Here is a 56,244-nt window from a genome sequence, read left to right as displayed (position 1 = left end):
CGAGCCGGCGCAAGGCCAGCACGTTCCCCTCGGCCTCCGCGATGATCCGGGCTCTGACGCGTACCGGAAGCCGTGGCTCCACGTCGTGGAGGACCGCGTCGGCCGCGCTGGAGTCGAGCGGCTTCAACGGTACGTCCGGCAGGCCGGTCACCGGGAAAGCGCCGTCGTCCCGGACCACCATGATCAGTGCGATGGGTTCCGTACTCAGCCGGCGGGCGGCGAAGACGAGCGCGTCCCTCGACTCGGCGTCCAGCCACTGGGCGTCATCGATGAGGCAGACCAGCGGCTGCTCCGCGGCGAGTGCCGACAGCAGCGACAGGACGGCAAGCCCGGTGACGAAATGGTCCGGTTGCCCGCCGGTCTCGAACGCCGCGTGAAGCGCGGCAGCCTGTGCGGGGGGAAGCCCGTCGATGGCGCCGCCTGTCGGCCGCAACAGCAGATGGAGGAAGGCGAATGACTGCCGGGCCTCCAGGACGTGACCCGCGGCGCGCAGGGTCCGCATGCCCGGCGCCGCCTGAGCCGCATAGTCGAGCAGGGCGGTCTTTCCGGCCCCGATCTCGCCCCTGATGATGAGGGAGCCCCCCGCCCCCTCGCGTGCCCCCGCAACAAGCTGGTCAATTGTGACGCACTCGACCGACCTGCCATGCAACATGAAATTCCCCCCTGGAACCGGCCAACCGCGCACGCTACCCCTGTGCGAAATGGGAGGTCAGCGACATCCAGGTGAACAAGACTTCACATCGGCTACACGAATTGTTGCAGGCACCGAAATTCTCTTATGAGGGGAGCTTCCCGGCCTTGGGCGGCTCGGCGAGCTGCGAGCGCCGGCCGATCGCCGTGGCCCCGGCCGGGATCCTCGGGGTGCTCCCGCTGACGTCAGCCGAGATGTCGGGCCCGTCCGCCGGCACGCCGGTGCGCGCCCCGACCGCCGCCTCGGCCGCCTGTGCGGCCCGGGTCGACCGGCGGTAGCGCGGCGGTACGAAGGCCTCGGCCCAGCGTGGGGCCCGCGGGGTGAAGCGCGGCAGGAGGAGCAGGACCAGGCCGACCCCGCTCAGTGCGACGATCGCCAGGACGATCCACATGCTGGTCGAGCTCACCGAGAAGGCGACGGCGCCGAAGGCGATCAGCGCCGACCAGAAGTACATGATCCACACGGCGCGGCTGTGCGAGTGGCCGATCTCCAGCAGCCGGTGGTGCAGGTGGCCGCGGTCCGCGGCGAACGGCGACTGGCCGCGCCAGGTGCGCCGCACGATCGCCAGGATCAGGTCGGCGATCGGCACCGCGATCACCGTGAGCGGCAGCAGGAGCGGGATGTAGACCGGGACGGTCGCGTGCACCGCCTCCCGCTCCGAGCCGGCGAACAGCTTCATGGCGTCCGGGTCCACCTGGCCGGTGATGGAGATCGCGCCCGCGGCCAGCACCAGTCCGATGAGCATCGAGCCGGAGTCGCCCATGAAGATCCGCGCCGGGTGCATGTTGTGCGGGAGGAAGCCCAGGCACATGCCCATCAGGATGGCGGCGAACAGCGTCGCGGGCGCGGCCGACTCCAGCCCGTACCCGAACCAGATCCGGTACGCGTACATGAAGAACGCGGCGGCGGCGATGCAGACCATGCCCGACGCCAACCCGTCCAGTCCGTCGACGAAGTTGACGGCGTTGATCGTGATGACGACCAGGGCGACGGTGAGCAGGGTGCCCTGCATGGGCGTCAGGGAGACCGTGCCCATGCCGGGCACCGGAATCCACAGGATGGTGAGCCCCTGGAGGACCATCACGCCCGCGGCGATCATCTGACCGCCGAGTTTCACCAGGGCGTCCACGCCCCACTTGTCGTCCAGGACGCCCAGCAGCCAGATCAGCCCCGCGCCCGACAGCAGCGCGCGCGGCTCGTTGGACAGCTCGAAGACCTTCCTGAGCTCGGTGAGGTGGGCGGCGACCAGCAGGCCCGCGCACAGTCCGCCGAACATCGCGATACCGCCGAGCCGCGGCGTCGGCTCCCTGTGCACGTCGCGCGCGCGGATCTCCGGCATGGCGCCGACCGCGATCGCGAACTTCCGCACCGGCCCGGTCAACAGGTACGTGACCGCGGCCGTGACGCACAGAGTCAGCAGGTATTCACGCACCTAATCCCCAGATCTCTCGCGGCGTGCCAGGGCCACACCATAGGACACCCCACCCTAGGACACGGATGTACCGGCTCGGTCGCGGTACGGTCCCGTCCACGCCCCGCCGGGCACCATCGCGCCCGCCCCGGCAGCGCAGCACCCCACCGGGACACCGCGGGCACGCCGGGTAGCCGACCGGTCACCTGTGATCCGGTCCTGTCCCAGCGTAGCCAGCCGCGGGCGGTGGTGCGTGCCCCGGGCCGCGGTCAGGAGCCGGGCCGCCCCTCGGCGCCGCCGGCCGGATATGGCGGGAAACCGGCGGTCAGCGACCGTACCTCCGCCCGCAGCTCCCGCGTCCGCGGGCCGGTCGCCTCCTCCCCCAGGGCCGCCCCGACCAGCGCCGCCACCTGCGCCATCTGCTCCTCCGCCATGCCCTGGGTGGTGACGGCGGCCGTGCCCAGCCGGATGCCCTTGACGCAGCCGTCCGGCGCTTCCGGGGCCGGAACCGCGCAGATGTCCAGCACGATGCCCGCGGCGGCGCAGCGGGCCCGGGCGGCGGGACCGTCCAGGCCCAGCGGCGCGGGGTCGAAGGTGATCATGTGGGTGTCGGTGCCGCCGGTGGTCACGGTCAGGCCCAGGTCGGCCAGGGCGCGCGCGAGCACCCGGGCGTTGGCCACCACCTGATGCGCGTACGTCGTGAAGGCGGGGGCCGCCGCCTCCGCGAAGGCGACCGCCTTGGCCGCCACGCTGTGCATCTGCGCGCCGCCCTGGGTGAACGGGAAGACGGCCCGGTCGACGCGCTCGGCCAGCTCGGCGCCGCACAGGATCAGTCCGCCGCGCGGGCCGCGCAGCACCTTGTGGGTGGTGGCGCAGACCACGTCCGCGTACGGCACCGGGTTGGGCGCCGCCTTGCCCGCGACCAGGCCGATGGGGTGCGCCGCGTCCGCGATGAAGTACGCGTCGACCTCGTCGGCGATCTCCCGGAATGCCGCGTAGTCGGGGTGCCGGGGGTAGGAGATCGAGCCGCACACGATCGCCTTGGGGCGGTGTTCGAGCGCCAGCTCTCGGATCCGGTCGTAGTCGAGCAGCCCGGTGGCGGGGTCGACTCCGTAGCCGACGAAGTCGAACCAGCGCCCGGAGAAGTTGGCGTGCGAGCCGTGGGTGAGGTGGCCGCCCTGCGGCAGGGCCATCGCCAGCACGGTGTCGCCGGGCCGCAGCAGCGCGGCGTACGCGGCGAGCACGGCCGAAGAGCCGGAGTGCGGCTGGACGTTGGCGTGGCCGGCGCCGAACAGCCCGGTGGCCCGGTCGACGGCGAGCCGTTCGGCCACGTCGACGATCTCGCAGCCGCCGTGGTGCCGGGCGCCGGGGTAGCCCTCGGCGTACTTGTTGGCCAGCGGCGAGCCGAGGGCGGTGAGCACCGCCCGCGAGGTGAAGTTCTCGGCGGCGATCAGCTGCAGCCCGCTGCTCTGCCGGTCGAGCTCGCCCAGCAGCACGTCCGCGAGGACCGGGTCCTCGCGGCGCAGCGCGTCCAGGTCGGCGCCCCAGAGCGCGCCGATGCCGGCGGTGCCGGTTGTGGTGGGCGTGACGGCCATCGCGTTCACAGCCTTGGGAGGGGTACACCGGGCGTCACCCCCAATGTAGGCCCGCGACCGGCCCTGTGCGCGGCGTGGCGCCTACGCCGGCGCCGGGACGCCCGTCAGTGCCGTGACGACCGGGTCCAGCGCCTGGTGGATCTCGTCGCCGATGCTGCGGAAGTACGTGATCGGGGCTCCGTACGGGTCGTGGACCTCGTCCGCGTCCTCGCTGGGGGCCAGCAGCCAGCCGCGCAGTGCCGCCGCGGCCTGCACCAGGGCGCGGGCGCGCTCGACCACGCCGCCCGCGGCCTGCGGGTCCGGCAGCGTCGCGGGGTCTATGGCCCGTACCAGCCGGGTGAACTCCTTGAGCGTGAAGGTCCGCAGGCCCGCCGAGTGCCCCATCGAGATGACCTGAGCGCGGTGGTCGCGGGTCGCGGTGAGGACGAGGTCGGCGCGGATGACGTGCTCGTCCAGCAGCTCACGGCCGAGGAAGCCCTGCGGGTCGGCGCCGAAGTCGGACAGGACGGTGGCGGCATGTGCCTCCATCGGTGCGCCCTCGTGCCCCCAGGTGCCGGCGCTCTCCACGATCAGGCCGCTGGTGCGCGCGCTCCCCAGCCGGTGGGTGAGGGCATGCCTGGTCAGCCGCTCGGTGATGGGCGAGCGACAGACGTTGCCGGTGCTGACGTGGAGGATGCGGAAGGTGCCGTCGGCGGCGTTGCCCCCATGCAGTCCCGCTATGCCACGCCCCTCAGGGGCTGTCAATTGGCCACCTCAAGGTCGGGTACGACCTCGCGGAGCTGCTCCGCCGAGATGGCGCCGGCGCGCAGCAGGACCGGCACCTTGCCGGTGACGTCGACGATCGAGGACGGCACGTCGGCGGGGGTCGGACCGCCGTCGAGGTACACGGAGACGGAGTCGCCGAGCATCTCCTGGGCGGCGTCGCAGTCCTGCGGGGCCGGGTGGCCGGTCAGGTTGGCGCTGGAGACGGCCATGGGGCCGAACTCCGTGAGCAGCTCGATCGCGACCGGGTGCAGCGGCATCCGCACCGCGACGGTGCCGCGGGTCTCGCCGAGGTCCCAGGTCAGCGACGGCTGGTGCTTGGCGACCAGGGTGAGGGCGCCGGGCCAGAACGCGTCGACCAGCTCCCACGCCTGCTCGGAGAAGTCGGTGACCAGGCCGTGCAGGGTGTTCGGGGAGCCGACGAGGACCGGCGAGGGCATGCCGCGGCCGCGGCCCTTGGCCTCCAGCAGGTCGCCGACGGCCTCCGCGTTGAAGGCGTCCGCGCCGACCCCGTAGACGGTGTCGGTCGGCAGCACGACCAGCTCGCCCCGGCGGACGGCGGACGCGGCCTCGCGCAGACCGGTCTTGCGATCGGTCGCGTCGCTGCAGTCGTATCGCCGTGCCATTTCAGCGGTCCTCCTCATACGTGGCCATTGGGTGTTCTCGGGCCGTGGTCACGGCATGGCCCTGCGTGCGGTGGCGAAGCGGGGCCGGTTGTTCAGGTCGGGGTGGTCGGCCGCGTCCGCCCAGCCCCGTTCCTCGGTGAAGATCCACGGCACCTGCCCGCCCTGGGTGTCGGCGTGCTCGATGACCACGACACCACCCGGGCGCAGCAGCCGGTGGGCGGTGCGCTCGATGCCTCGGATGGTGTCGAGGCCGTCCTCCCCGGAGAACAGCGCGAGCTCGGGGTCGTGGTCGCGGGCCTCCGGGGCGACGTACTCCCACTCGGTCAGCGGGATGTACGGCGGGTTGCTGATGACCAGGTCGACCTGGCCGTCCAGCTCCGGCAGCGCGGTCAGCGCGTCGCCATGGTGCAGAACGACGCGACTGCCCTCGACGTTCTTCCGGGCCCACTGGAGAGCGTTCTCGTCCAGCTCCACGGCGTGCACCCGGGACCGGGGCACCTCCTGCGCCAGGGCCAGCGCGATGGCCCCGGAGCCGGTGCACAGGTCGACGATGAGCGGTTCGACGACGTCCATCGCGCGCACGGCGTCTATCGCCCAGCCGACGACCGACTCGGTCTCCGGGCGGGGCACGAAGACGCCGGGGCCGACCTGGAGTTCCAGATAGCGGAAGAAGGCGCGGCCGGTGATGTGCTGGAGCGGTTCGCGGGCCTCGCGGCGGGCGATGGCTTCCCAGTAGCGGGCGTCGAAGTCGGCGTCCGCGACCAGGTGCAGTTCGCCCCGCTTGACCCCGTGGACGAAGGCGGCGAGCTCCTCTGCGTCGAAACGCGGAGAGGGCACGCCGGCGTCGGCCAGCCGCTGAGTGGCCTGCGCCACCTCTGCGAGCAGCAGGTTCACGATCGTCCTCTCCCGTCGTTCCTGTGGTTCTTCCGCGCGCGGCCGGACGGGCCGGACGGTCAGCTTCCGTCGCCGGCGGCGGCCAGCTTCGCGGCGGAGTCGGCGTCGACACACGCCTGGATCACCGCGTCCAGCTCGCCGTCGAGCACCTGGTCCAAGTTGTACGCCTTGAAGCCCACCCGGTGGTCCGAGATCCGGTTTTCCGGGAAGTTGTAGGTGCGGATCTTCTCGGACCGGTCGACGGTGCGCACCTGGCTGCGGCGGGCGTCGGCGGCTTCCTGCTCGGCCGCCTCCTGGGCCGCGGCCAGCAGCCGCGAGCGCAGGATACGCAGGGCCTGCTCCTTGTTCTGGAGCTGGCTCTTCTCGTTCTGGCAGGAGGCGACGACACCGGTCGGGAGGTGCGTGATGCGCACCGCGGAGTCGGTCGTGTTGACGGACTGGCCCCCGGGGCCGGACGAACGGTAGACGTCGATCCGCAGATCGTTCATGTTGATCTCGACGTCGACCTCCTCGGCCTCCGGCGTGACGAGCACCCCGGCGGCGGAGGTGTGGATGCGGCCCTGGGACTCGGTGGCGGGCACCCGCTGGACGCGGTGCACCCCGCCCTCGTACTTCAGCCGCGCCCAGACACCCTGGCCGGGCTCCGTCGCTCCGTTGCCGCCCTTGGTCTTCACCGCGACCTGGACGTCCTTGTAGCCGCCGAGCTCGGAATCGGTGGAGTCGATGATCTCGGTCTTCCAGCCGACCCGCTCGGCGTACCGCAGGTACATGCGCAGCAGGTCGCCGGCGAACAGCGCGGACTCGTCGCCGCCCGCGCCCGCCTTGATCTCCAGGATGACGTCCTTGTCGTCGCTGGGGTCGCGGGGGACGAGCAGCAGCCGCAGCCGGTCGGTGAGCTCCTCGCGGCGCGCCTCCAGCTCCTTGACCTCGGCGGCGAAGTCGGGGTCGTCCTGGGCGAACTCGCGCGCGGTCTCGATGTCGTCCCCGGTCTGCTTCCAGGCGCGGTAGGTGCCGACGATCGGGGTCAGCTCGGCATAGCGCTTGTTGAGCTTGCGGGCGTTGGCCTGGTCCGCGTGTACGGCGGGGTCGGCGAGCCGCTTCTCCAGGTCGGCGTGCTCGCCGACGAGCTCTTCGACTGCCTCGAACATCAGGTTTCCTTAGGCGGAAGGGACGGGCCCGGACTGACCGGCCTCTCGGGACGACAAAGCGCCGGTCCGGTCGCCCAGCCGGAACTGGACGGCCGAAGACCGGCGCGGTGTGGGTCGCTACTTCTTGGCGGACCCGGCGTGCTTGCCGAAGCGGGCCTCGAACCGCGCCACGCGGCCACCGGTGTCGAGGATCTTCTGCTTGCCCGTGTAGAACGGGTGGCACTCGGAGCAGACGTCGGCACGGATGGTGCCGTCCGCAACGGTGCTACGGGTGGTGAACGAGGCGCCACAGGTGCAGCTGACCTGCGTCTCGACGTACTCCGGGTGGATGTCGCGCTTCAAGGGTTTCTCCTAGGTTCGGGAGGGCACCGGGTCGACAGGCCGTTTGCCTGCCGTGAACCGGGGCCGACGTACCAGTTTGCCAGCACTGGCCGTATCCCCCAAAACCGGGGGTGGCCCCCGGTATTCCCGCAGCTCCCGCGCGGTTGCCCGGCGGGCCCCGGGGCGGCGCCTCAGGGCCTTCCGAGCGGCGCGTCAGCCGGCCGCGACGACCTTGCCGGCGTCGGTCTCGTCGCCCGCCGAGCCCTTCGTCGCGGACTTGGGGACGTCCTTGTCGTCGCGCAGCGCCTGCCACACCCGCTTGGCCTTGGAGTCCATCGGCGACACCCGGTCGGGGTCCTGCGGGTCGTACATCACCGGCAGCGTGATCATCCGCATGTCGTCGGAGTCGATGCCCTTGAGCCCGTCCGCGAAGCCGAGCAGCTTGTCGACGGAGCCCAGCTCGGAGTCGGTGGTCAGCGCCTTGGTGGAGGTGTCGGCCAGGCCGTAGAGCTTCTTCGGGCTGCTGAACAGGCCGATGTCCTTGATCTGGTCGATCAGGGCCTTGATGAACGCCTGCTGGAGCTTGATCCTGCCCAGGTCACTGCCGTCGCCGACGCCGTGCCGGGTGCGCACCAGGCCGAGCGCCTGCTCCCCGTCGAGGTTGTGCTTGCCCTTCGGCAGGTTCAGATGGCTCTGCTTGTCCCGTATCGGCTCGGTGGTGGTCAGGTCCACGCCGCCGAGCTCGTCCACGAGGTCCTTGAAGCCGGAGAAGTCGACCTCGAGGTAGTGGTCCATGCGGATGCCGGTCATGGCCTCCACGGTCTTCACGGCGCAGGCCGGGCCGCCGACCTCGTACGCGGTGTTGAACATCGCGCGCCGCGCGGCCGGGGTCTTCTCGCCGTCCTTGGTGCACGCGGGGCGCTTGACCAGGGTGTCGCGCGGGATGCTGACCACGGTGGCCTTCTTGTGGCCCTTGTAGACGTGCACGACCATCGCGGTGTCGGACCGGGAGGTGCCCTCGTCCTTGCCGTACCTGCCGTTCTTGCCGGCGCGCGAGTCGGAGCCGAGGACCAGCAGGTCCATGGAGCCGTTGTCGACGTTCTCGGGGCGGTCGCCCCTCAGGGCGCTGTTGATGTCGACGCTGGTGAGGTTGCCGTTGAGCTTGAAGTACAGATAGCCCAGGCCCGCCCCGGCCAGGACGAGCGTGCCCAGCAGCGACCAGCCGGTGATCATCAGCGCCCTGCGGCGCGTACCGCGGGCCTTACGGCGTCGGCCGGTGGCGCCTTTCCCGCGGCGGCCCCCCGCGCCCCGCGTGCTCTTGGTCTGGTCGCCCATGCGCTCCTCTGTTCCCGCTGCCCCGGCGCCCCCTGCCGTTACGGTCAGGCATCGTGTCGCTTCGTATCGTCTTGCCCGTCGTCCTGACAGACGACGAGCCGAGCGCCAGGGTTGCATATGGGCCGTTCGGGGCCGTTTCAGAGGCCGTCCAGCTCCCGCTCCGCGCCGCCTTCCCTTTTCGGCCCCTTCGAACCGCTCTGACCTGCGGCTCTCGGGGCGGTGGGCGCTGCCTGCCGCGCTGGATGCGGCCGGACACCGCTGTGTCGTAGATCTCAGGATCCCAGACAGACGAGGGCCCCGCCGTCGGTGACGGCGAGGCCCTGGTCAGGAGCGGTTCGACGCGATCAGTCGCCGTTCCCCGGGGCCGGGGTGGTCTTGGCGATCTGCATCAGGAACTCGGCGTTGGACTTGGTCTGCTTCATCTTGTCCAGCAGCAGCTCGATGGCCTGCTGGGAGTCCAGCGCGTGCAGCACCCGGCGGAGCTTCCAGACGATGGCCAGCTCGTCGGACCCGAGGAGGATCTCCTCCTTGCGGGTGCCGGACGGGTCGACGTCGACCGCCGGGAAGATGCGCTTGTCGGCGAGCTTCCGGTCGAGCTTGAGCTCCATGTTGCCGGTGCCCTTGAACTCCTCGAAGATCACCTCGTCCATCCGCGAGCCGGTCTCGACCAGCGCGGTGGCCAGGATGGTCAGCGAGCCGCCGTCCTCGATGTTGCGCGCCGCACCGAAGAACTTCTTCGGCGGGTAGAGGGCGGTGGAGTCGACACCACCGGACAGGATGCGGCCCGAGGCCGGGGCGGCGAGGTTGTACGCGCGGCCCAGACGGGTGATCGAGTCCAGCAGGACGACCACGTCGTGCCCCAGCTCCACCAGGCGCTTGGCGCGCTCGATGGCCAGCTCGGCGACGGTGGTGTGGTCCTCGGCCGGGCGGTCGAAGGTCGAGGAGATGACCTCGCCCTTGACCGACCGCTGCATGTCGGTGACCTCTTCCGGACGCTCGTCGACGAGGACGACCATCAGGTGGCACTCGGGGTTGTTGTGGGTGATCGCGTTGGCGATCGCCTGCATGATCATGGTCTTGCCGGTCTTCGGCGGGGCCACGATCAGACCGCGCTGGCCCTTGCCGATCGGCGACACCAGGTCGATGATCCGGGTGGTCAGCCCGCCCGGCTCGTTCTCCAGGCGCAGCCGGTCCTGCGGGTACAGCGGGGTCAGCTTGCCGAACTCCGGCCGCCCGCGGCCGGTTTCGGGCGCCATGCCGTTGACCGAGTCCAGGCGGACCAGCGCGTTGAACTTCTCGCGCCGCTCGCCCTCGCGGGGCTGGCGGACCGCGCCGGTGACGTGGTCGCCCTTGCGCAGGCCGTTCTTGCGGACCTGGGCGAGGGAGACGTAGACGTCGTTCGGGCCCGGCAGGTAGCCGGAGGTCCGGATGAAGGCGTAGTTGTCGAGGATGTCCAGGATGCCCGCGACGGGGATCAGGACGTCGTCGTCGGCCAGCTGCGGCTCGCCGCCGGCGAACTCGTCGCGGCCGCGGCGGCCACGACGGTCGCGGTAGCGGCCGCGGCGCCCGCGGCGCCCACCCTCGAAGTCGTCGTCCTCCTGCTGCTGGCCCGCGCCACCCTGGGCACGGCCCTCGCGCTGCTGGCGGCCGCCCTGCTGGCCGCCCTCGTCACCCTTGCCGCCCCGGCGCTCGCCGCGCTCACGCTCGCCGCGCTCACGCTCACCGCGCTCACGCTCACCGCGCTCACGCTCACCGCGCTCACGCTGGCCGCGCTCACGGCGCTCGCCCTTCTGGCCGCGCTCGCCGCGCTCCGGGCGCTCGCCCTTGGCGGCCCGGCCCTCGGCGGTGTCGGCCGCGGCCTCGGCCTTGGCCTCGGTCCGGGTGTCGACCTTGACGTCGGACTTCGCCTCCGCCTTGGCCTCGGCGGCCGTGTCGGGGCTGCCGGTGGGCGCGGTGACCCGGCGCCGACGGCGCTCGCCGGCCGGCTGGTCGTCGCTGACGGGCTGGCCCGGGATGTCGATCTGCTGCTGGCCCGCGGCCTTCTCCGCCTGGTCGGCGGCCTTGTCCGACTTCACGGCCTTGGCGGCGGTGGCGTCGGCGTCACCCGTACGGGCCTTGGAGGTCGCGCGGCGCTTGGGCTTGGCCGGCGCCTCGGCGGCGTCGGCGGGCGCGGCGGCGCCGCCCGAGCCTTGCGCCTGCTTGTCCTTGATGACCTCGATCAGCTGGCTCTTGCGCATCCGCGCGGTGCCCTTGATGCCGAGGCTGGAGGCGAGCTGCTGGAGCTCGGCCAGGACCATGGCGTCGAGGCCGGTGCCAGAGCGGCGGCGCCGCGGGGCACTACCAGTGGCAGCACCGCTGGCAGGCGCGGCAGGAGCGTCCGTGGCGGGCGCGGCGGCATTACCGACGGAATTGTCGGCGTTCACGCCCATCAGATCGGTGGTGTCGCTCACGAAGGGTCCTTCCCTGGAGCGGGCGTCGGCCTGTCTGGCTCGGCGACCGGTTGTGCTGTCCGGCTGTGGTCGTTAGTCGTGCGGACCGGGCCGGGGCGGTGGTCCGCCGGGTACGGCGGAAAGATCAATTCATGGTTCCGGCGCGGCGGCAAGACTTTCATTGGGGTCCGTCACGCCATGTTCCGGAGCGTGCTCGGCACTGCTCGGTGCAGTCGAGGAGGCTCCCGGAAGAAGGGTGGTCCCGGAGGGGGACACTGAGCACCGCACCCCCGAGGCCGCTTCCCTTCGGCATCGTGAGGCATCAAGTGCAGACTTGAGGTTAACACTACCGGATCCAACAAACATTCCCCCTCTCCAACTCCGGCGATCGCTTCTCCCGGCCGGCCGGGGTCTCCCCCGGGTCCGCCGGCTGTCAGGTCAGCGGTAGGACACTCGCTCCCCGGGCGTCGAGGGCCAGCCGGTTGGCCGCCCACCCCTCGCCCGCCAGCAGTGCGACCTTCTCGGCCGCTCCGTCCGCGCCGTCCTCGACCAGCGCGAGCACCGTGGGGCCCGCGCCGGAGATGACCGCGGGGACGCCGTCCGCACGCAGTCTGCCCACCAGGGCCACGCTCTCCGGCATCGCGGGAGCCCGGTACTCCTGGTGCAGGCGGTCCTCCGTCGCCGCGAGCAGCAGCTCAGGACGCCTGGTCAGGGCCTCCACGAGAAGCGCCGCGCGGCCGGCGTTGGCCGCCGCGTCCACATGCGGAACGGTACGCGGCAGCAGTCCGCGAGCGGTCTCGGTCAGCACCGGCTTACTCGGCACGAAGACCACCGGAACGATGGAACGCGCCGGATCCATCCGGATCGCCCGGGCCGCGCCCGCGTCCGTCCAGGCGAGGGTGAAGCCGCCGAGCAGGCAGGCGGCGACGTTGTCGGGGTGGCCCTCGATCTCGGTGGCCAGTTCCAGCAGCGCCGCGTCGTCCAGCCGCTCGGCGCCGCCTATGGTCACGGCTCGGGCCGCGACGATCCCGGCGCAGATGGCGGCGGAGGAGGAGCCGAGGCCGCGGCCGTGCGGGATGCGGTTGGCGCAGACCACCTCCAGGCCGCGCGGCTGCCCGCCCAGCAGGTCGAAAGCGGTGCGCAGGGACCGTACGAGCAGGTGGCTCTCGTCGCGCGGCAGAGTCTCCGCGCCCTCACCCGCGATGTCGACATGCAGGCCGGAGTCGGCGACCCGGACCACCACGTCGTCGTAGAGCCCCAGGGCCAGGCCGAGGGCGTCGAACCCGGGGCCGAGATTGGCGCTGGTGGCGGGGACGCGCACCCGGACGGCGGCGGCGCGGAACGCTGGACCGGCCATCGCTCGATGACTCTCCTTGTGTGACTGCGAATTTTTCAAAGAGGCTCGGAACACCGCCAGGGGCCGAGACGGGAGTCACGACGACACCGCGCAGAGAGGACAGCAGACGTCAACAGACGTGGCTCCGCTGTTGCTCTGCGTCGGGGCGGATTCAGTACAGCCTATCGAAGGATGGTTCAGTGGCGACATAGGGCGCACGGGAGGCGCACGATGCGTGTCGCACGCCGCCCTGTGCTCCTTTTCAGGCCAGGTCGTGCTTTCAGGCCAGCCCGAGCCGCTCGGCGGCCGCGTCCGCGTCCACCGGCACCGGCGTGGCCGGCCCGGCGCCCGCGACGGCCCACTCGGGGTCCTTCAGGCCGTTCCCCGTGACGGTGCAGACGATGCGCTGCCCCGGGTCGACCTTGCCCTGCTCGGCGGCCTTGAGCAGGCCCGCCACGCTCGCGGCGGACGCCGGCTCGACGAACACGCCCTCCTGGGCGGCGAGCAGCCGGTAAGCAGCGAGGATTTGACGGTCGGTCACCTCGTCGATGAGGCCGCCGGACTCGTCCCGGGCCCGCTCCGCCTGCGCCCAGGAGGCCGGGTTGCCGATCCGGATCGCGGTCGCGATGGTGTGCGGGTCCTTGACCGGCTCGCCGCGCACGATGGGCGCCGCGCCGGACGCCTGGAAGCCCCACATCCGCGGTGTGCCGGACGCGAGGCCGTCCGCGGCGTACTCCGTGTAGCCCTTCCAATAGGCGGTGATGTTGCCCGCGTTGCCGACCGGCAGCACGTGGATGTCCGGCGCGTCGCCGAGCATGTCCACGATCTCGAACGAGGCGGTCTTCTGCCCCTCGATACGGGCCGGGTTGACCGAGTTGACCAGGGCCACCGGGTACTTCTCCGAGAGCCCGCGGGCCAGCGTCAGGCAGTCGTCGAAGTTGCCGTCGACCTGGAGGATGCGGGCTCCGTGGACCAGCGCCTGGCCCATCTTGCCCAGCGCGATCTTGCCCTCGGGACCAGGACGGCGCACACCATCCCGGCCCGTACGGCGTAGGCGGCGGCGGAGGCGGAGGTGTTGCCGGTGGAGGCGCAGATGACGGCCTGCGCACCGGCCTCCTTCGCCTTGGTGATGGCCATCGTCATGCCGCGGTCCTTGAAGGACCCGGTGGGGTTGGCGCCCTCGACCTTGAGGTGGACCTCGCAGCCGGTGCGCTCGGAGAGCACCTGGGCGGGAACGAGCGGGGTGCCGCCCTCGCGCAGGGTGACCACGGGCGTCGTCTCGCTGACCGGGAGACGGTCGCGGTACTCCTCGATGATGCCCCGCCAGCCGGACCAGCGGGTGCCGGCCATGCGCGGGCGATCTGCCATAGCGTTCATGATTTCCTTTGACTCCCCATACTCCCCGGACGGGCCGTGCGCCCCGGACGGACCGGACTCTCCGGACGGGCCCTCGGAGGCGGCCGGGCCGCGCTCCCCGGGCAGACCGGACTTCCCGGGCAGACTCATTCGCCTCGTTCGCCTTCGACGCGCATCATGCTGGCGACGTCGCGGACGGTGTCCAGGCCGCGCAGCGCCCGCACGGTCGCCGACAGCGCGGCGTCGGTGGCGCGGTGGGTGACCACGACGAGGGAGGCCTCGCCGTCCTTGCCCTGCTGCCGGACGGTGTCGATGGACACGTCGTGCTCGGCGAAGACCGTGGCGACCTGCGCCAGCACGCCCGGCTTGTCGGCGACGTCGAGGCTGATGTGGTAGCGCGTGACGACCTCGCCCATGGGGCTGACGGGCAGCCGGGTGTACGCCGACTCCCCCGGCCCGGTGGTCTCGGCCAGCTTGTTGCGGCAGGCGGCGACCAGGTCGCCGAGGACCGCGGAGGCGGTCGGCGAGCCGCCCGCGCCCGGACCGTAGAACATCAGCTGACCGGCCGCGTCGGCCTCCACGAACACCGCGTTGTACGCCTCGCGGACCGAGGCCAGCGGGTGCGTCAGCGGGATCATCGCCGGGTGGACGCGGGCGGTGACCGACTGGCCGTCGGCGGCGCGCTCGCAGATGGCGAGCAGCTTGACCGTGCAGCCCATGCGCTTGGCGGAGGCGATGTCCGCGGCGGTGACCTCGGTGATGCCCTCGCGGTGCACGTCGTCCAGCCGGACCCGGGTGTGGAAGGCGATGCCCGCCAGGATCGCGGCCTTGGCGGCGGCGTCGAAGCCCTCGACGTCGGCGGTCGGGTCGGCCTCGGCGTAACCGAGGGCGGTGGCCTCGTCCAGCGCCTCGGAGTACCCGGCGCCGGAGGTGTCCATCTTGTCGAGGATGAAGTTGGTGGTGCCGTTGACGATGCCCAGCACCCGGTTGACCTTGTCCCCGGCCAGGGACTCGCGCAGCGGCCGTACCAGCGGGATCGCTCCGGCGACGGCCGCCTCGTAGTACAGGTCCCTGCCGTGCTGCTCGGCGGCGGCGTGCAGGGCCGCCCCGTCCTCGGCGAGCAGCGCCTTGTTGGCGGAGACGACGCTGGCGCCGTGCTCGAAGGCGGTCGTGATGAGCCCGCGGGCGGGCTCGATTCCGCCGATGACCTCCACGACGACGTCGATGTCGCCGCGTTTGACCAGCGCGGTGGGGTCGGTGGTGATCAGCTCGGCGGGGACGCCCTCCCGTACCCGGCCGGGCCGCCGGACGGCGACCCCGGCCAGCTCGACCGGGGCGCCGATACGGGCCGCGAGGTCGTCCGCGTGCGTCGTCATGATGCGCGCCACCTCTGAGCCGACCACTCCACAGCCCAGCAGCGCCACTTTCAGCGGACGCGTACGCATCATCCGACCTCGTTTCTCATCCATCTAGGTGGTGCACCAGTCTCACTCGCCGGACAGACCCCGCGGTGCCGGGTCCAGTATCCGAGATTGACCCCTGATTCTTTCAGAAATCTTAAACAGGGTCTTCCAGGTGAACTTCAAAGGGGCTGCACAGAGCCGCACGGACCGGTGGCTGAACAGGGCGTCGGCCGAGCTGCAAGGGCCCGCTGAGCAGGGCGTCGGCCGAGCAGCGGGGGCAGCCGGGGCCCTACCCGACAGCCCTACCCGACGTCGAGCCGCAGGAGGTCCTCCTCCGTCTCGCGCCGGACGATCACGCGCGCCTCGCCGCCGGTCACCGCGACGACCGGCGGGCGCAGCGCGTGGTTGTAGTTGCTCGCCATGGAGCGGCAGTACGCTCCGGTGGCGGGCACGGCGATCAGGTCGCCGGGCGCCAGGTCGGCGGGGAGGAAGGCGTCGCGTACGACGATGTCGCCGGACTCGCAGTGCTTGCCGACGACGCGCGCCAGCATCGGCTCGGCGGTCGAGCCGCGGGAGACCAGGGCGACGGAGTACTCGGCGTCGTACAGCGCGGTGCGGATGTTGTCGGACATCCCGCCGTCCACGCTGACGTACGTCCGCAGCCCGGGCAGCTCCTTGACCGTGCCGACCTCGTACAGCGTCAAGGTGGTCGGTCCGGCGATCGCGCGGCCCGGCTCCACCGACAGCCGCGGCACCGCCAGGTCCGCGCTCTCGCACTCCCGGGTCACGATGGCCCGCAGCGACCTGGCGATCTCGTGCGGCTCGCGCGGGTCGTCCTCGGAGGTGTACGCGATCCCCAGGCCGCCGCCGAGGTCGATCTCGGGGAGCTGCACGCCGTGCTCGTCGCGGATCTGCGCGAGCAGTCCGACGACCCGGTGCGCGGCGACCTCGAAGCCGGAGGTGTCGAAGATCTGCGAGCCGATGTGCGAGTGGATGCCGACGACCTCCAGGCCGTCGAGCTTGAGCGCGCGCCGCACGGCCTCGGCGGCCTGCCCGCCGGCGAGCGAGAACCCGAACTTCTGATCCTCGTGGGCGGTGGCGATGAACTCGTGCGTATGCGCTTCCACGCCGACGGTGACCCGGATCTGGACGCGCTGGCGCCGGCCGAGCCGCTCGGCGATGTGCGCGACGCGGGCGATCTCCTGGAACGAGTCGAGCACGATCCGCCCGACACCGCTTTCCACGGCCCGCCGGATCTCGTCCGTCGTCTTGTTGTTCCCGTGCAGGGCAATGCGCTCGGCGGGCATCCCGGCCGCGAGCGCGGTGGCCAGCTCACCGGCGGAGCAGACGTCGAGGTTCAGCCCCTCCTCGTGCAGCCAGCGGACGACGGCGCGGGAGAGAAAGGCCTTGCCCGCGTAGAACACGTCGGCCTCGTCGCCGAACGCATCGCGCCAGGCCCGGCAGCGGGCGCGGAAGTCGTCCTCGTCGAGGATGTACGCCGGGGTCCCGAATTCCTCGGCGAGCACTCGTACGTCGAGCCCGCCGACGCTGACAGCGCCGTCTTCGCCTCGGCTGACCGTACGGGACCACACGCGCGGGTCGAGGGCGTTGAGGTCGGCGGGGGGAGCGACGTAGTGACCCTCGGGGAGGACGTCGGCGTAGCGGGGCCCTGCGGGGTGGGCGGAACGGCTCATTTCGTAACTCTGCTCTCTTCAGAGAATGTCAGGGGCGCTGATGCCGAGCAGGGACAGGCCACCGGCGAGCACCGCCCCGGCGGCGTCGGCGAGAGCCAGCCGGGCACGGTGGGCGGCCGAGGGTTTCTGCTCGCCGCGCGGCAGCGGCGGGCAGGCGTCGTGGCAGCGGAAGAAGGCGTCAGCGGTGGCTTCGAGGTGCCGCGCGAGCCGGTCGGGCGCCCGGTGCCGGGCCGCGGCTTCGAGGACGCGGGGGTGGTCGGCGAGCAGGGCGATGAGCTCGGCCTCGCGGGGGTCGGCGTAGGGGGCGGGGAGGCTCTGCGTATCGGGCGAGTCGGTAGCCGATGTGCCGGTCTCCGACGCGCCGGTCGCCTCGGGCTGGAATCCCAGGTCGCGGGCGTTGCGAAGCAGGGCCCGGGTGCGGGCGTGGGCGTATCGGATGCGGAAGAGCGGGTTGGCCTCCCGCTGGGCCAGCAGCGTGCCGGGGTCGAGCACGGGCACGTCGTGGGCGGCGGGGCGCAGCAGCGCCCAGCGGGCGGCGTCGGACCCGAGCCGCGCGAAGAGGTCCCCGGCACCGGCGGGCACGGGCACGACGTGGAGCCGCTCGCTTCCGTGGGCCGGGGAGCTCGTGGACCGGGACATCGCGGGCGCGGACTGGAAAATCGCGGATGTGGACCGGGAAATCCCGGGCATGGACTGGGGAATCTTGGGCGCGGGCTGGGGAATCCCGGGCGTGGACCGGGAAAACTCGGGCTGAGGGGCGACATCGGCCTGCGCGCCCTGGGAGCGCAACAACCGGACGACGGTACGGGTCAGCAGGTCGGCCCGGAGCTCGTCGGCGGGCGCGAAGGAGACACGCGTTCCGGCGAGCGCGGCCCCGTGCCCGTACCGGACCCCTGCGCTCCGTACGGCCTGGACCAACTCCCGATGCCCGGCCCGCGCCACGGTGAAATTCAGGAATCCAGCCCCGGTGATCTCGACCCGGTCGATACCGGGGAGACCGGCCACGCGGTCTTGAAGGATCTCCGCGACGGCCCGCGGCGGCAGCCCCGCGGGCCGGGCGAGCTTCAGCGCGACGCTGCTGGCGTAATCCCCGCACCCACCGGCCCGCGCCCGCTCCACCTGCACCCGCTCGGGCACCGGCACCCGCAGCGCACCGTCCTCGACCGCACGTCGCACGGCGTGCAGCACGGTACGGGAGAGCTGGGCGGGCGTCACGGGACAAGCGTATGGGAGGAGGGGGGTGCCCACGCGAACCGGTTTCGCTCCTCGGGACGGCGGACTGGGCGGGGGCGGACGGCGCGACCGAGGGCCGCGCGGACGTCGTCAGCCGGACGGCCCCAGCAGGGGCGCCGCGTCCCCGGGCGTGCTGGCACCAGGCCGCCCGGGCCCTCGCCCCCGCATCAGCTCTTCCACCAGCCGCACCAGGTCGGCGGGCTCGAAGGGTTTCGCCAAGAACGCATCGACACCGACGGCCCGGCCGCCATGCCCCTCCAACTGCGTACAGGCGCTGATGATCGCGACGGGCACATGACACGTGCGGGCGTCGGCCCGCAGTAACGCGGCCGTATGCACGCCGCCGAGCCGCGGCATCACAGCGTCGAGGGTGATCACATCAGGCCTCACCTGGTGCACGATCTCCAGGCACTCGGCACCATCAGCCGCGGTCACGACCTCGAAGCCCTCCAGTTCGAGGTTGACCCTGATCAGCTGCCGGATGACCTTGTTGTCGTCGACCACAAGGACCCGGCCGGTCAAGCCAGGCACATCTGGAAGAGTAGGCGCGCCACCGCGGCTGCGTCCCGGTTTTGCCCACTTCCGCCACGTGCGAGGGACCTTTCCCCGACCGCCCACCGCACCGACACCCGATGCGGTAGAGCTCCCGCCCCGGCCCTACCGGCCCAGCGGGAGATACGCGTTCCTGATCACCCTCCCGGAGCTGGTAGTGTTCTACCCGTCGCCGAGAGAACAACGGCGGCAACGCCCCCGTAGCTCAGGGGATAGAGCAACGGCCTCCGGAGCCGTGTGCGCAGGTTCGAATCCTGCCGGGGGCACCTTGCATGAGGTGCCAAAAGACCCCGCCACCAGCCAAGTCGCTGAGTGCGGGGTCTTTGCTTATGTGCAGCCGGATGCCACCGTGAGCGGCCGTATGTCGGGTCCTGTGGACTATTCGTGGACAGGGACTCCGGCGCGTTCTCGCAGGTCAGCCTCCGGAAACACGAAGACCCCCGGACAGGTCCGGGGGTCCATTGTGGCGTGAGTGAGGGGCGAGTGGGCTCAGTCGATGTCGTCGTCCTCCTGGTCGCCCTGGTCGTCCTCGTCCAGCAGTTCGGCAATGCGGCGGTTGGCGATGTCCTCCCGGCCGTCCAGGCACTTCGCGTAGCGGCTCAGGAGCACTTCCACGCTGTTCCCTGCCCGCTCGGCCACCTCGGTTGGGTCCACACCGGCGTTGAGCCAGGTGGACAGGGCGGCGTGCCGCAGGTCGTACGGCCGACCGGCCAGCGGCGAGGCGACCTGGTCGGGCGCGAGCGCCAGGCGCCGGGCCTCGTCCCAGACCCGCCAATACGTGGTGGAGGCCACCACTCCCCCGCGCTCATTCGCGAAAAGCCATCCGTCTTTCGCCGTACCGAATTCATCGATGTGAGCGCGGAGCATGCGCACCAGGCGGGGAGGAATGGGGACGACGCGGGTTTCGTCCGCAGCCCGGTTCTTGAGGCCCCGGTGATCGTGCACGGAGTCGGTTCCGGTCCAGCGCTTACCGACAGTGGGGCGGGTCTTCTCCAAGATCAGCGAACCCCATCCCTTTTCGGGAAGCGTGCAGTCCTGCCGCCGCAGCCCGACTGCCTCCGCCGGACGCAGCCCACCGAAGTACATGCAGGCGAACAGCCCGACAAGCCGACGACCCCGAGCCCGCTTGTAGCCGCCCACGTAGGAGACCGCAGCGAGCAGTTCCCGAGCCTGCCGAGGGTTCACCACGACGCGGCGGTCAACCTGCTTGGTGACCTTCGGCAGCTTCCATTTCACGGTGGTCACCGGATTCTCCGGAAGCTCCCCAAGATCGACGGCATAGCCCAGCGCGTTGTAGAGAACAGAGCGCTTCCGCCGCACCGTCTCAGCGGCGGCCGGAGCCCCCTCAAGCGTCAGCTTGAGCGAGTCCAGGACGCGGCGGATGGCGGCGGGGTCCTTCAGCCCCGCCAGGGGCTGAGAGGCTTTCTCGACCCAGCGCAGAGCGTTCGCGATCTCAGTGGGCTGCGGCTCAGCGTCCTCGGACTGAACGACGAACGCCCAGCCCCGCAGTGCACGGCGCAAGGTCTCATCGTCCGGCCGGCCGGGACGGTCGTTGAGGAGTTCGGTCGTGACAAGGGTCAGCGTCTCGTTGATGCTGTCGCGCGAGTTGGGCGCGGCATGCGGCCACTTCATGTCGAGGTACTTGCGGGCGAACGCGTACCAGGTCAGGGACACCGTGACGGCCGTCGCCATCGACTCCGGAAGACCCGTCTCCGTGTCGAACTCCTCGCCGTTTTGTGCAGCCCGCATGAGCTTGGCACGGAAGTTGTCGGCAAGCGCCTTGGTACGGAAGGTTTCGGGGAACGGCTTAGCGTCCCCCACCTTCCAGCGCACTTCGTAAGAGGGCTTCTTCGTGGGTCGCTTGCGGATTCCCCAGATCCGAACGTCGTGAGATTTCACGCCGCCTTCCCAAGGCCGTTCAACCAGGCGGTGAAGTCACTCCGCCAGACGCGCAGTTCGCCATTCGGCAGCTTGATTGCATTCGGCGCCTGCCCGAGTTCGCGCCACCGGTAGAAGGTCCGACGGGAGACTCCGCCGAGTTCGCTCAGGACTTGCGGGACGGTCATCAGTTCGTCGCGACGGCCGCTCACGTCGGTTCTCCTTCCGTTCCAGAGGCGGGGTGATGGTGGCGGACAGCCATTCCTCGGCCGGGGTGAGGCCGGTACCGGCGAAGGCCCAGTGGGCGAGGACAAACGTCGTGTCGTCAGGGCCGGAGTCGGCGAGTGCGGCAGCTTGGGCACGGCGCCATTCGGCCCGCGCGTTCCTCAGTGCGCCGAGAGTGGTGGAGTAGCGGCGGGACTTGGTGGAGAAGTGGCCCCGGAAGCCGAGCATGTGAGCCCAGGCGCGGAGCCGGAGGTGTTCCAGGTCTTTACGGGCACCGAGGGCCCAGGCCGTTCGGATCATGCGACGTGCGTGCTCGGTGACGTCGAGCTGCGCGAGTTCGGCGATAAGCCGGAGCGGCCGGTCGAGGGCGCCTGTCGCGGTCTCGGCGCCCTTGGTGGCGTACTTGGCGATGTACGCGGCCACGGCCCGTTCCGTCAGCTCCGTGCCGTTGTCGAACTGGCGCCCGCGGATGGCCCGCACGTCGAGTTCCTTGCCGAAGGCGAACGTGTGAGTCCGGCCGTCGACCACGGGGCCGTTCACGCGTGCCTTGGCGGCGGCACGGATGGCGTCGGTCAGCAGCTCGGTAGTCGCCCAGGCCGGGGGTGCCGTGTCGCCACCGCCGGGACCGTCGAGGCGGATCACGGCGTGGAAGTGGACGGCCCCGCGCTTCTGGTACTCGGCGACCTTGGCAAAGGACAGCCGGGCATGGTGGCGGAAAGCCCGCTGGCTGAGCCCCGCCCGCTTCGCGACCTCCCGCCGCAGGTAGATGGAGAAGCGCCGCCACAGCGGCCCGGCGTGTGCGTTCCAGAGCACCGCGGATTCGTAGTCGTAGGTGGCCGGGTTGAGTGGGGTGCCAAGGACGCCGTCGTCCTGGTCGTGGAGGACTCCGCAGCGGCAGGGCCGGACAACACCAGCCGGACCAGTGGGCCGGTTGTGGACGGGGCCGAAGCTGGGGGCCGTGAAGGTGGCGAAGACGCGGGGATGGGTGGCGACCTCTTCGGGCGTGCCCTTGCCGCCGCGCAGTCCTGCCGTGATCAGGTGGAAGGTGTCCCGCCGGTAGGTCTCCGCGCAGGCCGGGCAGCGAGTGACACGGCGGTTGTTGCAGCGGACCAAGAGGTGACCGGCGGGCAGGTCGGCGGAATTCAGGTGATGCAGGACGCGGCCGATCTCACCGGTCTGCCGGTCGACCTGGTGCTCGGTGCGGTGGCCGTCGAGGCGGATCGGGTGGGTGCAGCCGCCGAGGCCGGAGAGCTGGCGGAGCAGGGCGGGCAGGATGCCGAGTGCCGCCAGGGTGCCGAGTTCGGGCAGCGGTGGCGGGGTGGTGCGCGTAATGATGGTGCTTCTCCTTTTCGGCTTCGGTCGTGAAGGGGTTGGGCTGCCGGGGCGGCGGATGCTTGGCGGTATCGAGGCCGCCCCGGCAGTCATGCGGTCAGCGGCGGCGGTGGCCCCGCTGACTAGTGAGCAGCGAGCGCATGACGACGGCGGCCAGGGCGACGGAGACGGCCGCGATGGCGACGGCGGCGAGCAGGGCCGTCAGGACGATGCCGACGGTCACCACGGCGCCGACCGTTCCGGCGCTGAGCCCGATCGACGGCGCCACCCGGCGGGCGGGCATGGGCGCGGCGGTGTGCTGGCAGGTGCAGGCCGGCACGTGGCTGTGCTGGGCCGCCGGAACGGCCGAGCTGATCACGTGAGCTGACGGCAGGGTCGGAGCCTCGGGGTACTGCGGGCGGAACAACATGGCGATCACCTCTCAGCTACTCGTCTAGTCATGTGTGCCGTTTACGGCGTCGACGCCGGACCGCGTGCCGGATTCGACGGAGGGCGCAAGGCCGGTGTGGGAGAGCCAGAAGCCGAAGAGGGCGATCACGGCGGCGACCCACAGGCGGACGCCGAGGAACTTGATCGCGGCCCAGGCGATGACTCCGAGGACGAAGACCAGGGGCAGGCTGACGGTCACAGACGGGGCCTTTCAGCGGACGGGGCAGCGGTGGGTGCGGGCGGCCAGTTCGGCGGCGGCGCGGGTGTCGTAGTCGTTGGAGAAGTCGCAGCGCGGGGCGGTGCACACGGCGGTGTGCTTCTCCCGGCCGCGCTGGTCGTAGGCGGTACCGACGCGGACCGGGCCGGTGCGGGCGACGTTGCGGAAGCGGCGGAGCATGGACACGGGATCTCCTTTCAGAGCTGGCTGGCGATGGCGTCCGCCAGGGGCGCCGAGACGCCAAGGCGAGCGCGCAGGGTGGAGGTGTCGATGGGTGAGCCGGTGCGGGTCAGGTGTTCGTCAGCGACCTTCCGGGCGTGGTTCACCAGGGCGGCCGGGACATGCGGCGCGGGAGGTTGAGGAGGAGGCGCTGGGTCGGCGGGCGGCACCGCGGTTTCCGGCTCGGTGGGTACGGCCACGGGGTCCGGCTCGGGCTCGGGTTCCAGACTGGTGTGGGCGAGCAGGGTTCCGCCGAGGAAAGCGACGGCCGGCCACCCGGCGACGAGGATGCGCAGCCAGGCCGGTACGTCGTCCAGGTGAAGGAGTCCAGCCGTGGCGACGTTCGCGCCCAGCGAGGCGGCCAAGGCAACGAGGAACCAGCACCAGCCCGCGGCCTTGGACGAGCCGGACCGCAGGCGCCGCCAGGCCGCGACAAGCAGCAGGTCGACCGAGACCGGGTAGGCCCAGGCCTTCCACCCGTCCTGTCCGGCCGCCGAGGCAAGGTCGTGAAGGTGGGCGAAGGACAGGGCAGCGGCGATGACCGCCTGTACGAACACCGCGTCGACGCGTGCCATCTGAGCACGCACGGGCGGCCTCCTTCCGGATTCAGGCATGGCGGGGGTAGGGACATGGCGCGAAGCGGTCGCGCCCACCGAAGGGAAGTGCGGATCAGCCGCTGACCGGAACCGGCTTGATCAGGGACGGCGTGGCGTCGCTCGGCACGGCGGGCGCGTCAGGCCGGAAGGGTTCAAGCGCGGCCAGGACCGGGACGAGATGAGCCGTGTCCCGGCAGACGGCGGCGGCATCGCCGAGCGACAAGTAGGGCGTACGGATGCGGGACCAGCCGCCGGAGGTGTCCCCGGCGACGGCGAGCCCCGGCATTTCGGGGGCGATGGCGCAGGCCGCTCCGACCGCTTCGGGGGCGATGTCGCCGAGCGCCATCTTCGCCGACGCTTCGTCGTTCACGCGGTGGCAGACACGGCCGGTGAGCTGGGCCCGGAGCATGGTGGCGCCCTTGCCCAACTCGGCGCCGAACCGCTGTCCGCACACCTCCAGGTAGATGCCGGCGGCACGGCCGAGCTGAGCAAGCCGGATGAGCTGGGTGACCATCTCGTCCCGCCGTTCCTCATCCTTGCGGGTGGCGACGAGGAACAGTTCCGCCACCTCGTCCACGAACAGCACCACCGGCACCGGCCGTTCATCCTCCGGCAGCCCCCAGATATCCGAGGTGATCTCCTCATCCGGGGTGCTGGAGGCGATGCCTTGCCGGGCCTTGATCAGGTCGTACCGGTCTTCCATCAGCCCGATGAGCGCGGGCAGCAACTCAGCCGCCTGTGCGGGATCGGTGGCCAGCGCGGACAGCCGCGGGGCGAAGGGCGCCAGCTCCACACCACGCTTGCAGTCGATCCCGACCAGCGCGACCCGATGCTGAGCCAATCCGGCTATCAGGTGGCGCAGGAACATGGACTTGCCCGACAGCGTCGCGCCCAGCGTGAGCTGGTGCGGGATGGTCCGATAGTCCCGGACGAACGGCGTAGCGTCCTCCCGGAGAGCCACCGGCACCTTGAGGAAACCGCCAGCCGTCTTGCGGGGCATCCGCACCTTCCGCAGCACGTCGAAGCCGACGAGCCGGAGTTCGACCACTCCAGGCTCGACCTCTTCGACGTACACGGCGTGAACGCCCCAGGCGTGGCGGAGCCGTTCGGCCGAGGCTGCCAGGTCCGCCGGTTCCTGCCCAGGCGCCAGCCGAAGCCGGACCCGCAACCCGGTCGCGGTCGGGCGGATGAGCCCCCGGCGCGGCGGCACCGGCCGGACCTCCCGGTGCGTGAGCGCCTGAGTCGCCCAGGCCCGGAGCCGGGAGGGCGGAACGGTCAGCCCGCAGGAGTCCATGACGGACCCGTACGAGCCGAGCAGCCGGATGGTGGAGATCGGCAATCCGAGCGTCGACCAGTACGCGGCCGGATGCTTGGCCCGGAGGTAGGTGGCCCCGCCGACCGTCGCGGCGACGGGACCACCCACTTCCATCAGCGTCAGCACATCAGCCATTAGGCTCAGGCCCCCACCGGGACCGGCATGGCGGCCGGGGCGATGGCATCGGCGCGGTAGGCGATGCCGTGGCGCTGCTGCCCGTTGAAGACGCTCTCCCACGGGCGGGCGATCAGGCCCAGCAGGGTGACCGGCGAACCGAGGGCCAGCCCGTCCGTCACCCCGCTCTCCGGCACGGTCACCTGAAGCAGCGAGGACTCGCCGCCGTCGATGTAGACGACGCCGAGCTTCATCAGCGCCTCACCGCTCACCGCGTCCTTGGCGATCTCGCCGGTCTGCCGGTCCTTCACCTTCGGCTCCGGCGCCTCGGTCAGCAGGATCGTGGCGGATGAGATGTCGACTCGGATGGAACGCAACTTCTTCTCCTTGTCTCGCACAAAGACACATCTCAGCTAGTTGTCTAGACGAGACGCCTACGACGAACCCGAACGAGCGGGAACGAGGACCACTCTGACACACAACTCAGCCACTCGTCTATACGAGTATGCCTGTTGGTGTGTACGAGTCCGGAGAAGACTCGGCCACCCAAGGGGGTCAGGTAGCGGGCAGTTGGTAGGCGAGGACGTACGCGTCAGCCGCCATCACCGTGTCGCAGACCTCGACCGCACGCCCCTCCCCGTCGAAGGCCGTACGGACCAGGTGGATCACGGGGACGCCAGAGGCCAGCCGCAGCATCCGCACCTCCGCAGGGGAGGGCATACGGGCTCGAATCTCCTCATCGAAGTGGTCCAGGCAGTGGCCCAGCTCTTCCAGCCGGGCATAGATGCCGCCGGGGCCGGGGTTGGGCTCGGCGATCGGGGTGCCCCGCGCGATGTCGAGAGGAAGGTACGAAGTCGCGAACTCGACCGGTCGCCCGTCGAGCAGATAGCGGCGACGGCGAGCCAGGACCTTGCGCGGTGAGCCGAGCCGGGCCGAGATGTCCTGCGAGGGCCGCTCCTCCTTGACCTCCAGGCTGTCCACCTCGGGACGGCTCCCCGCGGCTTCGGCCTCCACGGTGAACGCCGACTTCCCTTGATCACGGTGCCGCCGGGCGAAGCGGTCGGAGGCCAGACGCCGGACCGGCGGCCGGGGCCGGACGAAGACACCCTTGCCGTGTTCGGAGACGGCCAGCCCTTCCTGCTGGAGCAGCGAGAGCGCGTTGCGGACGGTCATTCGCGAGACACCAAAGTGGTCCACCAGCTCAGTCTCGGAGGGCAACTTGTCGCCCTCCCGGAAGCGCCCCTTGTCGATCGCTTCGCGGAGCTGGTCGGCGATCTGCCGGAAGACCGCACGGTCGCTGGTCGGGTCCAGCGCGCCCAGGAGGCCCGAGGCGAGAGGAGGCATGTACGTACTCCTTTAGGTATCTAGACGAGCGGCTGACCCGTGTTGCTACGGTGAGAGCCTAGTCAGCCGAGAGGGCAGAGGAACTTGAGCAGTGATCGCCCGCACTCCGTGAGCGTCGCCGGGGTCATCGTCGACGACGCGGGCCGTGCCCTGCTGATCAAGCGGCGGGACAACGGTAAGTGGGAACCGCCGGGCGGCGTGCTCGAACGCGGGGAAACCATCCCCGACGCCTTGCAGCGCGAGGTCCTGGAAGAGACCGGCATCAAGATCGCGCTTCCCGCGACCCTCACCGGCGTCTACAAGAACATGACCGGCCTGATCGTCTCCATGGTCTTCCGCTGCGAGGCGATCGACGGCACCCCGTCCACTGGAGCGGAGACCCGCGAACTGCGCTGGGTCACCCGTGACGAGGTCGCCGAGCTTGCCGACGAGGCGTACGCGATCCGCGTCCAGGACGCACTCGACAGCGCATCCCCGCCGGCCGTCCGCGCCCACGACGGCGTGCGACTCGTCTAGCACAAAACCACTGTCCACGGCCGCCTACCAGCACGGAGGAACTTGTATGGACGAGTATATGAGTAGCCCGCGAGTCTGGGGCCTGATGTGCCCAGGTTCTTTGGAAGAGGTCGCCAGAGCCCGTCACTGGACCCGCGACATCCTCAGCGGGCACCCGTGCGCGGACGACGCGGAACTGATCGTCGGCGAGCTGGGCGCCAACGCCCTCGTCCACACGGCGAGCGGCGGAGGTGCCGGCACCTTCCACGTCACGTTGTCCCTGTCGCCGCAGCGGGTCGCGGTCTCCGTCACCGACTCCGGCGGCCAGCCCTACGAGCCCAAGGTCACCGAGGCCGACAAGGACGACACCCACGGCCGCGGACTCAGCATCGTCATGACCCTCGCGTGCCGCCTCAACATCACCGGCAACCAGCACGGCCGAACCGTCACGACCGAACTCCACTCCCCCGCGGCAGGAGCCACAGCATGCTGAAACCCCGCCTGCGTCTACGACCCGGCTACTGGTGCGAATGCTGGACGCTCTCACCGTCCACGGGGCGGCGTCCCGTACTACTCGCCTCGATCGAGCACGACAGCCCGGGCCAGGCCACCCGATGGGTCCGCGTCACGATCCGGACCATCGCGTCGGCACTCGACCGGGGACCGGCCCACGAGGCGTGGGACTGGGTCAGGCACGGCTACAAGGACGCCGAGGACGCCCTGACCAACGGTGAAGCGGCCACGTTCGCCGTCAACCAGGAGGACACCCGCCTCGAATGGATCCTCCGGCCGGTGACCTTCTTACCTCTCGCCCACCGCGAAGCCGTGGTCCTGCCTGAATGCGCGTATCAGTTCGCGTGCCCCACCACGCACAAGATGGGGCGAAACCAGCCCCACGACGGTTGAGTTACAACCTTCTCTACAGGTTCAAGGCGGCTCGCAAGCTCGCCGCGCGCGGCCCGGCTCCCCGGGCCGCCGCTCCTGTCTCCGCCCCGCTCCGGCCCGGTCCGCCCAGCCGCGCGGCAGCAGCAATCACCTTGGCTGAGGAGAGGGCGCCGTCGTGGCTGGGGGTCGGCTCCAAGGCTTTCCCCACCTCCCCGATTCGGGTCCCGCGTCGGGCAAGGCCAGGGGGCCACTCGTGCTCATTGCGGGCAGGGGCAAGCCTGCCCGAGTTGCCGAGCCAGCGTACGGCCCCCTGACCATGCCCGACCCCAAACCGGGCAGGACACCGGCCAAACCCGCTCCGCCGACTTGGACGAGTCATGCACCGATTATGCGGACCGCACATCAAATCGAAGTAGCCTTGAGACAGAGAGTAACGGAATCTCTGGAACGGGCCAAAAATGAAGAAGGATCATTTCACCTGGACGCCGAAGCGCACCACAAGATCGGCGGCAAGGTTCTACGAGCAGCACGCAAGAGATCTCGTCCACATGGCATCAACCGAAGCCATATTCAAGCGCTACGAAATGATGATCGACGCGATAGGAAATACGTTTGGACACTTGTCACCCGACGGGCCAGAGGGAGTTTTTCCTGAATTCTTCGAGCAACGTAGAAATCTCAGAAAGATGATCGATGATTCGATCCCAGTGAGAACCGAGTTTGGCCTGACTCGATGCGTCGACAGCTTCCTTGTCTACGTGTCAGATGCCCTCACGGAAGCCATGGTCGCCCGCCCAGAACTACTGAAGACCAAGGAGCAGGTGGCCCTAGCTGACGTACTCTCACATGGAAGCCTATCCGAATTCGTCTCCTGGGCAGCCGAAAAGCGGGTGACGAAACTATCCTACGAAGGGCTGGACGAAATCTCTCGCTACGTCGAGAAAAACTTGGGCCTGTCAATTCACCAGGAGGAGCCGGATTGGCTTTCCCTGAAACGCGGCGTAGCAATTAGGAATTTGATTGTACATAGACGCGGAATCATTGACGAACGATTCAAGATGCAGATCCACGACCCCTCACTCACGAGGGGCGATCTATTTAGAGTCACCCACGACGATTACTTGCATACCGCCAAGAGCGCCATGAAAATTGTCGGAGAGTTTGACACGCGCATTGCGGTGAAGTTTTCCCTGGAAACAATAGATGCGCAATCGGAGCCTTGGTACTCGCCTGGACGATGGGGCGAGGACGCCGACCAACATCGCCATGCAATCGATCACGCGGACTGATGAAGCAGGCACTAGCAGCCGGCGCTATCAACGAATAGGAGATAGCAGTGGTATTCCCCCCAAAGCGGTTTTCATCCGCCGTACCCGATGCATCGGTGAACTACGGGCTAGGCCGCGACCGGACTCAGAGGTGTCGGTGATTCTCAAGCTCAGGGCGAAGCCGCCTCCCAGCCTCTCAGGCATCAGTCGTCACTAAGATCCATCCATGACCACAGAGAAACTAGGCAAGATCCTCGGCTCAGTGGCAAAGAGGATGCGTGCCGACTTTGAGCAGTCGCAGAACTTCAACCACAATGGCGAAGCTGGAACGTCACGCGAGGTACTGATTCAGGAATTTCTGTCCGGATATCTGCCAGCACACGTAGAGGCGGTACACAATGCGGAGATTATCGCCGCAAATGGAGATGTATCGCCACAATGTGACATTGTCCTCATTGATCGCGGGACGCCTCCGTTCACTACCCTCAACGGGTTTAGGATCATCCCCAACGAATGCGTGTACGGCATGGTAGAGGTTAAGACCAAGCTGGACAGCACTCAACTCACGGATGCCTGCAACAAGATCAGTCGGATGCGAAGGATCCCCAAGACTTCATACCGACCGATCCCCGGAACGATTCCACGCTCCACCAAAGCGTACGGTGCGACGCACAATTATTTTCCGACGTCGGGCATGATCGTTGCGTTCGACAGCCTCAAGCTGGAAACCATCGGCAGTCATCTCATGGACTGGTGCCGGACTCGCAATCCGATCGATTGGCCAGACAGCGTGTGGGTTGCAGGGAAGGGACACCTGCAGTGGGGCGACCCGCGGAATGGCTCACTCTTCAGATCCCCAGTAGCAGGCGCATCACTCATCCAGATCGATGCCCTGCCCGAGCAAGACATCCTTCTCTCGCTGGCCCTGCATCTCAACATCCATTTCTCTGATGCATGGATGAATCCGCTTGACCTCATTCCGTATTCCGGCGCGACACCTTTGGGGCACTTCGCAAGGCAATGGACCATCTAAGGTAACCATTTTGTAGATCATTCCCTCTGTCGCCACTCCGGCAATGGCGACAGAGAGAATGCTCCCCTTACTGGTCGATCTTAGGGACGACCTCTCCGACGAAGCGGCCGTCATCAGATCGGTAGATGACCCCAACGTCATACCGATCGAGCAGTGTGTATATATCGGGAGCGGGAGCGGCCGGCAAGAGGATGACCCGCTTGGGCTCACCTTCTTGCCCTGGTGCCTTGACATAGCGGCTGTAGTCCAGGATCTGCCCGAGAGCCATCCGTACATCCTCTCGGGAGTTCGAGCCCTTCGCCTCGTAGAGCACGTGGTCCGTGGCGTCGTACAGGTCCGTGCGGAGGGTTGAGGTGAGACCCTGCACCTTGATCTGGAAGGCGCCGGTCTGATGTCCGGCAGACTCCAAGTGCGCCTTATATGCCTGCGTCAGTTCCGCCTCGCGGCGGACGGCGATGGTGGCAGCAGCCGCAGCCCGGAGACTCAGCTTGGTACTGAATGCCTCAGGGACCACAAACGTGCCGCTGGTCTCCGCGTTGGGGGCCGCCTTGCGCGTGGAACTCCTCTTACGCCCGGACTGCTTGGGGATCGGCAACTCACCGCTTGTTGCCGGGTCTGACTGGAACATCGCCGCGGTGACAACCTGAAACGGCACGAGCTCCGCCGTGGTGTGCTCAGCGGGAGGGATCACATCCTGGCTCGCACGTTGAACAGTACCCTCGGGACGCAGGCGGAAGACGATGACATCGCGCTCGTTGCCATCCTCGCCATGAACCCTGCGCCACACATACGGCTGCATCCCGTCCAGGGTGAACGTCCCAAGGTATCGGTGCGTCTTCGTATCGCTACCAGGCACCTTGCCCACTCGTGTGAACACGCGAAGCACGCGGCCTTGCTCCGCGTGCCGAAGAATCGCCCTGTTCCCTGAGCCGGCGACGCCGTCGAAGGTCTGGTCACCCGACTTACCGGCGCCGGTGTACTCAAAGACGGGGCCCAGCTCGTCTTCTTCAGCCAGCCAGCCGTCGTAGTATCCGGCCTGCTCGCCCACGTCCGGGTCCGAGTAGAGGTTCACGCTGTGCATGTCTTCAGAGGGACAGATCCCTCCCTGGGGGCTCCCCCCGAACACTGCACGGATCTCGGTGCGCGTGCGGACATCGCCGGGGTTCATCCCCTCAACGTTAGTAGCCATGGCCTGACCCTAGGTCACCCCGCTGACAGTCACACCAGTCTCCTGTAGGGCGCCGGGGGGATGGAGCCACACAGCCAATCCTCCAGGCCGCGGACTAGCCGTGGACTGGCATGGGGCGGGCAGCCACCTCTGAGGCGCTGAGCTGGTGAAACGCATGAAGCGCAAGCGGCCTCCGGAGCCGTGTGCGCAGGTTCGAATCCTGCCGGGGGCACCTTGTATGAGGTGCCAAAAGACCCCGCCACCAGCCAAGTCGCTGAGTGCGGGGTCTTCGCGTATGTGCAGCCACGTGCGGCGCCCCCTACCGACGTCAGCAGATCAGGGGACGTAAGACTCCCTCATGGCGCCAAGGCGGCGCCATTGCGCATGATGCGCTTCAGTCGTCGATCGCGAAAGCTCGGTGACGAAGACGAGCGACTACCAGCAGCTCCTTCTGCAACGTGCGCCGGTTCCTACCGCGCGTCTTGAGTGCGTGGCAATTCGGGCAGAGCGCGATCATGACTTCTGGGGTGTCCTGCCCAGTACGTGCCAGGCCGTTGACATGGTCAACCTCCAGGATTGATTCGTCAGCATCGGTGCGCTCGAGTGGGTGCCCCATGCAGGCGGGGTTTTCGCAGCGACCTTCGCTGCGGATGATCACTGCTTCGCGGGCAGCAGGTGAGCGCAGGTATCGCTCCACTTGAGCGAGCCTGGATCGGCAGGTTCGGCCGGCTGCTGTTCGGTGAGCAGCCGCCGCCAGTTGCTTGTGCTTCTCCCGGGCGCTGATCTGCTCCGACTCCGAGGCTGAGTCCACCTCGATGGGGATGACGTCGAGAGAGTCGTCGTGGAGCTGCCCGTCATCCTGACGGAGAGCTTCTACGACCTCCGGGGGCCAGGTGTCCTGCATCGGCGAGGGGACAGGGGCGAGGATCCAAACGAACTCTCGACGTTGCTGGCCGTCTTGTCCGCGTCCCCAGCGTCGCCGTCGTTGGACGATGACGGCCCAGGTTTCGAACGTCCAATGGCCTTTATAGGGCTTGTGCCAGTAGCGCAGGGCCTTCTGCTGCTTCTGGTGCTCCGCCATGGCGCGATTGCCACCGGTCAGGTTCTGATCGCCGGACAGGCCGTCGCCCGTGTAGGCAATCCAATTCGTCTCCGGGATGCGCCGGTCGGCGTAAGGGCCCTTGTCATCCGAGTAGACGGTGAGGATGCCATCTGCAAGCGGAGTGATCCCCAGGACGCGATTGCCACCATAAACGTCGGCGATGGCGTTGCGATGTGGGTATGGCTCACCGGGCAAGGGGCGCAAGCGGGTGGAAATCTGTCCAGCCATCAACTCCTGTAGGCCCAAAGCTTGGAGCAGGGGTGCGGGCGTGGGCGTGAAGAATCGCACGAGCAGGGTGCTCACCGCCCATGCCGCCAGTTCTAGGTCTTCGGCCAGACGGTCGTAGTCCTGCTTCGGCAGCCCGGCAAGCGGGTTCGCCTGGTCTAGCGCAGACAATTTGGGGCGTCGCCCCTGGCTCGTCAGGGGAAGGCCGTCAGACTGTGCCACTTCCCACAGCTTGTCCCGCTGCAGAGCCCAGAAGGGATACAGCACATCCTGCTGCCCGTTGGCGGAGTCGGTGAACGCGACGAGCAGGGGCCCCACCGCCTCCTTGACCACTGACCAAGGCTGCTCGCGCGGACGCCCATGTATCGCTTGGGCTATGGCCCACAGGAGCAGCAACGGGCGGTGCAGAGGCTGACCCGTGCGCCGGTGGGCGGGGTGCAGCTTCCCTATCCGCCCGATCAAGTCTCGCCCATCGGCCACTTCGGCACTCCAGTCCCCTAGGTACGACTAGTAGGACTATCTGACCAGAGCGAGGTCCGACTGGAGCAGGTGGGGCGGCTGGACCCAACGGCAGATCCGGTGGCCGCCGGGGCGAAGGCGTGTTTCGGCCAACTCACCGGCTCGTTCCGGATGGCTCGCCGATGGCGCCATAACTGTGCCACAATGGCGTCATGGACCTCACGCCGTACGTCGACAGCCTCCGGTATGAGCTCGCAGTCGCCGCAGACGCCGGCGGTGACGAAGCCCGCGCGTTGGCCGACCGACTCACCGCCCCCCTCGAATCGGCCGCTCGGCTCACCCTGCTGAACGCGCTGTCCGCCGCCATGGACCAGGTCAACCAGAACCTGGCGCCGGGCTCGGTCGTCGTACAACTACGCGGCATCGAGCCCGAGTTCGTGGTAACGCCGCCTCCAGCCCCGGCCCCGGTCTCGGACGCGGGTCCAGGACCGGTTACGGACCTGGCCCCGGGCTCGGACCCGGCTCCGGCCCTGGGCCCCGCCGCCGAGGCCCGCTGGGAATCCGTGGGGCACGAGGCGGAGTGCTGCGCCCCCGGCGGCCACATCCGTCTCCGGTTCGCCGACGCGAGCAGTCTCGAATCGGCCGCCGCGCTCTTCGTTCCCGCCGTCCGGGACGACGACGCGCTGGCGCTGCGCATCCCCAGCGACGGCGGCATTTCCACCCTGCGGGCTGTCCTGGCGGCCCTGGACAGCGCGTCCATCGAGGCCGAGGCGCTCACGGTGCACACCCCTGATCTCGATGACGTCTTCGTCGCCCTCACCGGGGTCCCGCAGCCCGGCGGCTGGGGCAGCGGCCGGTAGCCCAACCGCGCCCCGCCCGCCCCGGTTTCGCCGCCTCCGCCGCCCCACCCCGCGTCGTCGTGCGCGCGCCCGCCGCGAGGAGATCTCCGACCGGGCGGCACCGCTCAGCGACGACGGCACCACCGCCTACGCGTCGGTCACCCGCGGGTGCCGCGGCCGGGCGGGAACGGGAGACCTACGTCGTGGGCTGGGGCCCCGCCGAGGATTGCGGCGGCTCAGCGGGCCGCGGAGGGACCGCCTCCTCAGCGGGCCGCGGAGGAACCGCCGCCGACCCGGGACACCTTGTCCAGCACACCGGGCAGCCTGTCGAGGAACGTCGCCACCTCGTCGTCGCCGATGATCAGCGGCGGAGCCAGCCGGATCACCCCCGGCGCGACGGCGTTCACCAGCAGACCCGCGTCCTGGGCCGCCTGCTGCACCTCGGCGGCGAGCGGCTCGGTGAGGACGACGCCCAGCAGCAGGCCCGCTCCGCGGACCAGCTCGACCAGCGGGTGGTCAAGCGCCGCGATGCCCTGCCGCAGCCGCTCGCCCTGCCGGGTGACGTGGTCCAGGAGCCCGTCGGCGGCGATGGTGTCGAGTACGGCGAGGGCCGCGGCGCAGGCGACCGGGTTGCCGCCGAAAGTGGTGCCGTGCGTGCCGGGCGTCAGCAGCTCGGCGGCCTCGCCGAAGGCGAGGGTCGCGCCGATCGGCAGCCCGCCGCCCAGGCCCTTGGCGAGCGTGAGGACGTCCGGCTCGACGCCCTGCGCCTGGTGCTCGAACCAGTGGCCGGTCCTGCCGATGCCGGTCTGCACCTCGTCCAGGACGAGCAGCGCTCCGGTGGCGCGCGTGATCTCCCGGGCGGCGGCCAGATAGCCGGGCGGCGGTACGACGACGCCGTTCTCGCCCTGGATCGGCTCGATGACCACCAGCGCGGTGTCGGTCGTGACGGCCGCGGCCAGGGCCGCGGCGTCACCGAAGGGCACATGGGTGACGTCGCCGGGCAGCGGCTCGAAGGGGGTGCGTTTGGCGGGCTGCCCGGTGAGTGCGAGGGAGCCCATGGTGCGGCCGTGGAACGCGCCCTGCGTCGCGACCATGCGGCTCCGCCCGGTCATCCTGCCGATCTTGAAGGCCGCCTCGTTGGCCTCGGCACCGGAGTTGGAGAGGTAGACGCGTCCGGCCCGGCCCGACAGGGCCAGGAGCCGCTCGGCGAGCAGGACCGGCGGCTCGGCGATGAACAGGTTCGAGACGTGGCCGAGGCGGCCGACCTGCTCGCTGACCGCCCGTACGACGGCGGGGTGCGCGGTACCCAGGGAGTTGACGGCGATGCCGCCGACGAAGTCCAGGTACTCCTTGCCGTCCGCGTCCCAGAAGACGGCGCCCTCGCCGCGCACCAGCGGCACCCGGGGAGTGCCGTAGTTGTCCATCAGCGACGACTGCCAGCGCCGGGAGAGCTCCGCGTTCGCCCCCGCGGCGGATTGCGCTGCCGCGGCGGATTGTGCTGCCGCGCTCATCCGATGCCCCTTTCGAGTCGTTCGTAGTAGGAGAACCTGTCGTCGGCCGCGTCGTCCGGCATCACGAGCGTGCCGATCTCCTCCCTGGTGAACATCTCCAGCAGCACCGAGTGCTGGACACGGCCGTCGATCACGCGGGCGCTGCCGACGCCGTTGCGCACCGCGTGCAGGCAGCCGGCCATCTTGGGCACCATGCCGTCGGCCAGTCCCGGCAGCAGCTTCTCCAGCTCGCTGGCGCTGAGCCTGCTGATCACCTCGTCGCTGTGCGGCCAGTCCGCGTACAGGCCCTCGACGTCGGTGAGGACGACCAGCGCGTGGGCCCGCAGCGCGACGGCCACCGCGGCGGCCGCGGTGTCGGCGTTGACGTTGTAGACGTAGTGGTCGTCGGCGCTGCGGGCGATGGAGGAGATGACCGGAATGTGACCGTCCGCAAGGAGTGCCTCGATGGCGCTGGTGTGCACCGCGGTGATCTCGCCGACCCGGCCGATGTCGACCGGCTCGCCGTCGACGACGGGACGGTGCTTGACCGCCGTGATGGTGCCCGCGTCCTCACCGGTCATGCCGACGGCGAGCGGGCCGTGTCGGTTGATGCGACCCACCAGATCACGCTGCACCTGTCCGGCGAGGACCATCCGCACGACGTCCATGGCCTGCGAGGACGTGACCCGCAGGCCCGCCTTGAACTCGCTGACCAGGCCCTGCCGTTCGAGTTCGGCGCTGATCTGCGGGCCGCCGCCGTGCACCACGACCGGCTTGAGCCCGGCGTGCCTGAGGAAGACGACGTCGTTGGCGAAGGTCTGCAGCAGTTCTTCGTCGACCATGGCGTGGCCGCCGAGCTTGATGACGCAGGTGGTGCCCTGATGGCGGCTGAGCCAGGGCAGCGCCTCGCTCACGGCCCGCGCTTTGGAGAGGGCGGGGTGCTCCCGCGTGCTCGTCCTCATGAGGAGTACGCGCTGTTCTCGTGGACGTACTCGGCGGTCAGGTCGTTGGCCCAGAAGACGGCCGACTCGCCGCCCGCCGCGAGGTCGGCGGTGATGACGACCTCCCTGCCGCGCATGTCGACCGCGTCGCGGCTCTCGCCGATCGCCCCGTTCACGCAGACCCGGACGCCGTTGATGGCGACGTTCAGCCGGTTTGGCTCGAAGGCGGCGGAGGTGGTGCCGATCGCGGAGAGCACCCGGCCCCAGTTGGGGTCCTCACCGTGGATGGCGCACTTGAGCAGGTTGTTGCGGGCGATGGAGCGACCGACCTCGACGGCGTCGTCCTCGGTGGCCGCGTTGACGACCTCGATGCGGATGTCCTTGGAGGCGCCCTCGGCGTCACCGATGAGCTGCCGGGCGAGATCGCCGCACACCGCCCGTACCGCCTCGGCGAACTCCGCCTGGTCCGGGACGACCTCCGAGGCGCCGGAGGCCAGCAGCAGCACGGTGTCGTTGGTGGACATGCAGCCGTCGGAGTCGATCCGGTCGAACGTCGTACGCGTCGCCGCGCGCAGCGCCGCGTCCAGGGGCTCGCTGTCCAGATCCGCGTCGGTGGTCAGGACGACCAGCATCGTGGCCAGGCCGGGGGCGAGCATGCCCGCCCCCTTGGCCATGCCGCCGACGGTCCAGCCCGCCGGGCTCCGCACGACGGCGGTCTTGTGCACGGTGTCGGTGGTCTTGATGGCGATCGCGGCCCTCTCGCCGGCGTCCGCGCCGGCGGACAGGTCCGCCGCCGCCTTCCCGACTCCGGTGAGCAGCTTGTCCATCGGCAGTCGGACGCCGATCAGCCCGGTGGACGCGACGGCGACCTCGTCGGCGCTGTGGCCGTCGACCACCGCGGCCACCTTCTCGGCGGTGGCCCGCGTGTCCTGGAAGCCCTCCGGTCCCGTACAGGCGTTGGCGCCGCCGGAGTTGAGGACGACGGCGCTCACCGCGCCGCCCTTGAGGACCCGTTCGCACCACACCACGGGCGCCGCCTTCACCCGGTTGGCGGTGAGGACGCCCGCCGCGGCCCGGCTCGGACCATGGTTGACCACCAGGGCCAGGTCCGGGCTGCCATTGGACTTGATTCCGGCCGCGATACCCGCGGCCGAGAATCCTTGTGCTGCCGTGACGCTCATGGCGCAACTCCTGTAGTGGAAGGTCCCCGTTTAACCGGGAGGGCCGACGGCCGCGACTGCCCGGGAACTCGTAATACACCGCGGGCAATTAAGGATTTCAGCACCGACCGAACCGTCCTGTCCACAGGACGGCGCGGTATCTGGCAATGTTTGAGAACACGGTTTCAACCCAGCCGGATTGAATTGGAGTGACGATGAGCAGCAACCCGTTCGACGACGCCGATGGCCGGTTCTATGTGCTGGTGAACGAGGAGGAACAGCACTCTTTGTGGCCGTCGTTCGTCGAGGTTCCCGACGGCTGGCGGGTCGTGTTCGGTGAGGACGGCCGCCAGCAGTGCCTGGACTACGTCGAGCAGAACTGGACCGACCTGCGGCCGAAGAGCCTGCGCGACGCCATGGCGGCCGACAAGGCGTGACGTCCGGCCCCTGGATCAATGAGGGGGCCCATCCAAGGGCGGGCCCGGCGCTGTCTCCAGCACCGGGCCCGCCCTGCGTACGGTGTGAGCCGTCAGGCGCTCTCGCCGGTGGCCCCGACGGGGATCCGGCGCCCCGATTCACGCTCGGCGCGCCGGGCGACGATGGCATCGGCGATCTCACCGCTGCGTATGGCGATGTTCGACAGCAGGGACGAGGACAGGCCGTGGGTGTGCTCGGTGCCGCCCTGGAGGTAGATGTCGCAGGGCAGATCCGAGGTGGTGACGAGCCGGTAGTCGCGCTCCACCCGGTGCCGTCCGTCCTCGTCCCGCAGGCAGTGGCGGTCGAGGTCGCCGAGCAGGCCGGTCGGCTCCATGGTGTCGTAGCCGGTGGCGAAGACGAGCGCGTCGACGTCGAGCTCCTGCACGTGGCTGTCGAGCAGCGACTGCAGGGAGACCCGCGTGACGTCCCCGGCCCGCTTGACGTCGCTGACCCTGGTCAGGTTGAGGAAGTGGAGGCGCTTGTGGTTCCGGACCTCTTCCTCGTACGAGCGTCGGTGCAGGTCCCTGATGACCTCGTCGTCGACCACCGAGTAGTTCGTGTTCTTGTGGTAGCGCCAGAACGCTTCCCGCGTCTGCTCGGTTCCGAAGTAGTAGTCGTCGACCGCAGCGGGGTCGAAGACCTGGTTGGCGAAGGGCGTGTCATCCGCGACGGAATACCCGTAGGAGGGAATGATCGCGGAAACCTGCGCATGCGGGAGCATGTCGTACAGGAACCTGGTGATTTCCGCCGCGCTCTGGCCGGCGCCGACCACTGCCACGCTCTTGAGCTCGTCCGGGTCCATCCGGTTGTACTTTTCCAGGAATTCCGAGCTGTGCCAGACCCGCTCGTCGCGGACCATGCCGTCCGGCATGCGCGGCACCAGTCCCGTCGAGATGGCCACGTTGCGCGCGTTGACCAGCCTGGTGCCCGCACCGGTAGTGCTGCGGATCTCGAGCTGGAGATACTCCGGCACCTCGGCCCCCGCCTCCCGCGGTAGCCGGATCGCGGTGACCTCCGAGCCGTAGGAGACCCGGTCGGACAGGCTCGATTCGGCCCATTCCAGGTACTGGTGGAACTCCTGGCGGGTCGGGAAGAAGTCCTGGTTGTTGACGAACTGCGGAAGCCGGCCCGACGCGTGCAGATACGACACGAAGCTGTACCGCGACACCGGGTTGCGGAAGGTGGCCAAGTCCTTCAGGAAGGAAATCTGCATGGTCGTCGACGGCAGCAGCATGTTGCGATGCCAGCCGAACGACGGCTGCCGCTCGAAGAAGGCGGCGGTGATCGGACGTTCCGGGACATTGGCCTGGTGTTCTTCCAGGGCGATGGCGAGCGACAGGTTGGACGGGCCGAACCCGATGCCCACCACGTCGTATACCTCAGGTTCACGAGTACCCATAGAAAATTCTCCCGCTGGCGTAGCTGCTACTGGGACTTCCGCATCTTCGATGGGTCAACTGCGGTAACCCAAAAGGACCCTGGTCGGGAATGCTGGTAACTTTTGTCAAGCTCACGGCTGATGGTCTCGAACATCTCGACCGGTGGTCCGGGAGACACGCATGAAGTATTGCGCTGGAGAACACCGCGACGTCAACTTAGAGGGACCGGGCAGACCTTGCAAGAGGGTCCCGGCACACCGCGCGCCGAGGGGCCGCTGTCCTGCCGACAGGACAGCGGCAGCGACCGGTCGAGGATTTTTCATCCGGCCGCTCAAAGCACTGGTAGCGTCGGACGACTTAGAGCCATACCGTGAGCCAGCTCACCGAAAGGGTGAATGCCGGATGTTCGTTCCCGCCCAGTATCGTGAACCGGACGGTTCGTGGATGGTCGACCTGATCCGCAAGAATCCGCTCAGCCTTGCGGTCAGCAACGGCAGCCCTTCCAGCGGTCCGTTTGCCACGCATCTGCCCGTGATTCCGGATCCGCAGATGACCGGCGAATGGAGCGCCGATCTGTCGGGCGCCACGCTACTGGGGCACATGAACCGGGCGAATCCGCACTGGAAGGCGCTGGAGACGGGCGACGTCATCCTCCTGACATTCACCGGGCCGCACGCCTATGTCTCGCCGACCGTGTACGAGGTGACGCCGGCCGCGCCGACCTGGAACTTCACCTCGGTGCACGTGCGCGGCGTGGTGGAGAAGATCGACTCAATCGAGGAGACGCTGGGCGTGGTGCAGTCCACCGTGCGCGCCTTCGAGGGTGAGTTCGGCGCCGACTGGGACATGACCGAGTCGCTCGGCTACTTCCGCAAGATCGTGCCCGCCGTGGGCGCCTTCCGGGTCACGGTGACCGGGGCTGATGGCATGTTCAAGCTCAGCCAGGAGCAGAAGCCCGAGGTTCGCGCCCGTGTGGAGCAGTCGTTCGGCCAGCGCGAGTGCACGCGGCACCGCGAGACGGCCAAGCTCATGAGCCAGCTGCCGTGAGCGCGGTGCCAAGTGGGCCGCCGCCGGCGCCGGTTCCCGCGCACTGACCTCGAGGGCCCGCACTCCGGGCGGAGTGCGGGCCCTGCCGGTCTCCTCTGCTCAGGCGCTGATGCCGGCCTGTTCCGTGACCTCGTCCAGGACTTGTTCGGCAGCGTTGTCCAGCGTCGCCAGGACCCACTGCTCGAATTCGATTCCCGACTGCGCCGCTGCCTTGTGCCACCACTGCAGACGACTACCGGGCACCGCGAGCCGCCGCGTCGTCTCGATCTGCTTCTCGTCCCGCGTGTCGTCCTCGCGCGCGACGCGGATGGCTGTGCGCAGCTGCTTGGTGGTCCACTTCATCTGCTCGGCGCGATCCAGCCATAATTCCTGCTCGTCGACCGGCAGCGAGGCCAACTCGGCGTGGTGCTGGAAGCTCAGCGCCGCGCGCCGGCGATTGAACTCGAACCGCCGTGAGACCCACGCGTAGTTCCGCAGCGTCTGGTACTGCAACCCGGCGGCACGGATTCCCCGCTGGTACCGGTCGGTGTAGTGGTCCTTGCCGTACACGAGCCAGTCACCGAGCCACCAAGAAGAGGAATTCACGATTCCAGAGAGCTGCCGTCCGGCCCGCTCCCAGTCCTCGAAGGTCAGCCCGGCCGGGATTTGCAGTCCCACGTTGGTTGTCAGCACGCCACGACGCGGTTCGTCACCGCCGCTCCTGCGCTGCCGGGCCACCGCGTCCGGGTTCCGGCGGAACAGCACGACCTTTGAGCCGTCGAGATCGCCGGCCTGATTCGTCATCATGCCTCCATGTGAATGTACATCGAACGGACAGGGCGGAGCCCGTGCCCGAACGGGAATAAGTTCATGGTGTTTTTGGCAGCCATGGCCGGATCCAGTGGCATCGGTCGCTTCGCGTACCCCGATGCACTGTGGGACTGTCAGTCACTCACGGCCGGTCGGCCGGCACGGAGTACTGGCGACTCGTCGCAGCCGGTCGCCCCATCGGGCCATGTCCAGCTTTTCAGCCACCTGATGGCTGAAAAGCATCAGGACTGCGTAGAAGGCATTCAGTCGGCATCCGTCCAGATGCGGATCCGTTCATCAACACGCTCCCCCGTACACCTCGACCACACATCCCCCGCGTCATGTCGGTCGCCGACGTGTGCGCACGCCGGGACCGAAGATCCAGATTCGAAGTGGTTCTCCAGTAGAGCCCGGACCTGTGGGTGATTCAAGGAGGAGGCCGTCGCTCGCCGCGACTTTTCGAAGTTCGAACAATAGCTCGTCACGCGACCGTGGACCGGCTCAGCGGAATTTCATGTTCCGCAGGGTCCCGAGCCATCGGCGGGGCACCTTAACGTCTTCTTGATGCAACTATATTGCCACCCCGGGCGTCGCGCGCGAACGACTCCGCAAAGGTGGCGGTTCCGCGTTGTCAGGAAGCGGCCAATCATTGGGGGTACGGCGAGCCCGGTGAAGCAAGAGACTGTCTCGTAGCTGGCAGTCCGGGAGCCGCGTCGGGCTGCTCGTGCGAGTCGTCTCGGCCCGCACCCGGCAGCCGGTGGGGCGGGCTGATCGCCCCGGGTCGAGTCGGCGTCACCGGACCACCTGACCCGGACAACCCGCACGTCCTCGCAGGCCAGAGCCAAGTGTGGCCACTGCCGCGCGGGCCGCGGCGCTGGACGACGGTGCGCGGCGCCGGACACATGGCGGCGACCGCCACGGCCCCGAACTCTCGTCGGCTGTCGTTCCAGGAAGGGAGACCGTCCCCGACCTGGCATTGTCGGACAGGCTTTAGACTCGTCGACTGGCAGCCGCCGCTCAGGGGACGTCTGGGAGTGATTGCAGCATGGTTGCGCCCTGCACATTTGCCACAACGGCTCCGGTCGACGTAGTGCCCGTCAGCAATCATGATGTGCCCTTGAACGACTTCACCGAGAGGCTCTTCGGGAACCTGCGGCGAGCGGACCAACGCAGGTGGGCGCAGGCCTATCTGGCGGCGCTGCTCATCACTCCCGGCAAGAAGTCCGTCCGCCGCCTGGCCGACGCCGTCTCGGCGTCCCCCACCGCGATGCAGTCGCTGCGCCAGTTCGTGAGCCTCAGCCCATGGGACTGGGAGCCGGTGATGCGCGAACTCACCCGCTGGACCGAGGGGCAGGGCCCCGCCTCCGCGTGGACGCTCGGCCGCGCGGTCATGCCCAAGCGCGGTCAGCGGTCGGTCGGCGTACACCGCTGCTTCGACCCCTCCTCGGGCCGGACCCTCAACTGCCAGCGGGGGCTCGGTGCGTTCCTGTGCATCGGCGCCGTACAAGTCCCTGTCGACTGGCGCCTGTTCCTGCCCGCGCCGTGGACGGAGGACGTACAGCTACGTAAACGCGCACGTATCCCGGACACTGTTGAGTACCGCCCCCTGTGGGCCCACGCCCTTGACCTCGTCGACACGCTGACGGCCCGAACCGCTTCCACCGGCGCGCCGGTCGTGGCCGACATGAGTGACGATCCGGATGTCGGACTTCTCCTGCGCGGACTCAGTCAACGGGGGCGCGACTTCGTGGTTGCCGTACCGCAACACCTGAAGGTCCTTCCCGCCGGGGAACGCGCCTCAAACGTCCCGGGGCCGATCAGTGCGAAGGACCACGCTTCCTCCGGCAGCAGCCCCGAGACCGTGCTGATCAGCACGCCGGACGGACAACAGCAATCACGTCGCGTGCATTCCGCGCTGGTCCACCTTCCCGGGGTGCGGACGGGGCCGGCCGCCGAATATCCCTACCGGCTCTTCACCGAGGTGCTTCCGGACAACCGCACCGGCGCCATGTGGATCACCAGCCTGACCCATCGGAGCCTGGACAACGTTGCCTCACTCGCCGCCTTGCGGACGTGCACCGGCACCGCGGTCACCGCCATGGAAAGCGACTTCGGGCTCCTCGACTTCGAGGGCCGCTCCTTCCCCGGCTGGTACCACCACATGACACTTGTCTCCGCGGCGTACACCTACCAGCGCCTGTCCCGGAGCTCGTTCCCGCAGCCCTCTCCGTGCTGCTCTCTCAACATCTCCGACCACACTCAGGAACAGCCGCAGAATGCCGAGCTGAGGGGCTGAGGGCGAGGGGATGCGGGCCCCGGAAAACCGCCGGGGGAACAGTCCCCGGGGCCCGCGGTGCCGGCGCCGGCGCGCTGCTGAGGCGCGACCGGGCCGTGGCCTGTCGATGCCCGACGTGGACCGCGCGTCGAGCAGCACGGCGGTGCCCGGTCGAGCGCCCCCGCAGGTAGCACGGGCAAGACGGCCGCGGCGCCCGGCGCAGGGTACGGTCAGCTCACCCAGCCCGTGTAACGCCGACCGCTCCACGGGGCGCGCCGGTCGGGGCGGCGGCCGCGCTCGCCGGATTCGAGCATCGTGGACACCGCTCTGACGAGCCAGGCGTTGACCGACAGCTGCTCGCGGCCGGCGGCCTCCTCGATCCGGGCCTTGAGATGCTCCGGCGGCCGGAAGTTGATACGGGCCGTCGCGCCCTCCTCCCCGGTCGCCGATACCGGCGCCATGGCGGACAGCGGTGGCGCCACACCGTTGTGCGACCGTTCGAAGCCCCCTTCGACCTCATCCACGAGCGCATGATCGGTGGGGGGTAGTGTCACCACGAAGGTCGGGTCGAGCCCGCGCAGCCGGATCTCGACCGACCCCGGGGCCAGGTCCCGGGTGATCTCGTCCGCGGCGGCCGACAGAGCGTCCAGCAGAACCAGCCGGACTGCGGAGGACAGCGGTGTCACGAGGCGTTCGGCGAGTTCGCGTGCTTCCTCGTCACCCGCCTCGACGGCAACCGAGAGCTCTTGGCGCAGGTTGTCGACATACCGCATAAGCTCCATGGCGCCATCATCGCTCCACTATGGCGCCACAGGCAAGCCATTCGATTGCCGTGTTGCACCGCCACCGGGGCGCGCCTGCGTCGCGTTGTCCTGCCGACAGGACGGCGACCTGCCCCACCTCAGGGCCCGGCCCGCAACTCATCGATCAAATCGGACTTTTAACGCCTCATGCCGTTATAGCGGACCTCCGTGGCCGAGGTCACAGGAATACCGATGAACCCGTGACCCCACCGTGGCATCACATAAGCAATGCGTCAGATCGGTTACCGCGCGCTTTTCCGTGACGCCGCTGCGCAAGATCTCCATTTCACTGCGAAAGAGATCCAAAACGCAGCGTGACATAAATACCGTGTCAATTCGGAAATGGATCATCGCCCCATGTCACGCGGCTTGTGACCGTGAATTTCTTCCGCTTACGGTGGCCGCCGCTCCCGCAGCCATAGAGGCTCGGGGGACCCGAAGCCGGAGCGCCGAATCCTGCCGCCGGCCGAGGAGAAACGACGACGCATCACGGCAGGAGCGGGGGAACCAGGTAAGTGCCGAGTCGCGGATCCCGCGAATCGGCTTGGGGTGAAGACGCGTTGCGGTGGCAGTGAATGCTGCCCTCTTACGCGGCCGGGCAACTCCAGCCCGAACCCGACAGCTCACCTCGCAGGCGTAGGAGAGGAACACCCCTATGTCTGCTCGCGGACGTCACCGTCGCTATAACCCCGGCCGCATCGCCAAGGTCTCCCTCGCGCTCGCCGCGAGCGGTGCCGGCGTTGCCCTTCCCTTCGTTGGCGCCACCGCGGCCAACGCCGCCTCCGTGGACACCTGGGACAAGGTCGCGGACTGCGAGAGCTCCGGCAACTGGAGCATCAACACCGGCAACGGCTTCTTCGGCGGCCTGCAGTTCACGCAGTCCACCTGGGAGGCCTTCGGCGGCACGAAGTACGCGCCGCGCGCCGACCTGGCCACCAAGGACCAGCAGATCGCCATCGCCGAGAAGGTCCTGGCCGAGCAGGGCCCGGGCGCCTGGCCGGTGTGCTCCGGCAAGGCCGGGCTGACCCAGGGCGGCCCCGCCCCGGCGATCTCCCCCGACGGCGCCAAGGCCGCCCCGCGGCCGCCCCGAAGGCGCAGGCTCCGAAGGCCGAGGCCCCGAAGGCCGGCCCGAAGCACGCCAAGCCCGCCGCGCCGGCGCAGGAGCAGAACTACACCGTCGTCAGCGGCGACACCCTGTACAAGATCGCCCAGACGCACGGCGTCGACGGTGGCTGGCAGGCCGTCTACGAGGCCAACCGCGAGGTCGTCGGCGACAACCCGAACCTCATCTTCCCCGGCCAGGACCTGTCCCTGACCGAGCAGGCCGCCACGCCGCGCGCCCCGAAGCACGCCGCCCCGAAGCCGGCCGCCCCGGCGCACGAGGCCCCGAAGCCCGCCGCCCCGGCGCACCAGGCCCCGGCCACGGGCTGGACCGCCCCGGTCGACGCCCCGATGGGCACCCCGTACCACCAGGCCGGCAGCGCCTGGTCCAGCGGCTACCACACCGGCGTCGACTTCCCCGTCGCCACCGGCACCGGCATCAAGGCCGTCGGCTCCGGCACGGTCGTCTCCGCCGGCTGGGGTGGCGCCTACGGCAACCAGGTCGTCATCCGCCACGAGGACGGCAAGTACAGCCAGTACGCCCACCTGTCGTCCCTCTCGGTCACCGTCGGCGAGACCGTGACCGGCGGCGAGCAGATCGGCCTGTCCGGCACCACCGGCAACAGCAGCGGCCCGCACCTGCACTTCGAGATCCGTTCCGCCGCCGGCTACGGCTCGGACGTCGACCCGCTGGCCTACCTGCGCGCCCACGGCGTCAGCATCTGATCCTCCGGCACCAGCCGAACCCGATCAGACAGCGCCAGCGCGTCGTCACAGACCACGCCCGAGGCCTCCGGCCCGCACTTCCCCCCTGCGGCGCCGGACGCCTCGGGCGTCGGATTTTCCCCAGCCCTTTCGGCCTTTCCGGGTGGACGTCACTCTTCGGGAGGGCTCTCCTCGGGGAGGCTCTCCCACGCCTCGCCCTCGCCCCGTAGCTCGTAGCCTCCCGCCTCCGCGATCGACCGCGCGTGCGCCCGGCTGCGGAGCGCGACCTCGTGGGTCTCGCTCTTGACCTCCGCGTGCACGCCCGCGGCATCCGTGATCGCCTCGATCGCGTGCGTCTCGTAGACGACGCGCCCGGGCTCCACCGCGCTCCAGACCACGTACATGCTCGCTGCCATCGGGCTCACTCCCCGAAGAAGAGTCCCCTGACATTCATGATCCCACCGATGGGTGGCGGCCTCCCGCCGTCTGCGCCATACGGGCGGATCGGGACGCCGGAACGTGAGCGGCCGTCACGGAGGGTGTCACCCGTGCCGCGCACGCCTCGCCCGGCCCAGCACCCCCGCACTCAGCAGCGCCAGTACCGCCAGCGCGCCGCCGCACCACATCACGCCGGACAGGGCGATGTGGTCGGCGACCCGGCCGCCCAGCAGCGCGCCGAGCGAGATGGCCAGATTGAAGACCCCGACGAACAGGGCGGAGGCCGCCTCGCGCGCCTCCGGCGCGGACCGCAGCATCCAGTTCTGGGTGGTGACGGACACGCCTCCGTACGCCAGCCCCCACAGCACCAGCAGCGCGGCGGCCCCGGCCGTGGTCCGGCCCAGGAGCGGGACCAGCAGCTCGGCCACCGCCAGCAGCGCGCACAGGACCATCAGCGTCCGGCGCGGGTCGCGGTGCGCCGCCGACCCGGCCAGGAAGTTCCCGGCCACACCCGCCACGCCGTACACCAGCAGCAGCGTGCTGATCAGGCCCGCGCCGACGCCGGACACGTCCTCCAGCACCGGCCGCACGTACGTGTACGCGCCGAAGTGCGCCACCACCAGCAGCCCGGTGGTGACCAGCCCGGCCCGGAGCTGAGCTTTACGGAACAGACCGGGCACCTCGCCGAGCCGGACCGGGCGGTCGGCGGGCAGCGGGGGCAGCAGAACGGCCATGGCGACCGTGACGGCCAGCGCCAGCGCGCAGACGGTCCAGAACGCCGCCCGCCAGTCGGCCAGGTCGCCGATCAGCGTCCCGGCGGGCACCCCGAGCACCGAGGCGACGGCGACGCCGCTGAAGATCAGGGAGGTGGCGGCGCCCGCGGACCGCTCCGGCACGAGCCGGGCGGCCAGACCGCCCGCAATGGCCCATACACCGCCGATGCTGACGCCGACCATGACCCGGGCGGCGAGCAGGACGGGGAAGGCCGGGGCCAGGGCGGAGACCAGATTGGCGGCGGCCAGCAGGCCCATCAGTCCGCACAGCACCAGTCGCCGGTCCAGCCGGCCGACGGCGACGGTCAGCAGCGGGGCGGCGACCGCGGCGACCAGGCCGGGCACGGTCAGGGCCAGCCCCACCGTGCCGTCGGAGGTCCCGAGGGCGGCGCCGATGGAGGTGAGCAGACCGACCGGCAGCATCTCGGTGGTGACGACGGCGAAGATGCCGACGGCGACCGTGGCGACGGCGAGCCAGGCGGTGCGGGCCTGGGGTGACGCGCCGTCAGGAGAGGACGCGGCGAGGGTGGTTTCCGTGGCTTCGGACATGCCTCCAGCGAACAGCTGTGCCCCGTCCGGGAACAACGGCGAAACGCTCAGCCTTGTATGAGTCAGACTCATCGATCGGTTGCTTCATTCAGGGGGAGGCAGGGGGAGGCCGGGTGGCAGGGGAAGGCCGGGTGGCAGGCGCCGACGCGCGCGGCGGCGGTCTGGAGATACGCGAGCTGGAGTGTTTCCTCGCCCTCAGCGAGGAGTTGCACTTCGGGCGCGCGGCCGAGCGGCTGTACGTGACACAGAGCCGGGTGAGCCAGCTCCTGCGCTCGCTGGAGCGGCGGATCGGCGCCCGGCTGCTGGACCGCACCAGCCGCCGCGTCCGGCTGACCCCGCTCGGTGAGCGCTTCCTGGCCGAGCTGCGGCCCGCGTACGGCGCCCTGCGCGGCGCGGTGGACTCCGCGCGGGCAGCCGCCCGCGGCCTCGGGGAGCCGCTGCGCCTGGGCTTCCAGGGCACGGCGGACGAGTACGTCATGGCGGTGGTCGCCGACTTCCGCGACCGGCATCCGGGCTGCGAGGTCGAGACCGTCGAGATCCCGCTGGGTGACCCGTTCGGCGCGCTGCGCTCCGGCGCGGTGGACGCGGCCATCGTCCTGCTGCCGGTCGCCGAGCCGGACCTGATACCGGGTCCGGCCTTCTCGCGGCAGCCGCAGACCCTGGCCGTCTCGGTGCGGCACCCGTTCGCGGCACGGGCGTCGGTGTCCGTGGAGGAGCTGGCGGACTCCCGGCTGATCGGCCCGACGGCACCCGCGCCGCGGTACTGGCGGGAGGCCATGGCCCCTACCGTGACGCCGGACGGGCGGCCGATCCCGCGCGGCCCCGAGGTGCGCACGCTCCAGGAAGGGCTGAGTTACGTCGCGGCGGACCGGGGCACGATGCTGTGCTGCGCGCCGACCGCGCTGCACCAGGGGCGCAGGGATGTGGCGTTCGTGCCGGTCACCGGCGCGCCGGAGTCGGTCCTGGGCCTGGTGTGGCGGCGCTCCCACGAGACCGAGCGCATACGGACGTTCAGCCGGACGCTCGCGGAGGCGGTACGTCCACCCCGTGGCGCAGGCACCGTTCCGCCGGGTGGTCGCGGTGCGCGGGCAGGCGCGCGCGTCTGAGGGCTCCGGCCCGAGCCGAGCGGCTACATTCCCCGCCATGACCGCCGCCGCAGCATCGACCGCCACCGCTCCCCCGGTGCTGCTCCGGCCCCCAAGCGCCGTGGCACGGAGCTCGCGCTCCTCGCCTGCGCCGTCCTGATCTGCGTGTTCGGCTATATGGCCGTCGGCTTCGCCGTCCACGGCGCCTTCCCGCGCGACGCCGCCCGCTACGGCTCCGGGCTCGGCGCGCTCGCGCTCGCCGCCCATCTCACCGTCCGGCTCCGCGCCCCGTACGCCGACCCGCTCGTCCTGCCCATCGCCTTCCTGCTCAACGGCCTCGGGCTGGTCCTCATCTACCGGCTGGACCTCGCCACGCCCGGCGCCTCGGCCGCCCCGACCCAGCTCGTCTGGTCCACGCTCGGCATGGCGCTGTTCATGGCCGCCGTGCTGAGCCTGCGGGACCACCGGGCCCTCCAGCGTTACGCGTACGTGTGCGTCGCCACCGCCCTGGCCCTGCTCACGGTGCCGGTCTTCTTCCCCGCGGTCAACGGCGCCAAGATCTGGGTGCGGTTCGCCGGGCTGTCGTTCCAGCCGGGCGAGTTCGCCAAGGTGCTGCTCGCGGTGTTCTTCGCGGCGTATCTCGCGGCGGGGCGGCACGCGCTGGCGTATCTCGGCCGCACGATCGGCCCGCTGCGGCTGCCGCCCGGCCGGGTGCTCGGCCCGGTCGTCGCGATCTGGCTGGTCAGCGTGGGCGTACTGGTCCTGGAGCGGGACCTGGGCACCTCGATCCTGTTCTTCGGGCTCTTCGTCGTCCTGCTGTACGTGGCCACCGGCCGCCTCGGGTGGATCGCGGTCGGCCTGCTGCTGGTGGCGGCCGGTGCGGTGGCCGTCGCGTCCGTGGAACCACATGTCAACGAGCGGGTACGGGACTGGCTGCACCCGTTCGCGGGCACCGAGTCCGGCGGTGGCGGCGCCAACCAGCTCGCCCAGTCCCTGTTCGCGTTCGCCGCGGGCGGCGTGCTCGGCACGGGGCTGGGCGAGGGCCACTCCTCCCTCATCGGCTTCGCCATGAAGTCCGACTTCATCCTGGCGACGGTCGGCGAGGAGCTGGGGCTGGCCGGCCTGACGGCGCTGTTCCTGCTGTACGCGCTGCTGATCGCCTGCGGCTTCCGTACCGCGCTCGTCCTTCGCGACCCGTTCGGCAGGCTGCTCGCCGCCGGTCTGGCCGCCATCCTCGCGCTCCAGGTCTTCGTCATCGCGGGCGGGGTGACCGGCCTGATCCCGCTGACCGGGATGCCGATGCCGTTCCTCGCCCAGGGCGGCTCCTCGGTGATCACCAACTGGATCATCGTCGCGCTGCTCGTCCGGCTCAGCGACAGCGCCCGCGGCCAGCCCGGACAGCCCGAGCGGCCCGGGGAGACAGGGCGGCCCGGGGCGTCGGGGCGGCCGGGCGGCCGGGCCGGGCGTTCCCGGCGGTCGGCGGCCGCCGCGTGACCCGCTGCGTCCGGCACACCGCCGTCTTCTGCCTCCTGCTGCTGCTCGCGCCCCTGGTCAACGCCGCCCGGATCCAGGCCTTCAAAGCGGACCAGTACGACGGCAACCCCGCCAACCGCCGCCACACGATCGCCCGCTACGGCCAGCCCCGCGGCGACATCCTGGTCGGCGGCGTACCGGTCACCGGCTCCACCGACACCGGCCAGCGACTGCGGTACGAGCGCACCTACCGCGAAGGCCCGCTCTACGCGCCCGTCACCGGCTACGCCTCCCAGAGCTACGGCACCTCGCTCCTGGAAGACGCGGAGGACGCCGTCCTCTCCGGCACCGATCGGCGGCTGGCGATGCTGCCGCTGTGGAACGACCTCACCCGGGCCCGGCAGCCCGGCGGCACGGTGGCCACCACCATCGACCCCGCCGTACAGCGCGCCGCGTTCACCGCGCTGGGCCGGCGCAGGGGCGCGGTCGCCGCCCTCGAACCGGGCACCGGGCGGATCCTCGCCCTGGTCAGCACCCCCTCCTACGAGCCGGGCCGGCTGTCGGGCAACGGGGCGGCCACGACCCGCGCGTGGCAGCGGCTGACCGCCGATCCCGACCGGCCGATGCTCAACCGGGCCCTGAGCCGGACGTATCCGCCCGGCTCCACGTTCAACGTCGTCACGGCCGCGGCGGGGCTGGAACACGGCACCGCCACGGACGTCGACGCGCGCACCGCCGCCCCCAACCCGTACCACCTGCCGGGTACGCGCCTGATGGTCCGCGACCGGCCGGGCGTGTGCGCCCACGCCTCGCTGCGCCACGCCCTGGCCGCCTCCTGCGACAGCGTCTTCGCCGAGCTGGGCGTACGGACCGGGCCGGCCGCGATGACGGCCACCGCCGAGCGCTTCGGCTTCAACGCGGCCGGGCTGACGGTTCCGTCGCCGGTGGCCACGAGCACGTTCGACCGGCGGATGCCTCCGGGGCGGGTGGGGCTGTCCGCCATCGGGCACACGGGCGTCGCCGCCACACCGCTCCAGATGGCGATGGTCGCCGCCGCCGTCGCGGGCGGCGGCGATGTGCTGCGGCCGCACCTGGTGGACCGGGTGGCGGACGGGGACGGGGCGACGGTGGCGGTCACCCCGCACGCCATCGCGCACCAGCCGATCAGCCGTCGGACGGCGGCGGAGCTCAGGCGGATGACGGTCAGCGCGGTCACTGACGGCACGGGCGCGCCGGCCGCGGTGCCCGGCGCCACGGTGGGCGGCACGACCGGCACGGCGGGGGCCGCGGGGGCGGCCGGTGGCCCGTCGTACGCGTGGTTCGTCGGCTGGGCGCAGAAGGACGGCGCGCCGCTGCCCGCGGCCGCGCTGGCGGTGGTGGTGGAGGCCCCGGCGGCCGACCGGGAGACCGGCGGGGTGACGACGCCGACGGCGACGACGGCGGCACGGGTGGCGGGAGCGGCGCTGCGCGCGGCGGTCCGCGGCACGCGCCCGTAGAGGACGGCTCCCCCGTGGGGGACCGGCCTGCTCCAGGCCCGAGGACGCTTCCGGCGAACCGGCCTACCGCCCCGGGCCCGTGATCTGCGGGAAGCTGAACCCGTACCCCTGGCTCTTCAGCCACGGCAGCACCTCGCGCAGTGCCTGCACGGTCTCGCCGCGCGGCCCGCCCCCGTCGTGGAAGAGGATGGTCGGCCCGTTCGCCAGCTCGTTCTTGACGGCCGCGACGATCCCGGCGCTGCCCGGCAGCTCGAAGTCCTTGGTGTCGACGTTCCAGCCGAGCGGCCGCATGCCGTGCTCGGCGGCGATCCGGCGGCTGTCGGGGGTGAAGGCGCCACCGGGCGCCCGGTAGTACCGCACCTTCGCGCCGCCCGCCGCGTTCTCGATCATCTTCTTGGCATCCAGGATCTGCTTCTTCTGGTACGCGACGGACTTGTGGTCCATGGTGATGTCGTGGCTCACCGTGTGGTCGCACAGCCGGTGTCCCTCCGCGACCACCTTCTTGACGAGGTCCGGGTGGGCCTGGGCCTGCGGGCCGATCATGCAGAAGGTGGCCTTGACGCCGTTGGTGCGCAGCACGTCCAGCACCTGCGGGGTCCACACCGGGTCGGGCCCGTCGTCGATGGTGATGTTCACGGCCTTGCCGCCGGACTCGGTGGCGTGGACGATGTCGCGCGGCACGCGGCCGTCGGCGTCGTCGGAGCCGCCGCGCTCCTTGCCGCGCTCCCCTGCGGCCCGGTCGTTCGACTGCCCGCCGCGCTGGGCCCGTTCGTCGTCACGGGCACCGGTGAGGGCGAGGGTCCCGGCGATCACGGCTATCAGCGCCAGGACGGAGGAGACGGCGATCGCGATGCGCCGCTGCGAGTCGGTCAGTCGTGCCATGCCCCTGTAGAGGGGCGGGATCATGGCGCGGTTCCGTTTTACGCCGGATTCGGGGGCTGTGGAACGGCTCACGAGCGGTACGCCGATCAGCCCGCTCCCGCGCGACGTGGCCCGTGTCACACGGTTCCATGGCCGTGACCACTCTGCACGGAGGGACGTGGCATGGCCTCAGGACAACCGATGAAGCTCGGCGTGACCAACGACGCCGGGGCGGACAAGACCGAGCTGAAGTCCTCAGCGTCCCAGACGCTCGCGGTGACGGCCGCTGGCCAGATCGGGATCATGGCCGAGACGACCGCGGGCAACGGGGTCGGGGCCTTCGGCGTCGCCCCGCAAATTGATGGCTGCGTGGGCCTGTGGGGTTTCGGCGGTCACGGGGTGATCGGTGGCAGCGACGAGGGAACCGGCACGAACGGCTGGTCCCATGGCGTCTTCGGCGTACGGGGCGTGACCGACCGCGACGGCCCCGCCGTCAGCGCGGTGTGCGGGGTGGCCTCCGGCACGGACAGCGTCGGCGTGGTCGGCGAGGCGAACCACGGACCCGCGGCCATCGGCGTCTGGGGCAAGGCGGCCGAGGGGTACGCCGGGTACTTCAGCGGCCCGGTCTACGTCAGCGGCTACCTGTACAAGTCCGGCGGCGGCTTCCTGATCGACCACCCCCTCGACCCGGAGAACCGCTACCTGCGCCATTCCTTCGTCGAGTCCGACCAGCAGCTGAACGTCTACAGCGGCACGGCGGTGACGGACGGGGACGGCTCGGCCGTGATCACCCTCCCCGAGTACTTCGAGGAGCTGAACGAGGACTTCCGCTACCAGCTGACGGTGATCGGCGCCTTCGCCCGGGCGATGGTCTCCGAAGAGGTCCGCGACAACCGTTTCACCATCGCCACCGACCGCCCCGAGGTGAAGGTCTCCTGGCAGGTCACCGGCGTCCGCCGGGACCGCGTCGCGCGGTCGAACCCCTTCACGGCGGCGGAGCCCAAGCCGGAGGAGGAGCGCGGTACGTACCTCCACCCCGAAGCCTGGGACAGACCCGCGGAGTCGGGGGCGGAGTACGCGCGCGAGCGGGCCCTGCGTGAGGCCCACGAGAGGTTCCCCTTCCTCGACAAGGAGGACCGCCTGGGCCCCGCGTGACCGGCCCTCCTTCGAGACCGCCTAGAGCTGCCGGAGGTGGTCGCGCAGGGCGCGGGCTGCCTGGGCCATGAGGGCGTCGGCACCGGGCTGGGTACTGGCCGGGACGAGCGACTCGGTGAGCACGGCGATGGCGAAGGCCTGGCCGTCGGCGTGCGCGACGACGCCGATCTCGTGGCGGAGGTTGAGCAGGGTACCGGTCTTGGAGGACCAGGTGGTGGCGTCGGAGCTGAAGTCCGGGGCGAGCCGGTGCCGGATCAGGTTGTGGGCCATGAGGCCGCGCACGTGCTCGGCCACGTCGGGGTGGATCGCCGAGGGCGTCCACAGGGCTTGGAGCAGGTCGACCCAGGCGCGTGCGCTGCCGGTGTTGGCGCGGGTGGTGTCGAGCTGCGGCACCCGGTGTCCGCGGCCGCTGGTGCCCGCGTCGATGGCGAGGGCGTGGGCGAGGTGCGCCTGGGCGGCGTCGAAGCGCTCCACGGGGGTGTCGCTCAGTTCGCGCATGCCGTGCCGCACGGTGATGCCGCGGAGCCCGAGTTCGTGCAGGATGTCGGCGACCTGGGCGGGCGGGGTGAGGTCGAACAGCGCGTCGGCGGCCGTGCCGTCGCTCACGCAGGTGCTCAGGTAGAGCAGGTCGTCGATCGCGATCCGGGCGGGGTGGCGGAACCGGCTCAGCCCGGTGGGGCCGGGCGTGGTGATCCGCCCGGGGCTGACGTCGAGCGCCGCCGCCCCGTCGAGCTCACCCCGCCGGATGCGCTCCGCCGTCGCCAGCGCCAGCGGGACCTTGACCAGGGAAGCACTGGGCAGCTGGGTGTCCGGCTCGATCCCCAGCTCCTCCCCCGTGTGCAGATCCCGCACGAGCAGGCAGCCGCGCAGGCCACCGTCGTGCAGTTGCCGCCGCAGGTCGCTCAGCAGTGCCTCGGTGCTCACCCCGCCGCCCCTCCCGCGGCGGCCGCCCGGCCGCGCGCTTGGCCGCCCCCTTGAGTGCCCTCTCGGGTGCCCGCGCCGAGGCAGCGCGCGAGGGCGTCGCCCAGGCGCGCCGCGATGTGCTGGGGATTGCCGTCCGCGGCGGCGGCGAGGGCGAACCCCCGACTGAGCGTGATCTCACCGAGGGGCCGCCAGTCCAGGGCGAGTTCCGCGGCCTGCGCCGGGGAGCACAGCAGCAGGTCGCGCGTGCACAGGACTTCCGCCGCGGCGGTCGTCAGCTCGTCCGCGGCGACGACCTGGGCGGGCCGCAGCCCGACCGCGTCGCGCAGCCGCGTCAGCGGGTCGCGGATGTGCGGCACGTCGTCCTCCGGTTGGATCCAGATACGGCGGGCCGGGCCGGGGGAAGCCCGCCCGACCCGCAGCGTTTCGAGGTAGACGCGCTTCACGCCCGGATCCTGCGCACCGGCGAGCCCGAGCGGCACGGACCACGTCGCCTCGTCCGGCGGCACCGCGAGCAGGGCGGCACGCACCTGCTGCGCGTGAACGAGCTCCTCGCGCCGCGCGGGCGCCGCGACGCGGAGATCGAGCGTGACGCCGTGCCCGCGCGCCTCGGCGACGAGGCGGGCGAGACCCGCCGTGGAGCAGACGCCGGGCACCGCGAGCCGCCACGGCTTGCGCTTGGCGGCCTCCGCCTCGTGCAGCAGCACGTCGGCCGCCCGCACGAGCTGCCTGGCCACCGGCAGCATGTCCCGGCCGAAGGGGGTGAGGACGGCCCGCCGCGAGGTGCGCTCGAACAACGGCTCGCCGAAGCGTTCCTCCAGAGCGGCGACGCGCCGGCTGGCCACCGGCTGGGACATCCCGGCCGCGGCCGCCCCGACGGTGAAACCGCCGCGCTCACTGACGTTCACGAACGCGCGACACGCTCCCACCAGATCCACAGCCCGCACCCTATGCCAGATCCACGCCCCGACTCCCATGCCGAATCGGCATGAAACAGCCCACGAACGTATTGGACCGCATGACTGTTCGCGGGCGAGGGTGCTCCTGGCCCTCACGACCAGGAGGTTTCGACCATGCAGCACACCCGTGCCCGGCGCGCCCTGCTCGGCGCGCTCGCCGCCCTCGCCCTCGTCCCGCTCACGGCCTGCGGCCAGGACGGCGACGACGCCTCGGCCGCGCCGAAGCCGCGCGCCTCGCATCCGTCCACCGCGAAGCCGTTCGTCCGCGAATTCAAGGAACTTGAGCGCAAGTTCGACGCGCGGCTCGGCGTCTACGCGATCGACACCGGCACCGGGCGCGAGGTGGCCTACAACGACGGCGAGCGGTTCGCCTACAACTCCACGTTCAAGGCGTTGGAAGCAGCTGCCGTGCTGCGCAAGTACTCCCTGAGCGGCATG

At 70.2% G+C, this 56,244-nt stretch carries 52 protein-coding genes, 2 tRNA genes, 3 pseudogenes and 1 riboswitch (2 of these 58 running past the window's edge); of the genes and pseudogenes, 18 read left to right on the top strand and 39 right to left on the bottom strand.

Annotated features, from left to right (window positions below):
* The 16 genes and pseudogenes from Q3Y56_RS24400 to Q3Y56_RS24325 all read right to left on the bottom strand — a co-directional run.
* Positions 1-652, bottom strand: the 5' portion of a protein-coding gene (locus Q3Y56_RS24400) for a LuxR family transcriptional regulator (protein WP_304463970.1). It extends 2,093 nt beyond the left edge of the window; only the first 652 of its 2,745 coding nucleotides appear in the window; it begins with the start codon at positions 650-652; the stop codon falls past the left edge of the window.
* Between the two features lie 124 nt (positions 653-776).
* Entirely contained in the window at positions 777-2,123 is a 1,347-nt protein-coding gene (locus tag Q3Y56_RS24395; protein ID WP_304463969.1) for an MraY family glycosyltransferase, read from the bottom strand.
* A gap of 248 nt (positions 2,124-2,371) precedes the next feature.
* On the bottom strand, positions 2,372-3,697 hold the full coding sequence (glyA, locus tag Q3Y56_RS24390; protein WP_304463968.1) for a serine hydroxymethyltransferase: 1,326 nt from the start codon (positions 3,695-3,697) through the stop codon (positions 2,372-2,374).
* A gap of 81 nt (positions 3,698-3,778) precedes the next feature.
* Positions 3,779-4,441 (bottom strand): protein-tyrosine-phosphatase, encoded by a 663-nt coding sequence (locus Q3Y56_RS24385; RefSeq protein WP_304463967.1) that lies wholly within the window; start codon positions 4,439-4,441, stop codon positions 3,779-3,781.
* Positions 4,438-5,085 (bottom strand): L-threonylcarbamoyladenylate synthase, encoded by a 648-nt coding sequence (locus Q3Y56_RS24380; protein ID WP_304463966.1) that lies wholly within the window; start codon positions 5,083-5,085, stop codon positions 4,438-4,440. Before Q3Y56_RS24380 ends, Q3Y56_RS24385 begins: the two co-directional genes overlap by 4 nt.
* A gap of 48 nt (positions 5,086-5,133) precedes the next feature.
* A complete protein-coding gene (gene prmC / locus Q3Y56_RS24375) occupies positions 5,134-5,979 on the bottom strand; it encodes a peptide chain release factor N(5)-glutamine methyltransferase (protein ID WP_304463965.1) in 846 nt (281 codons plus the stop codon).
* Between the two features lie 59 nt (positions 5,980-6,038).
* A complete protein-coding gene (gene prfA / locus Q3Y56_RS24370) occupies positions 6,039-7,127 on the bottom strand; it encodes a peptide chain release factor 1 (RefSeq protein ID WP_304463964.1) in 1,089 nt (362 codons plus the stop codon).
* A 117-nt stretch (positions 7,128-7,244) separates the two neighbouring features.
* Positions 7,245-7,469, bottom strand: coding sequence for a 50S ribosomal protein L31 (rpmE, locus tag Q3Y56_RS24365; protein WP_135339212.1), 225 nt, complete (start codon positions 7,467-7,469; stop codon positions 7,245-7,247).
* Between the two features lie 192 nt (positions 7,470-7,661).
* Positions 7,662-8,783, bottom strand: a complete 1,122-nt coding sequence (locus Q3Y56_RS24360) for an LCP family protein (protein ID WP_304463963.1) — start codon at positions 8,781-8,783, stop codon at positions 7,662-7,664.
* A gap of 344 nt (positions 8,784-9,127) precedes the next feature.
* Positions 9,128-11,233 (bottom strand): transcription termination factor Rho, encoded by a 2,106-nt coding sequence (gene rho, locus Q3Y56_RS24355; protein ID WP_304463962.1) that lies wholly within the window; start codon positions 11,231-11,233, stop codon positions 9,128-9,130.
* Positions 11,234-11,645: 412 nt separating this feature from the next.
* Positions 11,646-12,569, bottom strand: a complete 924-nt coding sequence (gene thrB, locus Q3Y56_RS24350) for a homoserine kinase (protein ID WP_304463961.1) — start codon at positions 12,567-12,569, stop codon at positions 11,646-11,648.
* A 259-nt stretch (positions 12,570-12,828) separates the two neighbouring features.
* Positions 12,829-13,898, bottom strand: a pseudogene (gene thrC, locus Q3Y56_RS24345) (threonine synthase).
* Between the two features lie 152 nt (positions 13,899-14,050).
* Positions 14,051-15,352 (bottom strand): homoserine dehydrogenase, encoded by a 1,302-nt coding sequence (locus tag Q3Y56_RS24340; protein WP_304463960.1) that lies wholly within the window; start codon positions 15,350-15,352, stop codon positions 14,051-14,053.
* Positions 15,353-15,609: 257 nt separating this feature from the next.
* Positions 15,610-17,001, bottom strand: a complete 1,392-nt coding sequence (gene lysA, locus Q3Y56_RS24335) for a diaminopimelate decarboxylase (RefSeq protein ID WP_304463959.1) — start codon at positions 16,999-17,001, stop codon at positions 15,610-15,612.
* An 18-nt stretch (positions 17,002-17,019) separates the two neighbouring features.
* A complete protein-coding gene (nrtL, locus tag Q3Y56_RS24330; RefSeq protein WP_304463958.1) occupies positions 17,020-18,216 on the bottom strand; it encodes an ArgS-related anticodon-binding protein NrtL in 1,197 nt (398 codons plus the stop codon).
* A gap of 108 nt (positions 18,217-18,324) precedes the next feature.
* On the bottom strand, positions 18,325-18,756 hold the full coding sequence (locus Q3Y56_RS24325) for a PleD family two-component system response regulator (RefSeq protein ID WP_304465774.1): 432 nt from the start codon (positions 18,754-18,756) through the stop codon (positions 18,325-18,327).
* 224 nt (positions 18,757-18,980) lie between these two features.
* Here Q3Y56_RS24325 and Q3Y56_RS24320 point away from each other — a divergent pair.
* Positions 18,981-19,052 (top strand) — tRNA-Arg (locus Q3Y56_RS24320).
* 223 nt (positions 19,053-19,275) lie between these two features.
* Here the strand turns inward: Q3Y56_RS24320 and Q3Y56_RS24315 are convergent.
* From Q3Y56_RS24315 to Q3Y56_RS24270, 10 genes and pseudogenes are all read right to left on the bottom strand, one after another.
* On the bottom strand, positions 19,276-20,685 hold the full coding sequence (locus Q3Y56_RS24315) for a tyrosine-type recombinase/integrase (protein ID WP_304463957.1): 1,410 nt from the start codon (positions 20,683-20,685) through the stop codon (positions 19,276-19,278).
* The gene (locus Q3Y56_RS24310) at positions 20,682-20,852 is read right to left on the bottom strand and encodes an AlpA family transcriptional regulator (RefSeq protein WP_304465773.1); all 171 of its coding nucleotides are present in this window, start codon (positions 20,850-20,852) and stop codon (positions 20,682-20,684) included. Before Q3Y56_RS24310 ends, Q3Y56_RS24315 begins: the two co-directional genes overlap by 4 nt.
* Before the next feature lie 20 nt (positions 20,853-20,872).
* A pseudogene (locus Q3Y56_RS24305) lies at positions 20,873-22,161 on the bottom strand (replication initiator).
* Between the two features lie 157 nt (positions 22,162-22,318).
* Positions 22,319-22,627 carry a hypothetical protein gene (locus Q3Y56_RS24300; protein WP_304465772.1) on the bottom strand — a complete coding sequence of 103 codons (309 nt, stop codon included), beginning with the start codon at positions 22,625-22,627 and terminating at the stop codon, positions 22,319-22,321.
* 27 nt (positions 22,628-22,654) lie between these two features.
* Positions 22,655-22,849 carry a hypothetical protein gene (locus Q3Y56_RS24295; protein WP_304463956.1) on the bottom strand — a complete coding sequence of 65 codons (195 nt, stop codon included), beginning with the start codon at positions 22,847-22,849 and terminating at the stop codon, positions 22,655-22,657.
* A gap of 12 nt (positions 22,850-22,861) precedes the next feature.
* The gene (locus Q3Y56_RS24290) at positions 22,862-23,053 is read right to left on the bottom strand and encodes a mobile element transfer protein (RefSeq protein ID WP_135340011.1); all 192 of its coding nucleotides are present in this window, start codon (positions 23,051-23,053) and stop codon (positions 22,862-22,864) included.
* 11 nt (positions 23,054-23,064) lie between these two features.
* Positions 23,065-23,673, bottom strand: a complete 609-nt coding sequence (locus tag Q3Y56_RS24285) for a DUF2637 domain-containing protein (protein WP_304463955.1) — start codon at positions 23,671-23,673, stop codon at positions 23,065-23,067.
* A gap of 82 nt (positions 23,674-23,755) precedes the next feature.
* Positions 23,756-25,132 carry an FtsK/SpoIIIE domain-containing protein gene (locus Q3Y56_RS24280; RefSeq protein WP_304463954.1) on the bottom strand — a complete coding sequence of 459 codons (1,377 nt, stop codon included), beginning with the start codon at positions 25,130-25,132 and terminating at the stop codon, positions 23,756-23,758.
* Between the two features lie 5 nt (positions 25,133-25,137).
* The gene (locus tag Q3Y56_RS24275) at positions 25,138-25,488 is read right to left on the bottom strand and encodes a hypothetical protein (RefSeq protein ID WP_304463953.1); all 351 of its coding nucleotides are present in this window, start codon (positions 25,486-25,488) and stop codon (positions 25,138-25,140) included.
* Positions 25,489-25,666: 178 nt separating this feature from the next.
* Entirely contained in the window at positions 25,667-26,455 is a 789-nt protein-coding gene (locus tag Q3Y56_RS24270) for a GntR family transcriptional regulator (protein ID WP_304463952.1), read from the bottom strand.
* Positions 26,456-26,563: 108 nt separating this feature from the next.
* Between Q3Y56_RS24270 and Q3Y56_RS24265 the strand changes: the two genes are divergently transcribed.
* From Q3Y56_RS24265 to Q3Y56_RS24245, 5 genes are all read left to right on the top strand, one after another.
* A complete protein-coding gene (locus Q3Y56_RS24265; protein ID WP_304465771.1) occupies positions 26,564-26,971 on the top strand; it encodes an NUDIX hydrolase in 408 nt (135 codons plus the stop codon).
* Between the two features lie 58 nt (positions 26,972-27,029).
* A complete protein-coding gene (locus Q3Y56_RS24260; RefSeq protein WP_369696790.1) occupies positions 27,030-27,443 on the top strand; it encodes an ATP-binding protein in 414 nt (137 codons plus the stop codon).
* On the top strand, positions 27,437-27,856 hold the full coding sequence (locus tag Q3Y56_RS24255) for a hypothetical protein (RefSeq protein ID WP_304463950.1): 420 nt from the start codon (positions 27,437-27,439) through the stop codon (positions 27,854-27,856). The genes Q3Y56_RS24260 and Q3Y56_RS24255 overlap by 7 nt, the downstream gene beginning before the upstream one ends.
* 437 nt (positions 27,857-28,293) lie before the next feature.
* Entirely contained in the window at positions 28,294-29,124 is an 831-nt protein-coding gene (locus Q3Y56_RS24250; RefSeq protein WP_304463949.1) for a hypothetical protein, read from the top strand.
* A gap of 205 nt (positions 29,125-29,329) precedes the next feature.
* Positions 29,330-30,136: a DUF6602 domain-containing protein gene (locus Q3Y56_RS24245; protein ID WP_304463948.1), complete on the top strand. Its 807-nt coding sequence runs from the start codon at positions 29,330-29,332 to the stop codon at positions 30,134-30,136.
* Positions 30,137-30,203: 67 nt separating this feature from the next.
* Here the strand turns inward: Q3Y56_RS24245 and Q3Y56_RS24240 are convergent, their stop codons facing one another.
* A complete protein-coding gene (locus Q3Y56_RS24240; protein WP_304463947.1) occupies positions 30,204-31,325 on the bottom strand; it encodes a hypothetical protein in 1,122 nt (373 codons plus the stop codon).
* Positions 31,326-31,451: 126 nt separating this feature from the next.
* On the opposite strand from Q3Y56_RS24240, the gene Q3Y56_RS24235 reads away from it, so the two are divergent.
* Positions 31,452-31,536: transfer RNA gene (locus Q3Y56_RS24235), tRNA-Arg, on the top strand.
* Between the two features lie 162 nt (positions 31,537-31,698).
* On the opposite strand, the gene Q3Y56_RS24230 is transcribed toward Q3Y56_RS24235, so the two are convergent.
* Entirely contained in the window at positions 31,699-32,964 is a 1,266-nt protein-coding gene (locus Q3Y56_RS24230; protein ID WP_304463946.1) for an HNH endonuclease signature motif containing protein, read from the bottom strand.
* A gap of 338 nt (positions 32,965-33,302) precedes the next feature.
* On the opposite strand from Q3Y56_RS24230, the gene Q3Y56_RS24225 reads away from it, so the two are divergent.
* Positions 33,303-33,950 carry a hypothetical protein gene (locus Q3Y56_RS24225; protein WP_304463945.1) on the top strand — a complete coding sequence of 216 codons (648 nt, stop codon included), beginning with the start codon at positions 33,303-33,305 and terminating at the stop codon, positions 33,948-33,950.
* Between the two features lie 242 nt (positions 33,951-34,192).
* Here the strand turns inward: Q3Y56_RS24225 and Q3Y56_RS24220 are convergent, their stop codons facing one another.
* The 3 genes from Q3Y56_RS24220 to argJ are packed head-to-tail and all read right to left on the bottom strand — an operon-like array spanning position 34,193 to position 37,541.
* Positions 34,193-35,440 carry an acetylornithine transaminase gene (locus Q3Y56_RS24220; protein WP_304463944.1) on the bottom strand — a complete coding sequence of 416 codons (1,248 nt, stop codon included), beginning with the start codon at positions 35,438-35,440 and terminating at the stop codon, positions 34,193-34,195.
* Positions 35,437-36,381 carry an acetylglutamate kinase gene (gene argB / locus Q3Y56_RS24215; protein WP_304463943.1) on the bottom strand — a complete coding sequence of 315 codons (945 nt, stop codon included), beginning with the start codon at positions 36,379-36,381 and terminating at the stop codon, positions 35,437-35,439. The genes Q3Y56_RS24220 and argB overlap by 4 nt, the downstream gene beginning before the upstream one ends.
* Complete coding sequence (gene argJ / locus Q3Y56_RS24210; RefSeq protein WP_304463942.1) at positions 36,378-37,541, bottom strand: bifunctional glutamate N-acetyltransferase/amino-acid acetyltransferase ArgJ; 1,164 nt, start codon at positions 37,539-37,541, stop codon at positions 36,378-36,380. Before argJ ends, argB begins: the two co-directional genes overlap by 4 nt.
* Positions 37,542-37,735: 194 nt before the next feature.
* On the opposite strand from argJ, the gene Q3Y56_RS24205 reads away from it, so the two are divergent.
* Positions 37,736-37,957 (top strand): MbtH family protein, encoded by a 222-nt coding sequence (locus Q3Y56_RS24205; RefSeq protein ID WP_304463941.1) that lies wholly within the window; start codon positions 37,736-37,738, stop codon positions 37,955-37,957.
* A 92-nt stretch (positions 37,958-38,049) separates the two neighbouring features.
* On the opposite strand, the gene Q3Y56_RS24200 is transcribed toward Q3Y56_RS24205, so the two are convergent.
* A complete protein-coding gene (locus tag Q3Y56_RS24200; RefSeq protein ID WP_304463940.1) occupies positions 38,050-39,396 on the bottom strand; it encodes a lysine N(6)-hydroxylase/L-ornithine N(5)-oxygenase family protein in 1,347 nt (448 codons plus the stop codon).
* Positions 39,397-39,778: 382 nt separating this feature from the next.
* Here Q3Y56_RS24200 and Q3Y56_RS24195 point away from each other — a divergent pair, with 382 nt between their 5' ends.
* Positions 39,779-40,423, top strand: a complete 645-nt coding sequence (locus Q3Y56_RS24195) for an FMN-binding negative transcriptional regulator (RefSeq protein WP_304463939.1) — start codon at positions 39,779-39,781, stop codon at positions 40,421-40,423.
* Positions 40,424-40,522: 99 nt separating this feature from the next.
* On the opposite strand, the gene Q3Y56_RS24190 is transcribed toward Q3Y56_RS24195, so the two are convergent.
* Entirely contained in the window at positions 40,523-41,209 is a 687-nt protein-coding gene (locus tag Q3Y56_RS24190; protein ID WP_304463938.1) for an LmbU family transcriptional regulator, read from the bottom strand.
* A gap of 1,114 nt (positions 41,210-42,323) precedes the next feature.
* Here Q3Y56_RS24190 and Q3Y56_RS24185 point away from each other — a divergent pair.
* The gene (locus tag Q3Y56_RS24185; RefSeq protein ID WP_304463937.1) at positions 42,324-43,508 is read left to right on the top strand and encodes a transposase; all 1,185 of its coding nucleotides are present in this window, start codon (positions 42,324-42,326) and stop codon (positions 43,506-43,508) included.
* Between the two features lie 209 nt (positions 43,509-43,717).
* On the opposite strand, the gene Q3Y56_RS24180 is transcribed toward Q3Y56_RS24185, so the two are convergent.
* Complete coding sequence (locus tag Q3Y56_RS24180) at positions 43,718-44,269, bottom strand: hypothetical protein (RefSeq protein WP_304463936.1); 552 nt, start codon at positions 44,267-44,269, stop codon at positions 43,718-43,720.
* 491 nt (positions 44,270-44,760) lie between these two features.
* Positions 44,761-44,940, top strand: a riboswitch (cyclic di-AMP (ydaO/yuaA leader).
* Positions 44,941-44,945: 5 nt separating this feature from the next.
* Between Q3Y56_RS24180 and Q3Y56_RS24175 the strand changes: the two are divergent.
* Both Q3Y56_RS24175 and Q3Y56_RS24170 read left to right on the top strand, forming a co-directional pair.
* Positions 44,946-45,236: pseudogene (locus Q3Y56_RS24175) on the top strand (transglycosylase family protein); the annotation flags it as partial.
* Between the two features lie 56 nt (positions 45,237-45,292).
* Positions 45,293-46,117 carry a peptidoglycan DD-metalloendopeptidase family protein gene (locus Q3Y56_RS24170; protein ID WP_304463935.1) on the top strand — a complete coding sequence of 275 codons (825 nt, stop codon included), beginning with the start codon at positions 45,293-45,295 and terminating at the stop codon, positions 46,115-46,117.
* Between the two features lie 149 nt (positions 46,118-46,266).
* Here the strand turns inward: Q3Y56_RS24170 and Q3Y56_RS24165 are convergent, their stop codons facing one another.
* Together Q3Y56_RS24165 and Q3Y56_RS24160 are read right to left on the bottom strand one after the other, a co-directional pair.
* A complete protein-coding gene (locus tag Q3Y56_RS24165) occupies positions 46,267-46,512 on the bottom strand; it encodes a hypothetical protein (protein WP_304463934.1) in 246 nt (81 codons plus the stop codon).
* 126 nt (positions 46,513-46,638) lie between these two features.
* Positions 46,639-47,856: an MFS transporter gene (locus Q3Y56_RS24160; RefSeq protein WP_304463933.1), complete on the bottom strand. Its 1,218-nt coding sequence runs from the start codon at positions 47,854-47,856 to the stop codon at positions 46,639-46,641.
* Positions 47,857-47,987: 131 nt separating this feature from the next.
* Between Q3Y56_RS24160 and Q3Y56_RS24155 the strand changes: the two genes are divergently transcribed.
* The 3 genes from Q3Y56_RS24155 to Q3Y56_RS24145 all read left to right on the top strand — a co-directional run bounded on the left by Q3Y56_RS24155 (position 47,988) and on the right by Q3Y56_RS24145 (position 51,910).
* Positions 47,988-48,962: a LysR family transcriptional regulator gene (locus Q3Y56_RS24155; RefSeq protein WP_304463932.1), complete on the top strand. Its 975-nt coding sequence runs from the start codon at positions 47,988-47,990 to the stop codon at positions 48,960-48,962.
* Between the two features lie 156 nt (positions 48,963-49,118).
* The gene (locus Q3Y56_RS24150; protein ID WP_304465770.1) at positions 49,119-50,435 is read left to right on the top strand and encodes an FtsW/RodA/SpoVE family cell cycle protein; all 1,317 of its coding nucleotides are present in this window, start codon (positions 49,119-49,121) and stop codon (positions 50,433-50,435) included.
* Positions 50,432-51,910 carry a penicillin-binding transpeptidase domain-containing protein gene (locus Q3Y56_RS24145; RefSeq protein WP_304463931.1) on the top strand — a complete coding sequence of 493 codons (1,479 nt, stop codon included), beginning with the start codon at positions 50,432-50,434 and terminating at the stop codon, positions 51,908-51,910. The genes Q3Y56_RS24150 and Q3Y56_RS24145 overlap by 4 nt, the downstream gene beginning before the upstream one ends.
* A 63-nt stretch (positions 51,911-51,973) precedes the next feature.
* Here Q3Y56_RS24145 and Q3Y56_RS24140 read toward each other — a convergent pair whose 3' ends face one another.
* Positions 51,974-52,792, bottom strand: coding sequence for a polysaccharide deacetylase family protein (locus Q3Y56_RS24140; protein ID WP_304463930.1), 819 nt, complete (start codon positions 52,790-52,792; stop codon positions 51,974-51,976).
* Positions 52,793-52,972: 180 nt separating this feature from the next.
* Between Q3Y56_RS24140 and Q3Y56_RS24135 the strand changes: the two genes are divergently transcribed.
* The gene (locus Q3Y56_RS24135) at positions 52,973-53,926 is read left to right on the top strand and encodes a hypothetical protein (protein ID WP_304463929.1); all 954 of its coding nucleotides are present in this window, start codon (positions 52,973-52,975) and stop codon (positions 53,924-53,926) included.
* A gap of 21 nt (positions 53,927-53,947) precedes the next feature.
* Here the strand turns inward: Q3Y56_RS24135 and Q3Y56_RS24130 are convergent, their stop codons facing one another.
* Together Q3Y56_RS24130 and Q3Y56_RS24125 are read right to left on the bottom strand one after the other, a co-directional pair.
* Positions 53,948-54,850: a serine hydrolase gene (locus Q3Y56_RS24130; protein ID WP_304463928.1), complete on the bottom strand. Its 903-nt coding sequence runs from the start codon at positions 54,848-54,850 to the stop codon at positions 53,948-53,950.
* Positions 54,847-55,785, bottom strand: a complete 939-nt coding sequence (locus tag Q3Y56_RS24125) for a LysR family transcriptional regulator (protein ID WP_304463927.1) — start codon at positions 55,783-55,785, stop codon at positions 54,847-54,849. The genes Q3Y56_RS24130 and Q3Y56_RS24125 overlap by 4 nt, the downstream gene beginning before the upstream one ends.
* Positions 55,786-55,920: 135 nt before the next feature.
* On the opposite strand from Q3Y56_RS24125, the gene bla reads away from it, so the two are divergent.
* Positions 55,921-56,244: the 5' portion of a class A beta-lactamase gene (gene bla / locus Q3Y56_RS24120; protein WP_304463926.1), read on the top strand. 600 nt of this gene lie beyond the right edge of the window; the window shows 324 of its 924 coding nt (coding positions 1-324); it begins with the start codon at positions 55,921-55,923; the stop codon falls past the right edge of the window.

Source organism: Streptomyces sp. XD-27 (genome assembly GCF_030553055.1).
Taxonomy (GTDB): Bacteria; Actinomycetota; Actinomycetes; order Streptomycetales; family Streptomycetaceae; genus Streptomyces.
The sequence above is the reverse complement of the archived record's forward strand: the minus strand, read 5'-3'. Positions and strand labels throughout refer to the sequence as shown.

What these genes read in the sequence shown, in the direction of transcription:
- Q3Y56_RS24245 (WP_304463948.1), top strand. Translation starts at nt 29,330, where the DNA reads ATGACCACAGAGAAACTAGGCAAGATCCTCGGCTCAGTGGCAAAGAGG.
- Q3Y56_RS24205 (WP_304463941.1), top strand. Translation starts at nt 37,736, where the DNA reads ATGAGCAGCAACCCGTTCGACGACGCCGATGGCCGGTTCTATGTGCTG.
- Q3Y56_RS24190 (WP_304463938.1), bottom strand. Translation starts at nt 41,209, where the DNA reads ATGATGACGAATCAGGCCGGCGATCTCGACGGCTCAAAGGTCGTGCTG.
- thrB (WP_304463961.1), bottom strand. Translation starts at nt 12,569, where the DNA reads ATGGCCGGTCCAGCGTTCCGCGCCGCCGCCGTCCGGGTGCGCGTCCCC.
- Q3Y56_RS24260 (WP_369696790.1), top strand. Translation starts at nt 27,030, where the DNA reads ATGAGTAGCCCGCGAGTCTGGGGCCTGATGTGCCCAGGTTCTTTGGAA.
- Q3Y56_RS24150 (WP_304465770.1), top strand. Translation starts at nt 49,119, where the DNA reads ATGGCCGTCGGCTTCGCCGTCCACGGCGCCTTCCCGCGCGACGCCGCC.
- Q3Y56_RS24225 (WP_304463945.1), top strand. Translation starts at nt 33,303, where the DNA reads ATGGACCTCACGCCGTACGTCGACAGCCTCCGGTATGAGCTCGCAGTC.
- argB (WP_304463943.1), bottom strand. Translation starts at nt 36,381, where the DNA reads ATGAGGACGAGCACGCGGGAGCACCCCGCCCTCTCCAAAGCGCGGGCC.
- Q3Y56_RS24255 (WP_304463950.1), top strand. Translation starts at nt 27,437, where the DNA reads ATGCTGAAACCCCGCCTGCGTCTACGACCCGGCTACTGGTGCGAATGC.
- Q3Y56_RS24280 (WP_304463954.1), bottom strand. Translation starts at nt 25,132, where the DNA reads ATGGCTGATGTGCTGACGCTGATGGAAGTGGGTGGTCCCGTCGCCGCG.
- Q3Y56_RS24140 (WP_304463930.1), bottom strand. Translation starts at nt 52,792, where the DNA reads ATGGCACGACTGACCGACTCGCAGCGGCGCATCGCGATCGCCGTCTCC.
- lysA (WP_304463959.1), bottom strand. Translation starts at nt 17,001, where the DNA reads ATGAGCCGTTCCGCCCACCCCGCAGGGCCCCGCTACGCCGACGTCCTC.
- Q3Y56_RS24180 (WP_304463936.1), bottom strand. Translation starts at nt 44,269, where the DNA reads ATGGAGCTTATGCGGTATGTCGACAACCTGCGCCAAGAGCTCTCGGTT.
- glyA (WP_304463968.1), bottom strand. Translation starts at nt 3,697, where the DNA reads ATGGCCGTCACGCCCACCACAACCGGCACCGCCGGCATCGGCGCGCTC.
- Q3Y56_RS24310 (WP_304465773.1), bottom strand. Translation starts at nt 20,852, where the DNA reads ATGACCGTCCCGCAAGTCCTGAGCGAACTCGGCGGAGTCTCCCGTCGG.
- Q3Y56_RS24250 (WP_304463949.1), top strand. Translation starts at nt 28,294, where the DNA reads ATGAAGAAGGATCATTTCACCTGGACGCCGAAGCGCACCACAAGATCG.
- Q3Y56_RS24165 (WP_304463934.1), bottom strand. Translation starts at nt 46,512, where the DNA reads ATGGCAGCGAGCATGTACGTGGTCTGGAGCGCGGTGGAGCCCGGGCGC.
- Q3Y56_RS24340 (WP_304463960.1), bottom strand. Translation starts at nt 15,352, where the DNA reads ATGATGCGTACGCGTCCGCTGAAAGTGGCGCTGCTGGGCTGTGGAGTG.
- Q3Y56_RS24270 (WP_304463952.1), bottom strand. Translation starts at nt 26,455, where the DNA reads ATGCCTCCTCTCGCCTCGGGCCTCCTGGGCGCGCTGGACCCGACCAGC.
- Q3Y56_RS24135 (WP_304463929.1), top strand. Translation starts at nt 52,973, where the DNA reads ATGAAGCTCGGCGTGACCAACGACGCCGGGGCGGACAAGACCGAGCTG.
- Q3Y56_RS24360 (WP_304463963.1), bottom strand. Translation starts at nt 8,783, where the DNA reads ATGGGCGACCAGACCAAGAGCACGCGGGGCGCGGGGGGCCGCCGCGGG.
- prfA (WP_304463964.1), bottom strand. Translation starts at nt 7,127, where the DNA reads ATGTTCGAGGCAGTCGAAGAGCTCGTCGGCGAGCACGCCGACCTGGAG.
- Q3Y56_RS24160 (WP_304463933.1), bottom strand. Translation starts at nt 47,856, where the DNA reads ATGTCCGAAGCCACGGAAACCACCCTCGCCGCGTCCTCTCCTGACGGC.
- Q3Y56_RS24380 (WP_304463966.1), bottom strand. Translation starts at nt 5,085, where the DNA reads ATGGCACGGCGATACGACTGCAGCGACGCGACCGATCGCAAGACCGGT.
- Q3Y56_RS24200 (WP_304463940.1), bottom strand. Translation starts at nt 39,396, where the DNA reads ATGGGTACTCGTGAACCTGAGGTATACGACGTGGTGGGCATCGGGTTC.
- argJ (WP_304463942.1), bottom strand. Translation starts at nt 37,541, where the DNA reads ATGAGCGTCACGGCAGCACAAGGATTCTCGGCCGCGGGTATCGCGGCC.
- Q3Y56_RS24240 (WP_304463947.1), bottom strand. Translation starts at nt 31,325, where the DNA reads ATGGCTACTAACGTTGAGGGGATGAACCCCGGCGATGTCCGCACGCGC.
- Q3Y56_RS24220 (WP_304463944.1), bottom strand. Translation starts at nt 35,440, where the DNA reads ATGAGCGCGGCAGCACAATCCGCCGCGGCAGCGCAATCCGCCGCGGGG.
- Q3Y56_RS24195 (WP_304463939.1), top strand. Translation starts at nt 39,779, where the DNA reads ATGTTCGTTCCCGCCCAGTATCGTGAACCGGACGGTTCGTGGATGGTC.